The sequence below is a fragment of the Microcoleus sp. B4-C2 genome, assembly GCF_036705265.1.
In the GTDB taxonomy this organism is placed as follows: domain Bacteria; phylum Cyanobacteriota; class Cyanobacteriia; order Cyanobacteriales; family Microcoleaceae; genus Microcoleus.
Map to the genome: position 1 here is coordinate 1 of NZ_JAUBUB010000020.1, position 57,671 is coordinate 57,671.

The window sequence follows — 57,671 nt, forward strand, 5'->3', positions numbered from 1 at the left end:
GCCTGTTCCACAAAGAGTGAATTTTCTTGTGGAACAGGCCGAAAAGCCTGTTAAGCGAGAATGGTGCAAGATGTGAGTTGTAACCAGCGGCGATCGCCCGATCGCGGTCTTGTTCGCTAGCATAAGCTGTCAGCGCCACGGCCGGCAAGCGCTTGATTTTGTCGGATGCGGACGATCGCACTTTGCGGATCAGCGAGTAGCCGTCCTCAATCGGCATAGCGATATCACGGACTAAAATATCCGGCGGCGACTCCTCTCAACTGCCCCTTCTTACTCCGAGGCTGTTTGAGTGGCAGTGTCACCGTAAATGTCGCACCCTGGTCTTTACCGGGACTTTCCGCAGTCACAGTACCCCCGTGGAGTTGCACCAAGTGCTCGACGATCGCCAATCCCAGTCCCAAACCGCTGTCAGCCTTAGTTTTCGAGGCGTCTGCTTGTCGGAAGCGATCGAACACGTAGGGCAGAAACTCAGCAGGAATGCCCTTTCCGGTATCGCTGACAGTAATTTGCACGTAATTGGGTGATGAAGAATCGCTAACAGCCACCGCAGACAAGCGCACTTGCACATTTCCCCCCGAAGGCGTAAACTTCACGGCGTTACTCAGCAAATTCCACACTACCTGCTGCAACCTCTGGGCGTCGCCCCACATCAAGCTGACTGCGGGGTCAAGTTCTAACGAAATGGTGACAGACTTGGCATCGGCTGCCAAACGAACTGAATTATGAGCCGCCTCGATCGTCCTTACCATGTAGAACCAGCCGGGTTTCAGAACCAGTTTGCCTTGAATAATCCGGGAAACATCGAGCAAATCTTCCACTAGCTGGATCTGCACCTTCGACTGACGCTCAATGGCTTCCAAACCCGAAGCTAATTTATCTTGGTTGTTGGGGTGGGCGCGCAGGATCTGTGCCCACCCCTGAATCACATTTAAAGGCGTTCGCAATTCGTGGGAAAGAGAGTCTAGAAACTCGTCTTTCCGGCGACTGATAGCTTCTGCTTCCGCCCGCGCGGCTTGTTCGCGCTCGAGCAACTGAGCGCGTTGGGCCTCGACTTGCTTGCGATCGCTGATGTCGGCGATGATTGACATACAGTTGATATTGCCGTTGCTGTCGCGGACTGGAGTTGCCCACAAACTGATGTCTAGCGAGCTGCCGTCTTTCCTTTGGCGGTGGGTTTCCATGCCCGCGATCGCCTTTCCAGCGCGAATTTTTTTCAAATTAGCCGTGAATTCTTCCCGCTTGTCTGCGGGAAGGCAGGGCACAAATTGACCTACCGCTTCTGATTCATTCCAGCCAAAAATCCTCTCGGCTGCTGGGTTCCACATTTTCACAGTGCCGTCGTCGCAGTCCAAAACGGTAATTGCTAGGGGACAAGCCTGAATCAAGGCTTCTAAAGTTTGATGGATGTGCGATCGCGCTGCTTCTGCTTCTTTGCGATCGCTGATATCGACGTTCACCCCGATCATCCGCCAAGGCAAACCCCGATCGTCCTCAAACACCTTAGCCCTGCAAGCAATCCAGCCCACGCTTTTGTCCGGGCGGCAAATGCGGAACTCTATGTTTAATTCCTCCCCGGAAGCCCCCGCAGCTTGCACCTGCTGTTCGGTAACAGTGCGATCGTCTGGATGCACCATTTCCACCCAACTTTGATAGCTGTCGATACCGCCTGCAGGCAGCCCGTACAAAGCCTCTAACTCCGGCGTACAGGCGACCTCGTTGGTTTGGATGTTCAATTCAAAACTTCCGATTTTGCCTGCTTGCTGAGCGATTTGCAGCCGTTGTTGATTGTGTTTGAGTTCTGCTTCCACCCGCGCGATCTCGGTCAAGTCGATGTAGAATGCGACGATCGTCTCTGGTTCGCGGTTGTCCGCGCACAGAGTGGTTCCGCCCATCAGAATCGGCACGCGACTGCCATCTTTGCGGATGTACTCTTTCTTGAAAGGAGTTGCGACTCCCTGAACCCGCAGTTCCCCGGCCGCTAAGGCGTCGAGATGCAGGTATTCGGGGGGGGTCATTCTGTCCCAACGCATTTTACCGGAGAGCAAGTCTGAGCGGGTGTAGCCGACCATGTTGAGCAGGGATTGGTTGGCGTAGGCGATGCGGCCACTAAAATCGCCGATCGCAACTCCGAAAATATTTGACTCGAACAGCCGCCGGAATATGGCTTCGCTTTGCTGCATTACCCGTTTTGCTTGGTTGCGATCGGTAATTTCGGCAATCACGGTGCTGACTCCCAGGAGTGTTCCTGATTGATCGCTCACTGGGTAAAAGCTGATTTGCCAATCCCGTAAAACTCCCGGCTGTTGCTTGGTTTCTGCCTTAATTTCCAAGTCGAGCACGGGGGTTTGTGTCGCCAGCACTTGGCGGTAAATTCGCTCTACAATATCGGCCATTTCGGGAATTACTTCTCTAACGGTGCGCCCGATGTGTTCTGGGATCGATCGCCCGTTGATCGCAGCGAGGCATTCGTTCAGGCGGATGTAGCGCAAATTTGTATCGACAAAGCACAGCCCGACTGGTGTGGTTTTGTAAACTAAGTCGAGTTCTGCTAGTTGGCGGCGAATGCGTATTTCGTTTTCTCGAAGTTGATTTTGGGCTTGTTTGCGATCGGTGATATCTAGTACGAAGAATGCTCCTTTGTCTGTGCATCCTTGGAAGTTTCCGCCGCCGACTAAAACTGGGAACCGCGTGCCGTCTTTGCGGATGTATTCTTTTTCAAAAGGCGCGCAACTTCCTGATGCTTCGACTTGCGCGAGGGCGATGCGATCGAGTTCTATATATTCCGGCGCCGTGAGTTCCCTCCAGTGAATCTGTCCCGAAACTAAGTCTTCCCTCGTATATCCGATCATTTCCAGCAAGGCGTCGTTAGCGTCAGTAACTTCCCCGTTGCCATCCCAGAAACCGATGCCTATCATGTTAGATTCTACCACACTGCGGAAGCGCATTTCGCTTTCCCGCAAAGCTAATTCTGTTTGTTTTGCTGCGGTAATATCTGTGATAATTAGGCCAACTCCGATTATTTCTCCCCTTTCATTTTTCACTGGGTAGTAGTTGGCTACCCAGTAGCCGAAATATCCTGGTTTTCCATCAGGTTCGCCGCTAAATTCTATGTTTAAAACAGGCTGACCGGTGTCTAAAACTTGCTGAATAATCGGGGCAAATTTGGCGGCGGATTCAGGCAACAATTGCCGGAAATCTTGGCCGATATGCTGTTCTGCGGGCAAACCGTGGAGTTCTGCTAAGACTTTATTGATACGGATGAAGCGCATTTCGCGATCCAGAAAGCAAATGGCTAGGGGAGATGCTTCTAACAGCGCGTCAATTAAGGCAAAGGATTGCGATGTTTGAGATAGTGCTTGTTGCGCTTCTGCGTAAAGTCTGGCGTTGTCTAGGGCGATCGCCACGCGGTATGCTAAATCTTCTAGCATTGCCATGTCTTCTGCACTGTAGCGGCGGCCAAACTTTGAGGTAAAGCAAGTGATGGAACCCATTACCCGCCCGCGAGCTCTCAGCGGTACGCAAGCGTGAGATCCGATATTGAGCGATCGAAGTATTTCCAATTCTGCTGCATTTTCGGCTCCTGCTGCTAAAATCTCCTCATCCACTTCGGCAATTAGTTCGGATTTGCCGCAGCGGATTACCAGCGGATAGCCGTTAACAGCATTTTCGGCGATCGAACTGCGGATGCTGAAGTTATTAATAGTCTCAACTGTGGAGGGTTCTGCGTGAGCCACAGCGACTAGACGCACTTTTGACCCCGTTTCGGTCAAATGAATGCAGCACCCATCCGCGATCGAATTTATTGCTAATTCGGCTACCTTTTGCAGCACCGTTTCCCCGTCAAACGCATCAGCCAGCATTTTGCTGACTTCTGCTAAAAATGCCGAGCGCTGCTGTTCTATTTCCGCTTTTTCCCTTGCTGTTTGCTCAATTGTTAACTGCAATCTTTGAGTTTCTGCAAGTTTTATTTCTGTGATATCGCGGGCGACAATTAAGGCTGATTCTGGTACGCCATTTTTGTCAAATTCTGGAACTACGCGGGATTGATAACTTCGGATGCCATTGATTGATAAAGCCTGAAATTCTACAATTTCTTCTTGACCTGTTTCTAACACTTTGTGCAGGGTTTCATCCCACATCTGGCACTGTTCTGGCGGTATTCCTATTTCTTGACTGGTTTTACCAAGGAAGAATGAAAGCGGTTTTCCTTGGCTTCTTTCAACGGCTTGATTGACATAAATATAACGCAGCTCTTTGTCAGTGCGGATAATTATATCTGGCGTATTTTCTAGCAGTGTTCTCAGTTGCTGTTCGCTATTTGCCAAAGCTGCTTGCGCTTGTTGTCTTTCCGTGACATCTCTCACCGTGCCCACGTATCCGATGAGTTCGCCGGAGTCGCAGAACATCGGCGATGAACAAACGTTAATCCAGCGCACAATCCCCTCTGGTGTTTGCAGGCGATACTCGATCGCATATTCCCCACCTTGCCGAGTATAATCCAGCCATCGGCTCAATACGCGATCGCTGTCTTCCGGGTGAATGCACTTCTCCCAACCGTCTCCTAAAAGTTCTGTCAAACTCAAGCCGCAAATAGCCTGACAGCGTGGGTTTGCATAGGTGTAGCGCCCCTGGGAATCGGCCATAAAAATGCCGACAGGCGAACAGGAACTTAAACAGCGAAATCGTTCTTCTTGAGCTTGCAGCGCTTCTTTAGCTACTGTCAGTTCTGCTGTGCGTTCTTTGACGCGAGTTTCTAGGTTAGTGTAGGATAATGCTAGGGCTATTTCTGCTTCTTTGCGATCGGTAATATCAATACCAGTTCCTATCACATATTCTACCAAACCATCGCCATCTATGGTCACAGTATTCGACCAAGAAATTAAGCGCTTGTCCCCATTTTTAGTGCGCCAATAATTTTGATACTCGCTGTTAAAGTTTTCGACATTGAGCTTGGTAAAAACAGTTTTAACTGGCTCTACTTCTTCGGAGATTAAGAACACATCCCAAACACATTTATTGAGCACTTCTGCTGTCGAGTAGCCTGTAATTTTTTCGCAAGCTTGGTTAAAGCGCACAATCCGTCCTTGGTTGTCTAGGACTACAATTAAGCAAGCCGTCGTGTCAATTACTTTGGAAATAATATTACGTTCAATTTCTATTTCTGGTTCTGCGAACTTTAAGCCAGCATACCAAGCGATAACCGCAGCGGCAAAAAGTAAGATTGCAGGAACTTCCTCGAAGAAAAAAAGTAACAGAGTTGTCAGCAGTAAAGCCGTGCCGGCACTAAATGTAGCAATACTGTAAGATTTAATGGGTAAGGGCAAGACCTGAAACCGACTCATTTTGGTTGACCTGTAGCGATGGCGCGATCGGATCAAATCTAATCGCTTATTCAGTGGACAAAAGTGGATTATGCGGCATAACTGTATCCATCGACTCTATGAACCCCAAGGCAATATTTAGCCCTAACGGGGCTAACCTTGCCCACCTGTGTAACCATTTCAAACACCCCCGTTGCGCGAACACTTAAGCGCCCAACATGAGTTCCGGTAAATTTCCCAGTAGGCAAAATAGCACGAATTATATCGCCAGTTTGAAAGCCAAAAAAAGCTTTCTGTCTAGTACGATGTCTGATGGGAAACCCATATTTGTTAGTCGTGCACATTCGGCGAGTTCCCCATCCTTTTGCAGTTATCAGCAAGGGCTTGGTAATTTTTATCGACAACTTTTCCACCACGCCAACACAAGCAGCGTCTAAGTAGTGACGCTTTTGAACACCTAATTTGACGCGATTGAATTTGGTTCGACCACCAGTCCCAAGATCGACTGGCAATCCAGTTTCTTTAAGCCTTTGGTACAATGCCCATCGGGTAGAGTTAACAGCAGCAGCATCTTTTAATGGTAATTTTGAAGCGGCTAAAATCCGCCTGAGAACATCAGGTTTCTTACTTAGGAATTTCTCAATTGGGTCATTTCCTTTTTTCTGGTTGCAATCATGGCAAGCCAAGGTAAGGTTGCTAACCCGATTTGTCCCCCCTTTGCTCGACGCCAAAATATGCTCAATTTCTAACCGAGTATTTTCTACTCCACAGTAAGCGCATTTCCTTCCCCATTTTGCTAACAAATATTCCTTGACTTCAAACCCTGCTAACTCGCCTCTTTGATACTCTGTACCACTGATTTCCGGGTTCATCAAAGCTTGCGTATCAAACCGTACTAACTCCTGAGAAATACCCGTAATAAGCGCCCACTTTATGAGCCTATTCACCCAAGTTAGAGTAGTTTTCACTCGATGATATAGCGTCGGAGCTAACCAGCCTTTTTTACGGGTTCTATTGAGAAATCGTGGTTGACGATAACGAGTTTTACGATGCCGCCGATTACGACGAATGGCTCTGCGGGATTCCAATGAATCTTTGATCGCTTGCCCACGATGGGTTAATTCAGCACCCCAGATAACCGCATCATTCGAGAGTAATGCTAGGCCAGTAGTTTTAGATCCCGGGTCTATTTTTAACTGGATAGGCTGAGTTATTTCTGCTGATACAGTTTTTAAGATGATCGTAAAAGGAAAGTGACGAAAAACGGCAGCTTTTCTTTGGGTAAGAAGTAAACGAGCTAATCCTGGATGAACAGGATTAAGGGGGCGTTTGTTGGTGTCAATAACAAAGACAAAGTTGGACATCTTATTTAAAACTCTGATTGCTCAGGTAATTTTTTCCTCGTCAAAGTTACTCCGGCTTGTTTGGCTCAACTCACTTCCTTAGCTAAATACAGATGTTTAAAGTTGAACGACAGAGCAAAAAGCTGGAAAGCACTTTTTGGTGTCTTGACCGGAGTAACGTAGCTATTTGCTGAGACTGGCTATCTCTCACCAAATGCACGGGTTGTCCAGTGTTGTTTAGTGTTTAGCCGATAGCACTATTGCTTATGTCGATGAAACAACCTTGTTAAAACTTAGTTAAAACTAAGTATTTATTTTTTCTATACAAAACCACATTTGTCGGCTCTTTGCCATCTTCCCAGAGACAGATTGGCTGCGGGATTGCTGCTGAAGCAACTGCTATCATAGATCAAGGGACAAATGAGATTATCTAATTTCTGGGAGCAATAAGCGAGTGAATCACAAGCTGGCCAAAATTATCGGATTATTTTTCGCAGCCGCCACCCTCTTTGGATTTGTCGGTTATGCGCTGCAAAATCCCAACTTCGCCAGCAGCTCAGCGATATCGATCGGCTTCCCCAATCTTACCACCGCGGCCTTCGGGGCGATCGACAACAAACGATCCCAAATCTATCTCAACGGAAATTGGCAATTTGTCCCCGCAGTTGGCAACCCCCAAAACCCCCCCGTCTCGCCAAATTGGGGCTCCATCCAAGTACCCGGAGACTGGCAAAAAGAAAACAACCAATCCGTACCTGGAATCATCACTCGCGGCAGCGGCAAAGATTGGGAAAACTTCAACAGTAAACAACTATCAAAAGCTTGGTATCAGAGAAAAATAGACATTCCCGGCGACTGGACAAACCGCCGAATTTTTCTCGACTTAGCCAGAGTTAGCACCGATGCAGTCATCTTTGTCAACGGCATTAACTGCGGTCAAATCCCCTGGCCCTACGGCACTATTGAAATTACCAAAGCAGCAAAACCAGGTCAAAACACCCTATCTATTTTAGTGGTGGCAGTATCCGATGAAAAGGAAAAAGCCGTCATCATGGGCCCCACAGAAATCTACACAGAAAAATCCAACTTGCAATCGCGGGGAATCATCGGCGAGGTACGGCTTCTGAGCCTTCCCCCAGGCCCGCTAATTAGGGACGTATTCGTCCAAACTTCCACCCGAAAAAAGCAAGTTAAATTAGATATTGAACTCAAAGACGTTGCCCAAAGCGGTCAAGTAGAAATAATAGCGCAAATGCTGGACGAAAAAGGCAAAGTAGAACAAAAATTTACAGGCACTGCCAACGTTAAAGCTAAACCTATTCAAACCCTACAAGTTCAGTGGAATTGGCAAAATCCCCGTCTTTGGGATGTCGGGGAACCAAACCTTTACACCCTACAATTAGAAGTAAAAGGCAGCGGCATTGACACGCAATACGACCAACCTTTTGGCTTCCGCGAATTTTGGATAGAAGGGCGCAAATTTTTCTTAAACGGAACTGAATTTCGGCTGCGACCAAACTTGCACTCCGATACTTGGCAAGGCGGGACAGTAGAAGTTGCTGACAGCCTAATTGATGGCTACGTAAAAGCAGGTTTTAACATAACAGAAATGTGGCCTTGGAATCACGACGAACGGGGTAGATGGCACTTCCGAGAGTTATTTTCCGAAAGAGCAGACCTCAAAGGTTTTCCCATTATGGCTCCCGCTTTAGACATTAGTCCTATCGCTTGGAACGGCAAGTGGAAGAACCCCCTGTGGAAAAACCGCTGGAAAGACCGAATGGTGACTGAAATGCGCCGTTACCGCAATCATCCATCAGTATTAATGTGGGCGACAAGTCCTAATTTTTTCGGCAACGCTGACGATTTAAATCCCCGTCGCATCGGCAAAAGCAAAGTAGAAGGAACTCTCAGTCCCTCGGAAAACCAGCGTTTGCGGGTCAACACTCCCCTAGGAAATGACGCTTTAGCGACGATTAAATCTGCCGACCGAACCAGACCTGTGATGGTACACCAAGGCGCACACTTCGGCGATGTTTATGCGCTGAATTCTTATTTAAATCTGATTCCCTTGCAAGAACGAGAAGAGTGGATTTCTGAGTGGAGCAAAACCGGGGAAAGGCCCTACATGGCAGTCGAGTTTGGGACTCCTCTGCACGCAACGATGATGCGGGCCCGCAAAGGTTTTGGTCAGGCAATTGTCAGCGAACCTTGGATGACTGAGTTTGCGGCAATTTATTTTGGCAAGCAGGCTTACGAGTTGGAAACTGCCGCTTATAAATCTAAAATTCGCGAGCAGTTTATCAATGGTCAGGAGTATCAAAACTGGCATATTAAAAAAGAGTTGGATTTTGCACCCGCTTTTCAAAAGTTGCAGCAGTTATTCAGTACAAATACTTGGCGGAGTTGGCGGACTTTTGGAATGTCTGGGGGGATGATTCCTTGGAATGACGGACATGGTTGGGAACTTTCCGAAGCTGGCAGAAAAAAGGTGGATATTGGGGCATTTAAACCTGGTCGCCGGGGAGTTTATTTGAAGCAAGTATCGAATAATCTTTTGAATTATTACCAGCCCGAAGCTTACACTGTTCATCCTGGGGGCGAGGCAATTATGAATAATAATAGCTCGACTTTGGCTTGGATTGCTGGTGCTAGCCCGGTTTTTACTGCGAAAGATCACAATTTGTTTGTGGGCGGAAAACTGGCTAAGCAAGTAGTGTTAATTAACGATACGCGGACGGCGCAAGAATTTGCGTTTAATTGGCGGGTTTTGGTGGGGGGGGAAGAAGTTAAAAAAGGCGAGCAAAAAGGGACGATTGAGCAGGCAGGAACGCTGTTTTTCCCAATTGACGTAAAATTGCCAAATACCATTTCTAGCAAGGCTGACGGCGAAATTCGCTTGACTGCGCGAGTGGGCGATCGATCGCATTCTGATACATTTGCTTTCCGCGTTTTTCCCAAACAATCCAACATCAAAGATGCGGTGACAATTTTCGACCCAGCGGGCAAAACATCGGCCATGTTAAAACAATTAGGTTATCAGCTTGTACCGTGGAATGGTTCGCAAGTTTCATCGCTATTAATTATCGGTAGGGAAGCATTTTCTAGCGGGGAAAATTGGCCGGGAAGTTTAGAAAGTTTTGTGCGAAACGGCGGCAAAGCAATTGTGTTTCCTCAACGCAGGGAATGGCTGGAAAATACAGGTTTCCGAGTTGCTGCCCACGTCAGCCGGCGCGCTTATCCAGTTGACAGCAACCATCCCGCAATTAGCGGTTTAGACAGTGAAGATTTGCGGGATTGGGTGGGGGAAAGCACGTTGCTTGAAGCTTATCCAGATACGATCCAAACTGGCCCTAATTTGAGTCCGGCAAATAAACCTTGGTACGGCTGGCGTTGGGGAAATCGCGGCGGTGTCAGTAGCGCTTCTATTGAGAAACCACACCGCAGCGGTTGGCGCCCAATTTTGGAATCTGAGTTTGATTTAGCTTATTCGCCGCTGATGGAATTGGATTACGGAAAAGGGCGGCTGATTTTAAACGAGTTGGATTTGGAAGACCATTATTCTGTAGATGCTGGGGCGGCGCAGTTAGTGCAACAAATTGTGAGTTACGGGATGAATTCTCCGGTACTTGGAAAGCCGGATCAAGTGGTTTTAATTGGGGGAGATGAGGATGCCCAAAAGTTGGACAGTTTGGGGGTAATTTATCAGCGCGCTAGTTCGCTTTCTAATGATGTTGGTTTGGCGATTGTGGGGAGAGAAGCGAATCTGAAAGATGCAGATTTGCGCGGTTATTTGAATGCTGGCGGGAAGGCGTTTTTCTTGCCGCGTCAAGTGCCTGCTGCGGGTTTGGGCGTGGGTTTGCAGCAAGCGCAGGATTTTGGGGGTTCGCTGGCGGTTCCGAGTTGGGATGAAGTGAAGGGGGTTAGCGCTTCTGATTTGCGATCGCGCTCTTTTTATGATACTTGGTTGATTAAGTCTGGGGGAGAAGTCGGCGCTGACGGTTTGTTAAGTCGGGTAAAAGTGGGCAAGGGTGTGGCGATTTTTTCTCAGATTGAACCGGACAGTTTGAATGCTGATACTAAGACTTATTTGCGTTTTACTCGCTGGCGGCAAACGAGGGCAACTGCTCAGATTTTGGCTAATTTAGGGGCTAGTTTTAAGGCGGATGGATCTGTGTTTAACGGTTCGAGTGGGGAGTTTTATCACTGGGATTACAGAACGGATTTTGAGAAGGGGGACGATCCTTATCGGTATTATCGATGGTAGGATTTTTTAACCGCAGAGGGCACAGAGGACGCAGAGGAAGAGAAGAGAGAGATGAATAATGCTGATTTTATTATACTGTTAAATATCACAGGTCAAAGTGTCGCCTGAAGCGCGGGTCTAGTTTGTCGGTTTTCTTTTGGTTGCAGGTGCCGCAGAGGGTTTGCAAGTTGCTGATGTCGTTGCTGCCGCCGCGGGCTAGGGGGATGATATGATCGATCGACAGTTGGGTTTCTAGTTTGGTTTGACCGCAGCTTTGGCACTGGTATTTATTGCGAGTAAATACATATTTTCTGACTTCGGGTGGAATGGGAATTCTGGGGGTTTTAGACATCTTTTTTTGCTAACTCTCTTTAGGCATTTTTTGACGCAAATCTTCGAGAGGAGAAACAACTTTAGTATCTGCTGATTTTCCAGTTTCGGCAATTTCTCCAACTTCAAGCTCTTCAGGCTGAAACTCTAAAGTAATTCTCACTTTTCCTCTTTGCCAACTCTTCGCACCAGGCTTAAGTATTTTACAATCTATTCCTTCTCTAAACCAAGTTTCTTTTAATTCTGTCCATCCCGCTTGAGCTTTTATTAGAGTCATCATCGCTGCAATAAACTCACTTATTGTAAAGGTGCGGTTGGTGACTAAAATGTGATCCGAATATACAGACACTACATCGTCACGTTTCAGTTAATCAAAGTTATCATTCATTTTTATTTCCGGTTTTGGCTATTGTAATTATAATGGTTTTTGGTAAGAATTCTACAAGTGTTATTTAGCTTAACTTTATTGGGTACTTGAGCCAACACTACATCACCGCGCCGTAAGTCCATCGGCAAACTTCGGGTGGAATGGGAATTCTGGGGGTTTTAGACATGATGATTTTTAAGCGCAGATGAACGCGAATGAACGCGGATGTTTGATGGATTAGCTGGGTGAGTTTTCTTGATTGAGAAGTTGGCGGCGCAAATCATCGAGGGGGGATTCTGGTTGGCTAGTTTCTGATTCGTTGTTTTCTGGTGTTTCTTCGACTTCGGGTTTCTCTTGGCAAAATTCTATAGTGACATTGAGTTTGAGTCTAATCTTTCCTTTCTGCCAGCCCTGAGCACCCACTCTGAGAATTTCACAATCTATACCTTCACCAAACCATTTCTCATATAAATATCTTATGTTATGTAATTTACCACCATGAAAATTACCGTCACGACCTACATCAATAATTATTTTCTGTTCGCTTAAGGAATTAGTGAGTGTCTCTCCTAACCCATGTTCAGGAAAAACTCTATTTACTGTTTCCTTGAGTTTTTCTACTTTAAGCATTGCGTTACCAAAAGATAAAGCATCATCATTGCCGCAGTTGTGCAAATCAACTTTATTTTTCATATTCATTGCTAATTTATTTAAACTGTCATCCTAACTATTTTAGAGTAGTATCTCTCTTTTGGCAAGAATCCCGGCGAATAGAATTCGCCGCTATACAAACGATGCCCGCCTCCGCGCACTAAGAATGTTTTCAACCCGCGAAGGCGGGTTTTGTCTGTGTAGCCGCGATTTCCGATCGCCAAAATTGCAATTATTCACCATCCACCGAAACGCTATCATTTTGTCCAATTACAGGCAACAAATGCTCGTGCAACTTCATCGCCTGCAAACAACTATTAATTCCCGAAACTGCCCGATCGTACTCTTTGATCTTTTCTTCATTCTCAGCTTGCCGCCGCAGATTCCCAGCAATCTTTTCCTCCGCCTCCTGTGCCAAAGTTTGCTCCAAATAATCGCGGGCTTGACTGTATTTCTGCAAAATATCATCAGCTTGCTTTTGGGCCAGCGGCAACAAATGCTCTTTCAGGGTTTGGTTGACAGTTTGGCGGAAAGTTTGCCGAATAGTTCTAGATACTTTTGGCTCAAAATCCAGCCGCAATAATTGCCGAATTGCAGGTTGGGCGTCCACCATGTTTTCGCAGTCGAAACCTTGAGAAGTTTGCTGCAATGTTTCCCGGAATTGATAAATCGAAAATGTGCCTTCGTCGTAAAAACGGGGACTTTCTCGCACGTAGCGATCGCACTCAACGCCCGCCGCATTTACCAAAGCATCAGAAACCCGCTTTGATAACTCCTCTAACTGCTGTTCAATGCCCCCATCATTCCCCAACAACCGATAGAGTAATCGATAGTATTCCGACTTGCGAACGCTATCTTTCAAATACTGGAAATAATTATCAACCAGTGACTTAGTAGCCTCTACTAAAATATCTTCCAACTGATTAGCTAAATAATAAAGTGCTTCAACTAAAACAGCAATTAAAGGTGCTGTAGCATTGCGGGGATGATTGCGTAAAGTACGTCCGTAAGCCGCCTCAACAGAAAATCCGTCTAACAATTCATCCAAGCGGCGGATCATCCGAGATTGCAATTGCCGAAAGTCTATATCGAAAATATCGCATCTGTTCATAATCATTTCATTGACTTCTTCGGCGATATGTTCCCGAAAATCCTGTCCGACTTGCTGCAACTCTTGATTTAGCCGCAAAAGTTCTTGTGCTTTCATCGCTTCAATTTCGCGGGGCTGGCTGTCCAAATTCCGCTGAATTGTTTGGTAATGTTTCCGCAGTTGAATGCACAAATCTTCTAAATCGTCAGCGAGATTTTTGAACAGTTGCGGGCGTTTTTCTTCGGTGAGGTAACGGGTGATGGCTGTGCGAAAATCTTCGATACCGCTATCTTGAATTAATTGAGTAATTAATGGTTGTCCTTGCTCTGCAAGAATCCGCACGTAGTTTTCATTTGGTGTTTCGTAGCTGTTAACTGAAATGCGAAATTTGCTGGGAGACAGTTTGCCGGAATTCGCACAGTAGCGATTAAATTCACTAACAAATTGCGGAGTTTCTTCACTAATACCGATAAATTCTGAATCTAATTTATCATCTACAGAAACTCGCGGTTGACTGGTGGCAAAGATTGTATTTAAACCAAATCGATCGCGCCCTGTTGTCCCTCGAATCAAACTCCCGTAAAATCCCAACAATCCGCTAGTTTTGTAAACTCTCGCAGTATCGCGAAAGTCGGAATTAATCAGATTTTCTAAGCGCTGTCGCAGTTGCGTGTTGTACCAAGTTTCGTCAATGCGGTTGAAAATGTAAAACAGTCGATCGCGAATTCCCGGATTTCCCCGTGTTTTTTCCATCAACTCGGTTTCTTCCGTCGTCATTTCCCCAGACGAAGCCGCTTTCAAAACGCAGACAACCGCCGAAGTATCCGGGCTTTCAATCTTATCATAAGTCAATTCTGCATCCCGCTGCACCGGCGCATCAATTCCCGGCGTATCGATAATAATATTGCCATCTTGCAGCAGCGGATGATAACAGTAATATTCAACTCGCTTGAGTACAGCACTGTTACTACCGCGACGGGCATAACTAGCAGCTTCCTTGAGATTGGAGAAGTTAAACTGTTCCATCGAGTAGGTAGCGTTTTCGAGAGTTTGGATGCGATCGCGATTCGCTTCAAACCCTTCTAACAGCAGCATCAAAGCCTTAGCTTTTTTGGCGACCTCGGATTTATTTTCGCCGCCTTCCGTTTCAATAATTATGTTACATCCCTGAGACAACAGCGACACTACATCTGTTTGATTAATATTAAGTTCAGTAGCTAAACCTAACTGATGGCAAAGCACAGAAGCTTGCTGGCTAATCTCAAACTCGCTCAAAAAAGTGAGAACCACGCGCTCTTTTTCCGGCTCAGCAAAGGCGATATAACATTCAGTACCTGTCGCGTGTCCTTCAGCACTGTAGAGCAATTCTCGCTCCAGCAAAGCATTAATCAGCATTGATTTTCCCGCACTGAAAGCGCCAGCAAACACAATCTCAAACTCAGGAGAAATTGCCTTTTTTAGAGAAGCTTGTACCGCCGTGATATCTTGTTGTCGCAAAGAGGATTCCTGACGCAGCAGTTGCAGTAAGGAGTCAACTTGCTCTTGCAGATTGTTGCATTGAGGGGGCATTTGAGTCATCGCGGCAGACTGCTCCTGATTGTGGGAAAATTACCTTAGTATTAATTCTCTGCTAGTTCAGGAAGAATCACAACAGTAATTTTACTTATGCGATCCGGGATTGCTGAAAGTGCGATCCTCTTCGAGGGCTCCGCTAACGGCTATTCTGGCGACAAATCCTATCGTTTACGGTTGTTTCGGAATTATTAAACCGCAGAGGCCGCAGAGGGCGCAGAGGAAGAGAAGAGAGAGATGAATAATTGCTATACCCACGCATTTGATATCGTCTATTTACAGCCAAGTGGCTAAAGGTAATATCTCAGTAAAATTTATCCAAGTATCTCCTAATTTTTCGTACACAATTAGTAGTAATATCATGTCCGGTCGAGCGATCGCGATTTTTGTAGGGGCTCCCCTCACCAACAATACCTGCCAATAATTGACCATCTCAAAAACCCGCCCTGACCGGGATATTATTGTTAATCGAGCTGACATGATATAAGGCACGCATTATTGCGCCCTTATAAAATTAAACTGGCGCATTGCGTACTCTATATTAAACCGATAAATCCTGACGCGGTTTAAAAGACTCAACCTGCCGCAACTTTTCGTATAATTCCCGTTCCTCCTCGCTAATTTCTTTGGGAATTAACACCTGAATTTCTACCAATTGATCGCCCCGATCGCCATTTCCGGTCGGATAGCCCTTGTTAGCCAGCCGCAACCGCTTTCCAGACGTTACTCCCGGTGGCAATTTCATTTTCACTCTACCATCCAGCGTCGGTACTTCCACATCTCCACCCAACACCGCTTCGCTGGGAGTCAATGGCAATTCGCAGCAAATATCCGACATTTCCAAGCGAAAAAAGGGATGGGGAGAAACTGTGATTTTCAAATATAAATCTCCGCCGCCCATACCTTGATTTCGCAAGCGAATCCGCTGGCCTGATACCATAGCAGCAGGCAGAGTCACCTCGATCGCTCGCCCATCTTCCAAACGAATTCGCTCGGTACCGCCCGAATAAGCCCTTTCCAAAGGCAGAGTCAGCCTGGCTTCAATGTCTCTTCTGGGTTCGCGATCGACTGTTTCCCGTCGCATTTCGCGATCGTCCACATCCCTTCTGGTTTCGCGATCGACTGTTTCCCGTCGCATTTCGCGATCGTCCACATCCCTTCTGGTTTCGCGATCGACTGTTTCTCGTCGCATTTCGCGATCGTCAAAATCCCTTCTAGGTGGGCGAGAATTAGCCACATAACTCGTTTTCTTAGAAGCCGTACTCCACGGTTCAGAGGAGGCTACTCCCTGTGTATCATTCGCTGTCGCCATCCTCACTTCCCGGCGTCTTCCGAGCACTTGGTCGAGAAATTTATTAAAATCCGAGTAATCACTAAAATCGACATCTTCGGTCGGTTTTTTCCGGGTAGTTTTAGTGTTTCCCCAAGTTTTGAAATTGGGAAGTCGCACCCCTTGCTTTCCTTGAAATCCCTTTTGTTTCCAGAATTTACTAAACTGATCGTATTGAGCGCGCTTCTCGATATCGGAAAGAATATCATAAGCTTCATTAATATCCTTAAACTTATCTTCAGCAGATTGATCCCCTGGATTTACGTCAGGGTGCAACTGTCTGGCTAGCCGTCGATAGGCTTTTTTTATCTCATCAGCCGTGGCATCTTTGGGCACTCCCAAAATTAGATAGTAATTGCGAAAATTCTGCATAGTTAGTCATTAGTCATTAGTTATTAGTCATGAGTTATTAATTATTAGTCATTAGTCATTAGTCATCCTCCTTCCCTGCTTCAAACTAGGGACTAATGACTAGGGACTAATGACTAACCACTAATTAGAGCCAATCGTCGTCATCATCCCAATCGTCGCTTTGATTTTGATAAGGGCGAGTGGGGCGATTAGCACTGCTTCTACGATCGCCCATTCGATCGCCCATGCGATCACCCATGCGATCGTTCATACGATCGCCGGTGCGATCATAGGGGCGATCGGGAATTGGATCGACAGTCGATCGCCTGTACGGTTTAGCATTGGTATAATAGCTGCTGTCATCGCTGCGCCGCTTGGTACCGTCGCCCGTAAAAGTCCGCTTCACAGACTCAAAGAAATCATCATCATCGTCATCATCAGCAAAAGCTGAAACTTCCCGGCTCAAATCGTAAAGAGCATCTTGCAAATCCGAACCAACTTGGTCAACTCCCCGCTCATCATTGCGTTCCAAACTGTCTCGCAATTCCCGAATTAAAGTTTCAATTCGCTGGCGACTTCTTTGAGCAAACTGCATTCCGCGATCGAGCGCAACTTCTCGCAACTGCCGCTCAGCTTGATAAGCTAAAGCTTCAGCGCGATTGCGTTTTTCTACCCTTTCCCGCTGCAACTTATCAGCTTGAGCAAACTGTTCCGCATCGCGAATCATTTGATTCACTTCCTGCTGACTCAGCGTCGAAGCACCTTGTACAGTAATGCTTTGTTCCCTGCCGGTAGTTTTGTCCAAAGCAGTCACCAACAGCATCCCGTTAGCATCAATATCAAAAGCTACTTGCACCTGCGGAATCCCCCGCGGTGCCGGCGGAATTCCAGTTAGTTTAAACCGTCCCAAAGACTTATTATCTCTGCCTAATTCCCGTTCCCCTTGGATGACGTGAATTTCTACCACAGTTTGGTTGTTTTCAGCAGTCGAAAAAATGTCCGATCGCCTGACGGGAATAGTAGTATTCCTCGGAATCAGTTTTTTCATCACCCCGCCGATCGTTTCCAAACCCAGCGACAGCGGCGTCACATCCAACAGCAGCACATCGCGGACATCGCCACCCAAAATACCCGCCTGAATTGCCGCACCCACCGCCACAACTTCATCGGGATTGACATTTTGATTCGGTTCTTTATCAATCAAGTTGCGAACAACTTCCTGCACCAAAGGAATGCGAGTCGAACCGCCGACTAGCACAACTTCATCAATGCGAGAAGGACTCAAACTTGCATCAGCCAAAGCTTGTTTGACTGGACGCCGTAGCCGCTGCACCAAATCTGTGCACAGCCCCTCAAATTGACCGCGAGTTAGTCGCGTTTCCAGATGCAAAGGCCCGTCTTCGTTCGCATCGATAAACGGCAAATTAATCTCGGTGACACCGACTCCCGACAGCTCAATCTTGGCTTTTTCTGCCGCTTCGATCAAGCGCTGCAAAGCTTGGCGATTTTTCCGCAGATCGATGCCTTCTTTTTCTAAGAATTGTTCTGCCAACCAATCAACAATTTTGGAGTCAAAATCATTGCCACCTAATTGAGTATCGCCGCTAGTTGCTTTAACTTCAAATACTCCGTCTCCCACGTCTAAGATAGAGACATCAAAAGTACCGCCGCCCAAATCAAACACTAAAATAGTTTGACTTTCTCGCCTCTCCAAACCGTAAGCCAAAGAAGCCGCCGTCGGCTCATTTAAAATCCGCTTAACTTCAAGTCCGGCAATTCGTCCCGCATCCCGCGTCGCCTGTCGCTGCGAGTCGTTGAAATAAGCGGGAACAGTAATTACAGCCCCCGTCACCTCTTGTCCCAGATAGCGGCTAGCTTCATCGGCCAGTTTCCGCAACACCATCGCCGAAATTTCCTCTGGGGCAAAATCTTTTTTCAGGCGGGGACACTTGACTTTGATGTTCCCGTTGTCGTCGCGGCGAGTTGTGTAAGGGACGCGCTTTGATTCTGGAGTCAGTTCGGTATATTTGCGTCCGATGTACCGCTTGACGGCGTAAAAGGTGTTTTGCGGGTTGAGAACAGTTTGGCGTCGGGCCATCTGTCCCACAAGGCGTTCTCCTTCCTTTGTGAAAGCGACTACCGAGGGAGTTGTCCGCATCCCTTCTGCATTGGCAATCACAACCGGTTTGCCGCCTTCCATGACGGCTACTACTGAGTTTGTTGTTCCGAGGTCAATGCCAACTACTTTACCCATGCGTCACTTGTCTCCTGTGGCGTTGTGTGTAACTTTTTCAATATAAGCGTTAAGTATGATTGCACTTATTGTACCGCGTCGAGAAGCGGGGGCTGCAGGGGGATTGCCTCACCTGCGGTTCAGGTTGCTGGGTGTGGTTGGGTGCGATCGACCTTTTTTCGATACGGTTTGGCGCAGCAACCGAGGAGCAAATTGATTAGAATGGAGAGCAAAAGTTATATCTATCATTAACATAGAGGTAGCCTGAATGACCGGATTACAAGTATTGTAGTCAGTTGAGTTTCTCAATCTAAAAGGCAAACAAGTTGCTGTCTTAGATGTCGAAACTTGGCAAGCACTCATCGAATAGTTAGATACTTTATAGGAATGCTCGCATCATTTGTGAATTTCTTAACTCCCTCCCCTTGATAAGGGGAGGGTTGGGGTGGGGTCAAAAGTTTACGACTCCTGCAAGGATTGCTATAGTGAGGACTTTAGTCCTTCCCTGTGATTTTTTAAGGACTAAAGTCCTTACTACAAACTTTTTTATGTACAACTAATATAACAGAGGAAACCCAGTGCCGCGCATTTTTGACAACATCGAACAATCGCTGCTACCAGCATTGCGAGACACCATTAAACTCTCCTATCGGGCAGATTTTTGTGTGGGCTATTTCAATCTTCGGGGATGGCGGAGAATTGGCGATTTAATAGAAGCATACGTGGGAAACCAAGGAGCCTGCTGCCGCCTTTTGGTGGGAATGCAAAGTTTGCCGGCCGATGAATTGAATGCTAGTTTTAGCCTGATTTCCCATCACGGGGGGATTGACAATAATGCCATTATTCGGCTCAAAAAACGGATGGCTGAGGAATTTCGCCACCAGTTGACGATCGGCGCTCCCAGTGATATAGATGAGCAGGGATTACGCAGGTTAAGCTATCAGATTAAAACTGGAAAAGTTGTTGTTAAATTATTCTTAGCTTATCACCTACACGCTAAGCTTTATCTCGTTCACCGTCACGATCCCAACACTCCGATCGTCGGTTTTTTGGGCAGCAGCAATCTGACTTTATCGGGATTGTCAAAACAAGGGGAATTGAATATTGATATTTTAGATTCAGATGCTTGTAATAAGTTGCAAAAATGGTTTGACGATCGCTGGGAAGAATATGGCTGTGTTGATATTTCCAAAGAACTTGCAGAAATTATCGATCGCAGTTGGGCAAGAGCCGAACTAATTCCACCTTATCACATCTATCTCAACATTGTCTATCATTTGTCCCGCGAGGCGATCGCAGGTATTGCTGAGTTCCAGATTCCCCGCGCTTTTAAGGGTTTATTTAAATTTCAAGAAGAAGCCGTTAAGTTAGCCGCCCGTCACATTACCAGACGGGGAGGCGTGATTATTGGCGACGTTGTAGGGTTGGGTAAAACTTTAGTCGGAAGTGCGATCGCCAAAATTTTACAAGAAGACTGTTTCTTGGAAACCCTGATTATTTGTCCCAAAAACTTGGTAAAAATGTGGCAAGAGTATGCAGACAAATATCGCCTGCTGGCAAAAGTCTTATCCATCAGTCTGGTACAGCAAGAATTGCCAGAATTGCGTCGCTATCGAGTTGTGTTAATTGATGAAAGTCACAACCTCAGAAACCGCGAAGGCAAGCGATATCGAGCGATTCAAGAATATATTGCCATCAACGAAAGTAAATGTATATTGCTTTCAGCAACTCCCTACAACAAAACCTATTTAGATTTATCTTCTCAGTTGCGGCTGTTTATTCCTGAAGACCAAAATTTAGGATTGCGGCCCGAAGCTTTGCTAAATCAATTGGGCGGAGGCAGTCAAGGAGAGTTAGAATTTATTAAGCGGCATCAATGTTCCGTGCGCTCTTTGGCTGCTTTTGAAAAAAGCGAACATCCTGATGATTGGCGAGATTTGATGAAGCACTACATGGTGAGGCGCACTCGCTCTTTTATTAAAGAAAATTATGCGGAAACTGACGCAGAGAAGAAGCGCAAATATCTAGAATTTGTAGATCGCACGCGATCGTATTTTCCCGATCGCCTTCCCAAAACCATTAAGTTTTCCTCGGAAACTTCCACAGCTAACTCCCAGCTTGACTTTGAGGAAATTGTCGAAGTCATCAATGCCCTAAATCTGCCGCGTTACGGGCTGGGAAATTACATCGCCAAAAAACCCAAACAACAGCCGACTGAAGCAGAACAGCGGCAGTTAAATGCCTTATTCCGTGGGGGTCGCCGATTGATGGGATTTTCGCGGACAAACCTGTTTAAACGCCTAGAAAGCAGCGGCAGTGCCTTTATTCAGTCGATCGAGCGCCACATCCTGCGGAATTTTATCTATTTATATGCGATCGACCAAAACTTCGATATTCCGATCGGCACTCAGGATGCAGACTTGTTGGATACCCGCAACAGCGATGAAGATGCTGATTCAGTGGTGGTTAGCAGTTTTGAAAGCGAAGAAATCGAAGATGATGCGGGCGAAACTTTAGATATTGAAGCAGAATTGCTGTTAAGTGAAAAGAGTTTTAAACAGCGGGCAGAAGTTGTTTATCGAGAATATAAAACGCGCTACCCGCGCAGGTTTAAATGGCTCAAATCTGACTTTTTTGATACCAAGAAGTTAAGACGGGATTTGCGAGAAGATGCCCAATGTCTGATAGAAGTTTTGCAAAGTTGCGGTAAATGGCATTCTCAACCCGATGAAAAGTTAGCTGCTTTGGTGAAATTGCTCACAGAAACTCACCCCCATGAGAAAGTATTAATTTTTACTCAGTTTGCCGATACAGTCCGCTATATAACTGATAATTTAACTAAGCTAAATATTGCGGGCGCTGCAGCGGTGACAGGTAAATCAAAAGACCCCACCGAACTCACATTTCGGTTTAGTCCGACTAGCAACGGTAAGCGTGACAAAATCTCCCCAGAACGAGAATTGCGAATCTTAATTGCCACCGACATTCTGAGTGAAGGTCACAACTTACAAGACAGTGCGATTATCGTTAATTATGACTTACCTTGGGCAATTATTCGGTTAATTCAGCGGGCGGGAAGAGTGGACAGAATCGGTCAAAAAGCCGATCGCATTTTGTGCTATTCGTTTTTGCCAGACGAAGGAGTCGATCGCATTATCAACCTGCGCGAAAGACTGCGCCGACGCTTGCAAGAAAATGCCGAAGTTGTGGGAACTGATGAGACATTTTTTGAGGATGACTCACCTCAAGTCATTCTCGATATTTACAATGAAAAATCAGGAATTTTAGATGGCGAAGAAGATGCCGAAGTTGACTTAACATCCGAAGCTTTTCAAATTTGGAAAAATGCCACTGACAACAACCCAATTTTGAAAAAAACCATTGAGTCAATGCCAAATGTAGTTTATTCAACTCGCAATCATACTCCCGCACCCTTGCAACCAGAAGGAGTTTTATTGTACATGAAAACGGCAGAGGGAAATGATTCATTAATTTGGGTCGATCGCGATGGCAATAGCGTTAGTCAATCGCAACTCGGAATCTTAAGAATTGCAGCCTGCGACGAAGCGACACCAGCAATTCCCAGAGACAAACAGCATCACGAATTAGTCACAAAAGGTGCAGAGTTGATAGCAGAAGAAGAGCAAAATGCGGGCGGACAATTGGGCAGGCCTTCCGGGGCCCGGTTCCGAACCTATGAACGTTTGAAGAGTTACTTTAAGGAAATGAATGGTACAATATTTGCATCCGATGAATTGTCAAAAGCCATCGATGAAATTTACCGCTATCCCCTGCGCCAGTCGGCAATTGACACGTTGAATCGGCAGTTAAAAAGCGGGATTGGCGATCGACAATTAGCAGAATTAGTCGTGGGTTTGCGGATGGATGACCGTTTGTGTATAGTCAATGAAGACGAAGACAAACGGGAACCGATGATTATTTGTTCTTTAGGCTTGTTTCAGGAGAAAGCTGTCAGTCCGCCATTCCTCTCACCATCCAGCTAGTCCGCCAGGGAATGAATTCCCTGTCTAATAGCGAAAGTCGTCTAAAGACGACTCATGAATTGAAAATTTTTCTTCTCAGTCCTCTTAAGAGGACTTTCGCTTTGAGACAGGGGTTTCAACCCCTGTCGGACTGTCGGACTGTCGGACTGTCGAACTGTCGGACTGTCGGACTATCTGACTCTCGGTTTAGCCTTAAGTTGACACGCCTTGGGCACGGTGCCGTGTCCCTACTACACTTCTCCCTTCTTCCTTCATATATAACCATGCCACAAACACTTAAAGAATCCCGCGAACTTCTCCAAGACTTTGAATTCAACAAATTGTTTGTCCAAAAACTCGGTTGGGATAATCCATCTTCCCACAAAACCGTATCTGTAGAAATAGAAGGCGAGACTTATTCCCGAAAAGCCATCGCCCAACTTAACGGAGTAGTTGTATATGAAATTATCGCCGATAGCGGAAATATCCCCAACAGCGCCGAAAGACTGACAATTTATCGCGAAATAGTCCAAATTTCCGCCGAAAATCTGTTAATTTTTATTGATGAAAATCGCACCAAATGTCTCTGGTATTGGGTGAAGCGCGAAGGTACAAAACTTTATCCCCGCGATCATGTATACGTGAAACGCGAACCTTGCGATTTGCTGCTGAGTAAAGTGACAGCTTTAAAGGTTGATTTAGAAGAATTAGAAACGCTTTCGGTGATTGATGTCGCCCAAAGATTGCAGGCTGGCTTGGATGTCGAACGAGTAACTAAAAAGTTTTTTGAAGAGTTTAAACAGCAACACGTAGAATTTTTAAGTGTGATTCGCGGCATTGACAAAGAAACAGATAGACGCTGGTATACTTCGGTTTTACTCAACCGCTTGATGTTTGTTTATTTTTTGCAGCGCAAAGGATTTATCGACAGTGGCAAAATGCTGTATTTGCAGGAAAAGTTAGCCGAAAGCAAGCAGCGGGGAACGGATTTATTTTACTCGCAATTCTTGAAAACACTGTTTTTTGAGGGATTTGCTAAACCTCTGGATTTGCGCGAGGAAGGCGTTAAAGAATTAATCGGCGATGTTAAATATTTGAATGGGGGACTGTTTCTGGAACATCCCATCGAACAAAATTATCCGAATATCGCCATACCCGATGCTGCTTTTGAGAAAATATTTAATTTATTTGCCGCCTATTCTTGGAATCTCGATGATACAGTGGGCGGGAAGGAAAACGAAATTAATCCGGCGGTTTTGGGATACATCTTTGAGAAATACATTAACCAAAAAGCCTTTGGTGCTTATTATACCAGGCCGGAGATTACTGAATATTTGTGCGATCGCACAATCAACAAACTAATCCTCGATAGAGTCAACCAATCCCTTAACTCTTCCAACTCTTCCTCCCCCCTTCTTAAGGGGGGCCGGGGGGGATCTCTCGATCAACAAAACAACTCTTCTTCCTCCCCCTCTCCCTCTTCCTCCCCCCTTAGCAAGGGGGGCCGGGGGGGTTCTTCTCCCCACTTTGAAACCATCACCGAACTCCTCACCAATCTCGACGCCAATCTCTGCCGCAGCCTGCTAACAGAAATCCTCCCAAACCTAACATTATTAGACCCAGCCTGCGGTTCCGGCGCGTTTTTAGTCGCAGCCATGAAAACGCTGATTTACATCTATTCAACAGTCATCGGTACAAGCAAGTTTTTAAATGATCGTTACCTCAATGACTACCTAAAAGACATCGAAAAAGAGCATACTTCACTCAACTACTATATCAAAAAACGGATTATTAGCGATAACCTCTACGGCGTGGATATCATGCCGGAAGCAGTGGAAATTGCTAAATTGCGACTGTTTTTAGCCTTAGTTTCGGCGGCGCAGAATGTCAGCGACTTGGAACCGTTGCCGAATATTGATTTTAACATCATGGCGGGCAATTCCCTGATAGGATTACTTCGGGTAGATGACGCAGAATATGAAGGAAGTGGAACTCAGTTAAATTTGTTTCACAAGACATACAGACAAGTATTAGAGGAGAAAAACCGTCTAATTTCTATTTACCGTCATGCGACTACCTATAGCCAAAACTTGCAGAGTTTACGAGATGAAATTGCCGAAAAGAAAGCGCCGGCTATCGAAAATCTTAATAAGATTTTGTTGGAAGATTTCAAAGAGTTAAAAATTAAGTTTGAACAAGCACAGATTAGCGGTAAGCCGATTAAGCGTACCCTGACTCTCGCTGATATAGAAGCTTTGAAGCCTTTTCACTGGGGCTATGAGTTTGATGAGATTTTGCATCAACGGGGCGGTTTTGATGCGATTATTACCAATCCACCTTGGGAAACCTTTCAACCAGACGCGAAAGAATTTTTCTTAGACTATAGTGAAACTGTATCCAAGAAAAAAATGGATATTAAAGATTTTGAAGCGGAACTTGAAGTTATATTAGCTGATGAAATTATCAAGCAAGAATGGCTAAAATATAAGAGCGAATTTGCTCATCAGCGAGAATTTTTTAGATTTGCCGAGCAATACAAAAACCAAGTACCAATTATAAATGGTAAGCGACACGGGAAAGATGTTAATCTTTATAAACTTTTTCTAGAACAATGTGTTAATCTTTTGCGTTCAGGTGGGGAATGCGGGATTGTCATTCCTAGCGGAATCTATACAGACTTGGGGGCTAAGAAACTTCGGGAAATTTTGTTTAATCAAAATCAAGTTACAGGTTTATTCTGTTTTGAAAACCGCCACTTGATTTTTGAGGGAGTTCATCGGAGTTTTAAATTTGTTGTCTTAACCTTTGAAAAAGGTGGCACAACCAAAGATTTTCCGGCACAATTTATGCGCCATGATGTTCAAGAGCTACAACATTTTCCTGATGAAAATAGCCCATTAATGAGTGTTGATTTAGTAAAAAAACTTTCTCCTGATTCCCTGTCAGTAATGGAGTTGAAAAACAAAGTCGAATTTCAGATTGCTGAAAAAATGGTTAAATTTCCATTACTGGGGGAAAAACTTAATAACAAATGGGATTTAGAACTACATCGGGAATTTAATATGACTGATGATGCTTTCCTTTTTCATAAAAACCAGACACCCGGTATGTTAGCTCTTTATGAAGGTAAAATGATTCATCAGTTTACTCACCTGTATGCTGAACCGAGGTACTGGGTAGATGAGCCAGAAGGGAGGAAAGCTTTATTAGGGAATAAAGCTATAGATAATGGTCAAAAATTAGACTATCAATTTTATCGCTTCGCATATCGTGCAATTGCTAGGAGTACCGATTCTCGAACTCTTATTGGTACAATACTGCCTTCAAAAGTAGTTTGTGGTAATTCTCTCAATATTGCCTCTCCAACTCAAGAAAATAAATATACATTATTCATTTGTGCTGCACTAAATAGTTTTTGTGTAGATTTTGCATTGCGTCAACAAGTGTCAGCCAACATTAATATGTTTTACATATACCAACTTCCTGTACCGCGATTAACATCAGGTGACAAATATTTCACCGACATCGTACAGCGCGCCGCCAAACTGATCTGCACCGCCCCAGAATTTGACGAATTAGCCCAAGAAGTCGGCTTAAACTCCCACCGAGAAGGCGTTACCGATGAAACAGAACGCGCTCAATTGCGAGCCGAATTAGACGGCATCATCGCCCACCTTTACGGATTAACCGAAGCAGAATTTGCCTATATTTTGACTACTTTTCCGATCGTCCCAGAAGCCGTCAAACAAGCAGCATTAGCGGCCTATCACACCTTTGCAGCATCACCCGGAGATCCCCCCTAACCCCCCTTAATAAGGGGGGGACAGGAAGTAGATCGCACGTTTGCAGGGGAAAGTAGAGGAGAAGGCAGTGCCGTTTCCCTACAAATAATAGGGGGGTAGTTACATATTTCGTGCATGAAAATTGAGGATTTTGCGGTAGGGAAAGAGCACGGTGCGGTGTCCTCTTTTCCTCCGCCAGTCTTCTCGCTTACCCGGCAGTCCGCCAGGGAATGAATTCCCTGTCTACTGTCTAATAGCGAAAGTCCTCTGAAAGAGGACTGAAGAACTCATTAGTCCTCTTTCAGAGGACTTTTGCTTTGAGGCAGGGGTTTCAACCCTTGCCGGACTGTCGGGTAGGCGCGAAGACTGTCGGGTAGGCGGGTTTAACGTGTTTGTTGACACCTACGGGCAGTTCCTTGTCCCTACAGATTTTCCAAAATATTGTAACGAGTTGTAAAGTATAATGAAAACGAAGCGAACACAGAGGCCAAGTAGTATCAAATGCGAGTTGCGATCGCCGGAGCAGGCTTAGCAGGACTTTCCTGCGCTAAATATCTTACCGACGCGGGCCACACCCCCATCATCCTAGAAAGTCGGGACGTACTCGGCGGCAAAGTGGCCGCCTGGAAAGATGCAGACGGCGACTGGTATGAAACCGGCCTCCACATCTTCTTCGGTGCATACCCAAATATGCTCCAACTCTTCAAAGAACTTGACATCGAAGACCGGCTGCAATGGAAAGAGCACTCGATGATTTTCAATCAGCCGGAAACCCCCGGAACCTATTCCCGCTTTGACTTTCCCGACCTTCCGGCTCCCTTCAACGGCGTCGCAGCCATCCTGGGCAACAACGATATGCTCACCTGGCCCGAAAAAATCCGCTTCGGTATAGGTTTGATTCCGGCGATGCTTCAGGGTCAAAAATACGTCGAAGAAATGGACAAATACTCGTTTTCCGACTGGCTCAAAAAGCAAAACGTCCCCCCCAGAGTCGAAAAAGAAGTATTTATCGCCATGTCCAAGGCGCTCAACTTCATTGACCCCCACGAAATATCTGCAACCATACTGCTGACAGCCCTCAACCGCTTCTTGCAAGAGAAAAACGGCTCGAAAATGGCCTTTTTAGACGGTTCCCCCACAGAAAGGTTGTGTCAGCCGATGGTAGACTACATAACTGAGCGCGGTGGTGAAGTCCGGCTGAATGCGCCCATCGGCGAGTTTTTGCTCAACGATGACAACACGGTGCGCGGGTTCCAGATTCGGGGAGTAAAAGGGGCAGAGTCAGAAATTCTGACGGCCGATATTTACGTTTCCGCGATGCCGGTTGACCCGCTGAAGCTGATGATGCCGAAACCTTGGGGCGAAATGGATTATTTCAAACAGCTCGAAGGTTTGGAGGGAGTACCCGTCATTAATGTACACTTGTGGTTCGATCGCAAATTAACTGATATCGACCATTTGCTGTTCTCGCGATCGCCCCTGCTGAGCGTCTACGCCGACATGAGCAACACCTGCCGCGAATATGCCAACCCAGACAAATCAATGCTGGAACTGGTTTTAGCACCGGCCAAAGACTGGATCGGCAAATCTGACGAAGATATCGTCGCAGCCACAATGGTCGAGTTAGAAAAACTCTTTCCCGATCAAATCCCAGAACCAGCCAAACTGCTCAAATATCACGTAGTCAAAACCCCTCGTTCCGTCTACAAAGCAACTCCCGGACGCCAGCAGTGCCGTCCCACACAAACAACTCCCATTAGCAATTTCTATCTAACGGGGGATTATACGATGCAGCGTTATCTTGCGAGTATGGAAGGTGCCGTGCTTTCTGGTAAGCTGACAGCGCAGGCTATTTCGACGGCCAATAACAAATGAAAAATTAAGAATTTTTCATAAAGACGTAAAAAAATCTCCCGTTTTCTAAACGGGGGAAAATCAGTTCTAATCTTTAAATTTCTTATTCTCGGATGCTGCAACTGTCAAAACTCCAGTGCATGAGAACTCTGGCTTCTGTGGATGACTCTTACGAACTGTGCCGCCAAGTCACGGCGAGTTATGCCAAAAATTTTTATTTAGGCACTCAACTCATGCCCGAAGCCAAGCGTCGGGCGATTTGGGCGATTTACGTCTGGTGCCGCCGCACCGACGAACTCGTAGACGGGCCGGGTTCTGATGCAACGACCCCTGAAACCCTCAATCTGTGGGAAAAACGGCTAGAATCGGTGTTTGCCGGCCATCCTCACGACGACTACGACGTAGCGTTGGTGGATACGCTGTCTCGTTTCCCGATCGACATTGGGCCGTTTCGAGAAATGATTGCGGGCCAGCAAATGGACTTGTACCGCAGCCGCTACGAAACTTTTGAAGAGCTCAATCTTTACTGTTATCGAGTAGCGGGTACTGTAGGGCTGATGTCGATGTCTGTCATGGGTGTAGGCGAATCGAACTCCGCTGCTAACTGGAATTGGCACTGGGGGAATAGAATTCCCAAAGAAGAAGCGATAGCCCTGGGTATTGCCAAGCAGTTGACTAATATTTTGCGCGATGTCGGAGAAGACGCCCGTCGCGGCCGCATTTACATTCCCTTAGAAGACTTAGCCTTGTTTAACTACACCGAAGAAGATTTATTCAACGGTGTCATTGACAACCGCTGGCGGGAATTGATGCGGTTTCAAATTCAGCGAGCTCGCAAATTATACGCCAGCGCGGAACCGGGAATTAAAGTGCTCAGTCCCGATATTCGGTGGACAGTTTGGGCTGCTACAATGCTCTACAGCAGAATCTTAAATGCGATCGAACGCAATCAGTACGATGTTTTCCAGAAGCGGGCTTATGTTAGCAATTCTCAGAAACTGCTGTGTCTCCCCGCTGCTTGGATGAAGTCAAAAGTGCTTTAGCCTCCGGCAATTTTGCTGGCGATTCAGCAACTGGTAAGGGGTATTTGTCAAGTTACAAATTATGATGATGTTCAGCAAATTGCATATTAGGTTAGTGGGGACGCGGTAGTGGCGTGTCCCTACGTTTGGTGTGTTAATTTAAGTCAAATTATAAGTCAAATTAGTGGAGTAGCGGGCGGAATTTGCAATTGGGCGATCGAACTTTCCAACAATTGCTTTTCCTGCTGGAGTTTTGCTTCTAAATTTTGAATTTGTTCTCGGCGGGCTTCAACTTCAATCAAGCGGCGAGACAATTCTTGACTCTGCAAAGTGAGAGATTGCCGCCAATCTTCTGCTTTTTGGGCTTCTTGCTGCAAAAAATCGGGAGTAAAGCCTGTTGTTAAATATTTCTCAACTAATTGTAGTATCCAGTTTGTAGCTGCTTGAATATGCAAAATCTGGCTATTTTCGTCAACATTTGCTAATACTAGCATTCCTTCATTTAAAACATTAGTTGCAGAGTTAATTTGATTTTGACCAAAATCTGGCGGTAATGTCAAGAAACATTCTTCACTAAGAAGAGCCCAAGTATCATCAGAATTTTGGCAAGCCAGCAATTGCAGACTTATCTCGCCTAAAATTTCTTGATTTTGTACTTGGGCTAAATATAGCATAAGGGTTATTAGTAATTGGTAATTAGTTATTCGTAACTGGTAACTGGTAATTGGTTATTTGTATATATCGCTTCTAGCTGAGACTAGATCCCCCTAAATCCCCCTTAAGAAGGGGGACTTTGAGCGCTCTTGTCCCCCCTTATTAAGGGGAGTAGGGGTTGACTTTGAGCGCTCTTGTCCCCCCCTTATTAAGGGGAGTAGGGGTTTACTTTTAACCCTCTTGTCCCCCCCTTATTAAGGGGGGTTAGGGGGGATCTAGACTTCGATAAAAACAAAAGAGACGGTCTGTTTAACGTGTTTGTTGTCACTAATGGGCATAGGGAACAAGATTACAGTCAACAGTCAACTATTAAAACAACTTTAGCCGATCGCGCCTGCGGTGCGTGAGAGTCAATATTTTCGTTGGGATTCCAAGATTCTTCGCCCTCACGCACCCTACAAATTGACTAAAAACAGTCAACAGTCCACAGTCAACAGTCAACTATTAAAACAACTTTAGCCGATCGCGCAAAATCTCGGCTTGTTTTTCGGCTTCCGCCAAAGCATCCCTCGCCCCCTGAACCACATCAGGAGTAGCCTTATCCACAAACTTCTGATTAGTCAAGCGCGCCGCAGTATGCTTAATTTCAGCTTCCACTTTGCTCAACTTCTTCTCTAACTTAGCACGCAAAGCCGCCAAATCCACCACCCCAGCCAGAGGAATCAATACTTGCACAGTACCCACAACCCCAGCAATTGTCTGTCCCAAATCTGCATCCACACTAGCCGTAACTGTCAGATTTTCGACTTTTGCCAAATCCTGAATGTAAACGCCTCCATCTGAGATTATTTGGCGTTCTTTCTCGCTTTCGCTTTGCAAAATCGCCGTCACCTTCACACTGGGTTTGATATCCGAATCTGCCCGCAAATTGCGAATAGTGCGAATAGTACCGAACAACAACTCAAACTGCTGTTCCAAATCAGCATCAATTAGCGAGGAATCCGCTTCAGGATAAGCTTGCAAAGCCAAACATTGATCATCACCTGTTTGAGTCAGAGTGTGCCAAATTTCCTCAGTAATGTGTGGCATAAAAGGATGCAGTAGTTTCAGAATTCCTTCCAACACAAAAGCAAAAGTTTGCTGTGCCACTTTCTTAGAAGTTGGTTCAGCATCCTGCTGCAAGCGAGACTTGACTAACTCAATATACCAGTCACAGAAATCGCCCCAAATAAACTCATAAAGTCCCTTCGCCGCTTCCCCCAAACCGTAAGTTTCCAAACAATTGCGGCTTTGCTGCACAACTTGATTGTAGCGAGAAAGAATCCAGCGATCGCACAATTCCAAACCACCTCCCCCAGAAGGACTTCCCAACTGCTGTGGCGTCTGTCCCTCCAAGTTCATCATCACAAACCGCGCGGCATTCCACAACTTATTCGTGAAGTTCCGCGAAGCTTCCACTGATTTCGATTCATCAGTTTTGCGATCGTACTCCATACGAATATTTTGACCCGCCCCAACCACTTCCTTAACCAAAGTGTAGCGCAAAGCATCAGTACCGTATTTACCAATCAACAGCAGCGGGTCGATACCGTTATTTTTACTCTTAGACATTTTCTGACCGTTTTCATCCAACACCAAACCGTGAATGTAAACAGTATCAAAAGGCATCTTTTCAGTAAAATGTCCGGCCATCATCGTCATTCTAGCAACCCAGAAAAAGATGATATCAAAACCTGTTACCAAAGTAGTTGTGGGATAGTAAAAGTCCAAATCTTTAGTTTCGTCCGGCCATCCCAAAGTTGAGAAAGGCCACAACCCGGACGAAAACCAAGTATCCAATACGTCTGGATCTCTTGCTAACTGCACGTCATTACCAAATTTAGCCGTAGCTTTTTCCTTAGCTTCAGCTTCAGTTTTTGCCACCACAAACGGCGTTGTATCAGTAATTTCTCCTTGGGTTTCGCTAACAGCATACCAAGCCGGGATTTGGTGTCCCCACCACAATTGTCTGGAGATACACCAATCCTTCAGCTTCACCAACCAATCGCGATAAACCTTTGTCCATCTTTCAGGAACAAAGACTGGTGAGTTACTTTGATCTAATGCTTCTAAAGCGCGTTGAGAAAGAGGATCGATCTTCACAAACCATTGCGTAGATATCAAAGGTTCGACCGGAACTTTGCCGCGTTCGCTGTAGGGAACTGTATGCTTATAATCTTCTATTTTAACCAAAACCCCGTCACTTTCTAACCGCTGCACCACATTTTTTCGGGCAACAAATCGGTCTTGTCCCTGGAACTCTCCGGCATTTTCATTTAAAGTGCCGTCCTTATTCATGATGTTAATAAACGGCAAATTGTGACGCTTACCCATCTCGAAGTCATTCGGATCGTGGGCGGGTGTCACCTTGACACAACCTGTTCCGAAAGTCGGATCGACAAACTCATCAGCAATGATTGGGATTTCGCGATTCACGATCGGCAAAGTCACAGTTTTACCGATAAGATGTTTGTAGCGATCGTCCTGTGGATTCACCGCCACCCCAGTATCCCCCAACATCGTTTCCGGCCGAGTCGTCGCCACCTCCAAATAACCAGAACCGTCCGTCAAAGGATAGCGGAAATGCCACAAATGGCCCTCAACTTCCTGCTGGTCTACCTCCAAATCCGACACAGCAGACTGACTCGCCGGACACCAATTCACCAGGTAATTGCCGCGATAAATCAGCCCCTCATCGTACAGACGGACAAACGCTTCTAAAACCGCAGCGGATAAGCCTTCATCCATCGTAAAGCGTTCGCGCGACCAATCGACAGACACGCCCAAACTGCGTAATTGATTAGTAATAGTATTGCCCGATTCAGCTTTCCACTCCCAGGCCCGTTCCAAGAATTTTTCTCTGCCTAAATCGTGGCGAGTTTTGCCTTCTGCTTTGAGTTGCTTTTCGAGAATAGTTTGAACTGCGATGCTAGCATGATCCGTTCCCGGCAACCACAGCGTATTGCGTCCAGTCATGCGGTGATAGCGGACGAGGACATCAATCAGCGTCTCTTCAAAAGCGTGTCCCATGTGGAGGCTGCCGGTGACGTTGGGTGGCGGGATAACGACGCAGTAAGGTTCGCCGCCTTTTTCGGGGTCAGCTTTGAAGGTTTGGTTGTCTTCCCAGTATTTTTGCCATTTGGTTTCGGTGGCTTGGGGGTCGTATTGGGGTGGTAGGTTTGCGGTCATTGGCGAGAGGGTGCAGGTTTTATATATAAGATTGTGCCACAGCGGGGGGAGGAGAAGAGGTTTGAACCGCAGAGGGCGCAGAGGGCGCAGAGGGAAGAGTGTTGCGAGGGTTTTGGATGTCGTAAAAAAACCTTTCATCCCTCCCCTCTCTGCGCTCTCTGTGTTCTCTGCGGTAAAATCCTCTTAATATCTATTCACCTCTTTACAATCCACTCCATTAAGAGAAGAGTTTTGAACCGCAGAGGGCGCAGAGGGCGCAGAGGGAAGAGTGTGGGGAGGGTTTTGGATTATGATTGTGATTATTGGTTTGAGAAGAGGAGAGAAGAGAGTTGGAAGATGATCTGAATGAGTTGACTTATGCGGTGATTGGGGCGGCGATGGAGGTTCATAAGGAGTTGGGGCCGGGTTTTTTGGAAGCGGTATATGAGAATTCGTTGCGTGAAGAACTCGCTCTCCGGGGAATTCCTTTTGACCCTCAACCTACGGTGAATGTCCTTTACAAGGGTGTTGTGGTTGGGGAAGGCAGATACGATATGCTGGTTGCCAACACTCTTGTTATTGAATTAAAGTCAGTCCAAACTATACTTCCTATCCATGAGGCTCAAGTTATATCATACCTGAAAATGACTGGTTATCCTCTAGCCCTTCTCATCAACTTTAATGTCCGCTTTTTAAAAGAAGGAATTCGCCGCCTCATCCTGTCGTAAAAAAACCTCTCATCCCTCCCCTCTCTGCGCTCTCTGCGCTCTCTGCGGTAAAGTTCTCTTAATATCTCTAATTATTTCACCTCCTTATAATCCACCCCATAACTCGTATCTCTCCCAGACAAATACGTCTTTTTCCCCGTTAAAGTCTCCAGAGTTTTTTTCGTTTCAGCCGAAGTAATCGAATTCAGCGGCACACCGAACTTGCTAGCCAAACCCGCCGCCACGCCCACACCTTGTCCTTGATAAATATTCACCGTTGCTATTCGCCCGACGGATACAGCCATACCGACATAACCGGACGATCGCCCAACAATGGCTAAATTATTCACTTTGCTAGCCAAAGCGCTTTCTATCCCGAAATTATAGACTGGTAGCGGCGGAATTCTCGTAGATAAATGCTTGACTCCGCCCCGCATATCGAAATCGTAGGAAAAACTGCCGATCGACTTTCCGGGTACTGTTCCCCCTTTGATAATCTCCTTCCCCGTCAGCGGATCTACCACCTCGCGAACGTTCAAACTTTGCCTGATATAAATCTCGTCTGGAATAAATACTCTCACATCTTTACCCGACTTCTTTTGTAGCCAGTGTTGGAGATGTGACATTTCTCTAATCATTTCAGGAGTCGGTTTTCTGCCGTTAGCTTCCATCTTCATGATTTGGTCAACTTGGTATTTAAACAGAAACCCGTTCCAGGACAGCACATTTTTGTTATAAACGCAGACATTGCCTTTATCAAAAAAGAATCCTTTATTTTGACTAAAGGGCAGATTTCTATCTATGTGATATGCTGCTCCTATAGCTACACTTCTGATGTCGTAGCCGTCTGTATATGGCTGATAAATCGTACTCCAAAAATTCTTCAGCCAGAATTTTGTACTGGCTGGATCTTTATATTTTGTAATGCTTTCTTTAATCTTTTTTACCAAAAGCCGATTGTATAGAATGTCATCTTCTATTCTGCGGAATTCGGACATCGTTATACCTGTAATTGTCGGAACTACAGAGACTGCTAAAGTTTCATTTTTGGATTTTATATTTTGAGATTCATATCCTGTATAATAAGATAATCCGGCTTTTCTGGCTAATTCAGCGTCTTGAGTTACGTCAATAAAAGAGTTGGCTTTAATTCTTAAGCTACTGCCTTTTACTTGGGCATATTCGATTTTTTTATCTACGACGTGGGGAGTAAGAGTTGAGTTGGAAATAACTCTGACTTTTGCTGCTGAAAGCATTTGTCTGAGAGCTTGATCTGCCCTTTTTGGGTCTAAGCAAGATTCGCGCGCATTCGCTTTATCTAAGAATTCCTTAAAACATTGGGCGTAGGGTTGGCGGCGCCAATTGGGGATTTTATCTAAATCGATGTAAGCTAAACCGCCGCGGGTGAGTAAGCCGCCCAAAGGAGCTCTTCCGTAGTTCGATCGCACGATCGCAACTTTGCCCTTTGGGCCTAAAGTTTTCTTAGCCCATATCGCCGCACATATCCCCGGTACTTCATCACCATATACTACTACATCAAAGGTTTGCTCTGGTGGTTTTTTGGGAAGTACCGGAGGCGGGCTGCTGGATTTTTGCTGCAGAGTTCCATTGTCTAAGGTGGCACTTGCTGGGTTTCTATTTGCGATATAATTTTCTATTTCTCTGAAAGGCGGATAATTAAGTAAAAGTTTTAGGGCGGCAAAGATGATTGCAATTGAAGCTAATTTCTTGAAAGTAGAGAGCATTCAGTTGACTCGTTTATAAATTTGCATTACCTGAAAGCGCAGTTCAGGGTTTACGGAGTTGAATATAGCACGTTTAGATTGTTTCGACACAAGTTTAAATTTTCCGGGAACCGTGGTAAACGAATCTTCTCAACCCAAACCTGGTGATGCTGTCCTTGGCAGCCAAAATGCTACAATTACACCAATCACAAATTGAAACATAACAAACATGACTTTTGAGGCGGTTTTAAATCTAGTTAAGCACTTGTCTCTAGCCGAAAAGTTACGATTGATTAAGTGGATTGTTCCTGAAATAGAACGAGAATTAGTGGTTCGGCCCGCTCCCCGCAAATCATTGTGGGGTTTATGTGCTGACTTGGGAATTGCACCCTCTGCCGCTGATATAGATGAAGCTCGCAGCGAAGAATGGGCGAATTTCCCAAGGGAGGATTTCTAATGCTGCGTGCTGTAGCTGATACTCATGCTGTGATCTGGTATATCTTTGCGGATTCGCGACTTTCGGTGACTGCTAGAACGACAATAGAAGAGATAGCTGCCGAGGGAAATCAGGTGGCTTTTTCATCAATTACATTAGCAGAAATTGTCTATCTGAGCGAGAGAGGGCGGATTAATTCAACTACTCTCGATCTATTATTGAGAGAAGTTGAGAGCGATGATGCCTTATTGGTTGAAATTCCTTTCGATCGCAATATAGCTTTGACTTTAAGGCAAGTTGACCGATCGCAAATTCCCGATTTGCCCGATCGCATTATTGCTGCTACTGCTTTGTATCTTAATGTACCCGTTATTAGTCGCGATCGCCGGATTCAATTATCGAGTATAGACACAGTTTGGTAAATCTGAGTCACTGGGCGCAAGTTTAAATTTTCCGGGAACTGTTGTTAGCGGTTTTGCCTGTGTTACTGGTTTGGCAGGGCTATTGATGTGGGTAAGGATGGTGGGTGCGATCAAACTTATATGACTCCCGACTTTCCCAGCGGCTTGTAATGTGATACTGAGAGGGAAGGAAAGGCGAGATAGCAACCCAAATCATTGACTCAGTGGTAAAGTTAGATCAAACTGAGGTAGGGCGGAAACTTGAGGAGGTACAAACAAGTGACAGCAAAAACACAGGTGACGATCGAAGCAATTGACCATACATCCCCTCATTTGCAAACCGTTATAGCACTAGGTGATGCCAATAAAAAAACTCTGGGCTTGTTACCAAGAGATGCTTTTGTAGAATACGCAATCAAGCGTATGATTCTTGTGGCTATCGATGCAGAGCAAAATTGTATTGGTTATCTGCTATACCGGAAGGCGCTCCGAAAACACGCAATTGTTATCGTTCATCTTTGCGTCAATCCGTCATGGCGCAGCAAAGATATTGCTAAAAAGCTAGTTAATTACTTAAGTCAAAAAACTCAGGATTTTTATCGCCTTGAGCTTAAATGTCGCCGCGATTATGGCCTAGACGGAATGTGGTCTAAATTAGGTTTTGTTCCCTTAAATGAAAAAACAGGCAAAAGTAAGGATGGTAAACTTCTTACAGTTTGGTGGCTAGAACACAATCATCCCAGCATATTTTCTTATGCTGCAAATCAGAAACTTGAATCTAAACTGTGTGCGGTCATCGATACAAGCGTTTTCTTAGAATTACACGGAAATAAGGAGCTTAAAACTACCGAATCGGACTCTCTGCTGGCTGATTGGTTGCAGGATGACTTGGAGTTATGCATCACTGATGAAATTTTCAAATCAATTAACAGAATTGATAATGCTACTTTAAGAGATAGCAAACGTTCCCTGGCTAATAGTTTTACTCAGTTGTTGTACGAGAAAACGCGGCTTGAAAGTATTTTACCTTCTATCGATCAACTTTTGACCGAGCAATCTGTAATTTTTGATAGAGCTACAATAAGTCAGTTAGCTATAACTATTGCTTCGGATTCCCAGGTCTTTGTTACTCGCAACACAGAAATTTTGAAATTAGCTGATGAACTTTATAATAAATTTACACTTGAAGTAATTAGCCCAACAAATTTAATTTTAAAATTTGATGAGATTCGCAGAAATGTTGAATATCAGCCCGTTCGCTTGGCAGGTACATCTGTCAAGATGAAACTCATTCAGAGATTTGAACAATCTCGATTACTTGATAGTTTTTACGCTAGTGAACAGGGCGAGAGCGAGGGAGATTTTAAACAAAGGCTGCGCCATGTTATTGCCAATCAAGATAAATTTAAGTGTTATGTTTTTTTAGAAAATGAAAATCTCCCCCTGGCTTTAATTGTTTTTGATCGACAGCAAGCTTGCGAACTAAAAGTGACAATAATGCGAGTTCGTCCAGGCGCTATAGCAGCTACACTGGCACGGTACTTGGTTTTTTATTCTATATCGCTCTCAGCCAAGGAAAATCGACAGTTTACCAGAATTATTGACCCGTATCTGGAAGAAACAGTTTTACAAGCTATTCAAGAAGATGCTTTTGTTCGAGTTAATGATGGGTATTTGAAGGCGAATATTGCTGTCGCAAAAACAGCCGAAGAACTATCTAAGGAACTTGCAGAGTTAAGTAATTTAGGAGAGGAATACAATTTTTGCCTTAAGATTGCACAGACTCTTAATACCAGCGAATTAACTCAAGATATAATAACCATGTCTGAGCTTGAACGTCACCTTTGGCCAGCTAAAATTATTAATGCTGACTTGCCTACATTCATTATTCCTATTCAACCCACATGGGCAAAAGATTTGTTTGATGAAGAGTTGGCTAACCAGTTCCTCTTGGACTCTCAAGCTGATCTAGCGCTAAGACGCGAACTGGTGTACTATAAGCGAAATAATGGTGGGTTAAGACCTGGTGTTATTGGTAGAATTTTATGGTATGTTAGTTCCGATACATCATTTACTTTTGGAACCAAAGAGGTTAAAGCTTGCTCTAGGTTAGATGAAGTTATCATAGACAAGCCGGAAAAATTATATAGACAGTTTCGCCGTTTAGGTATATATGAATTAAAAGATTTAATGACAATAGTAAAAAACCAACCCGATGAAGATATTATGGCTATAAGATTTAGTGATACCAAGATTTTCACTAAACCGCTGACATTAAACCGGCTTCGGGAAATACTTGGAAATAAAACAACGGTTCAAAGTCTATTTAAGATTTCAAAGGAACAATTCGGAATCATATATAATCAAGGAACCGCGATTTAAAGAAAGGATTGTAACCGATGTCAAGTATCTTGCTATTATCTATTCGGCCGGAATACGCCAAGAAAATATTCGACAGTAATAAGACAGTTGAATTGCGGCGCGTCCGCCCTCGATTATTGAAAGAAGGCGATCTGGTATTAATTTATGTTTCCTCCCCGGAAAAAGCTGTATTCGGTTCATTCAAAGTGGATAATATTATAGAAAAACCAATTGCAGAACTTTGGGAGGAGGTTGAAGACAAAGCGGGCATTTCCTGGGAAACTTTTTATGACTATTATCAAGGTACAAAAACAGGTATTGGAATTTTTTTAAAAGAGATTCACAAGTTTAGCCAACCAGTAGACTTACAGCGTTTAAGAAAAAAGTTACCTGAGCTTAAACCACCACAAAGTTATCGTTACATTACGGATAAACAGTTTAAAATGGTCAAGGATTTAGGAGGATGTTCCAGATAAATATTTACTACAAGAATTTAATAATCAACAGTTGGCAAGAGCAGTATGCTAGCGGAAAAAAAAGCTGAGTTTGTCAGGCTATTTCAGGAATTTGTCAGCTCATATCCCTACACTCCCGATGGGTTGCATCACACAGCCGCTTACAAGAAGCAGCGTCAGCAGGGGCGTCGCAATTTTGAAGCGATCGCTGCTGCTGCTGAGTCTGGAGAAGATGTGACTGAATCTGTATTCTTGCAACTTCTACCTTACCAAGACTCTCCTACTAATCGAAAAAGAGGAGCCTGGATTCATATTAATCCGTGCATCCAAAAAAAGTTAGTATTGCATTCAAAATTGTATAAACTAGACGAATGGTCAATACTTCCCGTGAGACCAAGAATTGCCGACTATATTATCTATTTCGTCGGCTCTTGTAACGAGGAGCCGAGTCGGCTATATTCACTCTGTAGAGATTTTTTAGAAATCCCAGTATCCTTGTTTGGCAAGATCTGCCAGATAGGAATGCTAACACCTATCCTCAATGCTCTCCGTCCCGATGACTTTCTCGCGATTAATGATAAGTCAATACAGGTTATTAACTATTTCGCCAATACTTCGTATAGCAAACAGCTAATAGACTACTTCTCTGCTAACTTAACCGGACACGAGCTGATTAAAGAATTAACTAAAGAAATGCACCAAACTGGCGTTCCCTCTATTCGAGATGACGATCTATTTGATATGTTTTCCCACTGGCTTGTAGAGATAAAAAAATATGACTTTCCTAGTAACGAAGTGCCATTAGTCGATGAGGCAATTGTGTTGGAATACGCTGTAAAAGAAGTACAGTTGCAACCGGAATATCTTTTGAACCAATGTGCCGAAGAAACTGGCTTTGACGAAACAGAACTAAACCGCTGGATACGCGCCATTAACCGCAAGCAACAAGCCATCCTACAAGGCCCGCCCGGAACCGGAAAAACCTTCATTTCCGAAAAACTAGCCAAACATTTAATCGGTGGCGGCGATGGATTCTGGGAACTGATACAATTTCATCCAGCTTATACTTATGAAGACTTTATTCAAGGCATCCGCCCGCAAAGTCAAGATGGGCAATTAACATATCCCATAGTTCCCGGCAGATTCCTCGAATTTTGCACCAAAGCTGAGTCTTGTCAAGACATTTGCGTTCTGATTATTGATGAAATTAATCGCGCAAATTTATCTCAGGTATTTGGAGAGTTGATGTATTTGCTTGATGACCGCGAGCGCACTGTTAAACTAGCCAGCGGTACACCCTTTAAAATTCCTACAAATGTTCGCATCATCGGCACAATGAACACAGCAGACCGTTCTATTGCCTTAGTCGATAACGCACTCCGCCGCCGCTTCGCATTCATTCCCGTCTATCCAAACTATGAAGTGCTGCGACAGTATCACCAAAGAGAGAAAACAGGTTTTCCAGTTGATAAATTAACTAGCATTCTAAAAGATGTCAATCGCGCAATTAACAACAAACACTATGAATTAGGCATCTCCTTCTTTTTGACAAAAACCTTAGCTGAAGATATCCAAGATATTTGGCAAATGGAAATTGAGCCATACCTCGAAGAATACTTCTTTGATAACCTGGAAAAAATGGATGAGTTTCTCTGGGAGAATATCAAGACAAAATTGGGCTATTGACAATCTAACCCCGATACCGTGGCGTTACCGCATCCACCACAATTATGAAACCAGAATCCCGCCGAATTATCGAACTTACAGAATATCAATTAGCAACTTTTGACAAAGACTCAATCCCCGAATCAGTCGGACAAAAAATCTACCAGAATTATGCCAAGGAAATAGATATAGAATTTCCCAACCCTAAAACAAAATATCAATGGCACTTAAAATCTAAAGGCAGAGTTGGCAACATTCCCATCACTCCAGAATTTCACATCGCCATCCGCCCAAAAGTTCCCATAAACAACCTCTTCGGAATGATTGACTATGCCTACAACCTTAATATAAAATTTCCCCAAGGCTCGATTCAGTGCCAATCTTTACAAGAAAGTTACGAGAGATTAGCTAACATTCTTGCCCACAAAATTCTAGAACGCTGTCGCAAAGGATTATATCGCGATTACTTATCCAAAACCGAAAGACTCGCCTACATTCGCGGCCGCGTCGATTTGCGGTCAGCCCTGCAAAAACCTTGGGATGTTAAACTAAAATGCCACTACAACGAACAAACAGGCGACATCGAAGATAATCAAATTCTGGCTTGGACACTATTCATCATTGGCCGCAGCGGTTTGTGCCGTGAATCTGTTTCATCCACTGTGCGAAAAGCCTTTCACGCACTCCAAGGATTTGTTACATTAAAACCTTTTAAATCCGAAGCTTGTATTGATAGAAATTATCACCGTTTGAATCAAGATTATCAACTTTTACACGCTTTATGTCGATTCTTTTTAGATAACACAGGGCCGAGTCACGAAAGTGGCGATCGCGAAATGCTCCCTTTTCTCATAGACATGGCTAATTTATATGAACAATTTGTCGCTGAATGGCTCAAAGCAAATACACCAAAAGGCTTTTTTGTCAAACAACAACACCGAGTCACACATGACAAAAACTATTTCGATCGGATTGACTTACTGCTGTGCGATATTGCAACAAGTAAAGTCCAGTATGTCCTCGATACAAAATACAAAGCTCCCGATAAAGTAGGCAGTGATGACCGTCATCAAATAGTTGCTTACGCCAATGCCTTAAAGTGCCAAAATGCAATTCTCGTCTACCCGCAAAACCTCACACAGCCACTAGATATAAAAAATGACGATATTCGAGTTCGCAGTCTAACTTTTTCCCTAGATAGCGACCTGAATGAAGCCGGAAAAACCTTCTTAGACTCTCTACTTCCACACCCCCTCCCCTAACTCTACTCTGCGCCCTCTGCGCCCTCTGCGGTTCATTTCTCCACAAAAAAAGAGGCGCGATTGCGCCTCCCAAATCTTTCATGTCAGGGTTCTAAACACTCATAGCCACTTTCGCTTCTTTTGCAGTCAACTTCTCGTAAGTCGCCCGCATCTTCAATCCGACTAACACTTGGAACAAACCAGTTCCATTGTTAGAACCAGGATACTCGCGGTGCTGGAGCAACAGGTGAGTTAACTCGCCTTCATACTTCGCAGAAGTCTTGCTCAAATGGCTTTCGATGTAAATAACTTCTTCGAGATTCTCGAATTGACCATCTACTTCTAAAATCGAGACTTCGTGACCGTAGAAAGCATCGGGCCCGTAGTACATCTTAATTCCGGGATAGGAACAAGTCAGCTTGCGGCCGCAAGGAACCCAGTTAATTGTTGAACCTTCGTCAAACAAATACGCAGGCTCAAAATTGGCGATGCCTTCGCGCTGGATCATTTGCACGCGCAAAACTTTCCGCTCTTTGTCATCTTTGATCAAGTTGGTCGGCAACACTTGAATTACCACATCAGCATATTGCTTTTGTGGGTCGATGTAGGCGGTAAAGTCCGGTTTGCGAGCATTGATGGCAAACAGCACGTCTTCGTAACGGTGGCCCCGTTCCGCCATGTCGCGCTGGATTTTCCAAGCAATTTTTACCTCGTCGCTGATGTCGAGGTAGACGCTGAAGTCGATGAGCGATCGAACTCGCTCGTCGTACAGCGGATGCAGCCCTTCAATCACAATCACGTGATTCGGCTCTACCCTTTCGGGCGGGTCGATCATACCGGTTTCGTGGTTGTAAATCGGCTTGTCGATCGCATGACCTTCTTTGAGCGCCTTCATTTGCTCTGCCATCAGGTCAAAATTGTTGGCTCTGGGGTCAAGGGCTGTAATCCCTGTTTCCTTGCGCTGCTTGCGATCGAGACAATGATAGTCATCAAGGCAGATTACAGTAACGAAATCTTCCCCGAACAAATCTGTCAATCGGCGTAAAAAAGTAGATTTTCCGCATCCGGAATCTCCGGCAACGCCAATTAAAACCACGCGATCCGGCTTACTTGTCATAGTTTCCCTCTAACAAAATCACTGTTTACTAACTAACTCAAGTCTAGATTCCACAAAATTTCAGCCCGCAGGTAGCGGCAAGCAGGCTTTGTGCTGCTGTGCTACCGCGATAGCATCGAGTTCTCACCAGCATACAGCAGTGAGTTGATTGCCTGCCCGGGAAGACCCAAGCAATCTTCAAGGCAAGTAATTAATAGCTTGTAAAAGTATAGTCATTTATGTATGACATGGGAGGCGTGAATCCCTCCCCTTTCTTTTTTACTTCGAGCGGATTGACCCGCCTGGGCTGAACTACGCAGCTCCCTATCCCATCGCACAAGGCATTTGGGATTGCTTGGGGCATAAGATCCTAATATCTATTAACACTAACTTTAGTAGTTGATCTTACCAGAATGCGATCGCCCACTACAAGCTCAACGTCGATAGATTTTAGATTTTAGATTTTAGATTTTAGATTGTAGAATTGACCCGTCAGTCAGCCTGGGAGTCATAAATCCAGGATCTTGTACCTGGCTGCTTTCGGTCAATAGGAGCTATTTGTTGCCCGATGCCACACTCCATCACCGATCGGCAATCAAAACGACTTATCGGGGCAGATCCCCCGATCGGGTAAAATATTGGCAGTACGCAGACAACAATAGCTATAGGTCAACAGCCGAACGCAAAGCGGGCTCGGTGAGCGCGGCGTTCGGCTAGTAGGGATTTGATACGCGAGCGATCGCAACTTCAACCTTCCCGCCGGCGTGGCGAGGCCCAAAAATTGGCGAGGCCAATTAGTCCCGATGGCCTTAAGAAAAAAGTAAATTGAGTCTAACGTCACATTCTCTTTCTTTATAACTCTGTATCGTGAAGGAAAATCAACCAATGTACAGCCCAAGCATATCTGGTGTGGCGGCCAACTCAGAATCAGGCAGCCGCATCTTTGTTTACGAAGTGGAGGGTATGCGTCAGAGCCAAGCAACTGACCAAATAAGTAACCCGATTCGCCGTAGCGGCAGCGTATTTATCTCCGTGCCCTACGATCGCATGAATCAGGAAATGCGCCGGATTGCTCGGATGGGTGGAAGAATTGTCAGCATCCGCCCCTCAAACAGCGCTCCCGAAACAAATGGCAAAGTCGCACCAGAAGCAGGGCTACAGAGTCAGAAATCTGGAGAAGAAACTAAGCCCATGACTCAAGCCAAGGAAAAAGTTCAGGTTCCTGTCAACCTCTACAAACCGGCCAATCCCTATATTGGTAAGTGCATTTCTACAGAAGAATTAGTCAGAGAAGGCGGCGACGGCACAGTTCGCCACGTCACCTTCGACATTTCTGGAGGCAATTTGCACTATCTCGAAGGTCAAAGTATCGGGATTATTCCTGATGGCACGGATAAAAACGGCAAACCTCACAAAATTCGGCTTTACTCGATCGCCTCCACCCGTCACGGCGACCACCTCGACGACAAAACAGTCTCGCTGTGCGTCCGCCGCCTAGAGTACAAAAGCCCAGAGACTGGCGAACAAGTGTTCGGCGTTTGTTCGACTTTTCTCACCGGTTTGCAACCGGGGGATGATGTCAAAATCACCGGCCCCGTAGGCAAGGAAATGCTGTTGCCCGACGACGAGGAAGCCACCATTATTATGATGGGTACCGGTACAGGTATTGCTCCTTTCCGGGCTTATTTGTGGCGGATGTTTAAAGAAAACAATCCCGATTACAAATTCAGAGGTTTAGCTTGGTTGTTCTTTGGAGTTGCTTACACTCCCAACATTCTTTATAAGGAAGAGTTGGAGCAATTGCAGCGCGAGTTCCCCGATAATTTCCGCTTGACTTATGCCATCAGCCGCGAGCAAAAGAATGTTGACGGCGGCAAGATGTACATTCAAAACCGGATTCAAGAGAACGCAGACCAATTGTGGGAATTGGTTCAAAAGCCGAATACTCACACTTATATCTGCGGTTTGAAGGGTATGGAAGGCGGAATTGATGAGGGAATGTCGGCGGCGGCTGGCAAGCACGGCGTTGACTGGGCTGGCTATCAGAAACAGTTGAAAAAAGACCACCGTTGGCACGTTGAAACTTATTAATGTGTTACCTGATTTAATCTGATTTGTAGGGTGGGCTGAGCTCGCCCTACAATTGTTTTTAGGGCAATTATATCGGGGAGCATCTCACTTTTGCAGCCAAGCTACAAATTGGAGTTAGGAGCCAGGAGCCAGGAGCCAGGAGGAAAGAGGAAGAAGGAAGAAGGAAGAAGGAAGGAACCATAAGAAGTGTTTTTACAAATATGAGATGCTCCCTTATATCGGACTTGTAAGGTACTGAATGCGTACCCTACAATACTATTTTCATTGCTCCGGTACGCGAATAGCCTACAATGGTTGTGGCTTAATTGAGTTTCTACGGGTCAAAGTCGTGGCTTTCAAAATTGGTTTGTTAGGTTTGGGTACAGTTGGCGCGGGAACAGCAGAGATTTTGCTCTCCCCAGATGGTCGCCATCCACTGTTGCAGGAATTGGAAATCTATCGGGTGGGAGTGCGCGATATTTCTCGAACTCGGTCTTTACAATTGCCAGAAAATGTGCTGACAACTGACCTAGAAGCGATCGCAACTGACCCGGAAATTGATATTGTAGTAGAATTGATTGGCGGATTGGAACCGGCGCGATCGCTCATTTTACAGGCTATTGCCAGCGGCAAGCACGTCGTCACTGCCAACAAAGCAGTTATCGCCCGCTACGGGAATGAAATCTTCGAGGCCGCCAACAAAAAAGGCGTTTACGTAATGCTAGAAGCTGCTGTCGGCGGCGGCATTCCAGTCATTCAAACCCTCAAACAATCCTTAGTTGCAAACCGCATTCAAACAGTCACCGGCATCGTCAACGGCACAACTAATTACATCCTGACGCGGATGCAAACAGAAGGCGCAGACTTTGCCGAAGTCCTGGCCGACGCTCAGCAATTAGGTTATGCTGAAGCTGACCCCACAGCAGATGTAGATGGATTAGATGCTGCCGATAAAATTGCTATTTTAGCCTCGCTAGCTTTTGGCGGACGCATCAAATTAGCAGATGTTCACTGCGAAGGTATCAGAAAAGTTAGTGCGGCGGATATTGACTACGCCGACAAGCTGGGATTTGTGATTAAATTGTTGGCTATTGCTCAAGAAACCTCCCGCTACAATGGCAAGCAAGCGGAGGGAGAAAGCGAACTGCTGTCCATTCGAGTGCATCCGAGTTTTGTACCCAAAACTCATCCGCTGGCTAGTGTTAACGGGGTTTACAATGCTATTTTAGTCGAAGGAGAGCCGATCGGGCAATTGATGCTGTATGGGCGCGGCGCCGGTGCAGGCCCCACAGCTAGCGCCGTAGTATCCGACATTATAAATGTGGCGGCAATCCTGAAAAGCCAAGCTGTTCCGATTCCTCATCCTTTACTCAGTTGCAGTCACCAACACTACTGCAAAATTGCTCCGATGCAGGAACTTGTTACTCGCTTTTACGCCCGTTTTCTGACGCGCGATACTCCGGGGGTAATTGGCAAACTAGGCACTTGTTTCGGCAACCACAAAGTTAGTTTGGAATCAGTTGTGCAGACGGGAATTCACGGCGATTTAGCAGAAATTGTCGTCGTGACTCACGATGTTAGGGAAGGGAATTTTCAACAAGCACTCGATGAAATTCGCGCGATGGAAGCAGTCGATAGTGTTGCTAGCACGTTGCGAGTTTTGTAAAAGTGATTTGGTAGGGGCGGGTTTCACATAGAATATTTGCCAATAATTGACAATCTCTAAAACCCGCCCAACCCAAGCATAAATCAGAATGTACCGGGTGCTTGTAGGGGCGGGTTCACAAACAATAATTCCCTGAAACAAACAATCTCTAAAACCCACCCGAACCAAACCATAAATCATCATGTACATTTTCCGATGCGATGCAAATTTCGGGTTGACGTAGGTTATCTGTGGTGGGGGCGGGTTTATCTAGATTGTCCGTAATCGTTAGATTTGGTTGGTGAACCCGCCCCTACCAAATCTGGGTAAAGGTATTTTGCAAAAATACCGGGTTTTCCCCCCACAATCAGTTAGAAATGAGATTTGGGATGAAAATAACAAAATCAGATTTTGTCGATCGCCAAACGGGAAGGCATTTGCTAGATTCCCTGTATGAAAAGTTTGCCAAACCCCAACTGCACGATACTTTTAAACCCAATAATCCTTCAATTTACATTCGGCACGAAGAAGGGCAAGTTATTGATGGAAATTATATCATAGAAAAAGTGTTTGAAGACTCTCGCACTGGTTTTTATGCTGAAAGTCGCATCCCCATTTCTGGCAATAACCCGCCTGTTTTCGTGATTCGCGGATACGGTTCTTGGTATCCTTTCGATCGCGTTTTGGAAGATACGCCCGATGTATTTATGGCCAAACTAGAACGCCAGTTAAAATCGGCGCAAACTGTGGGTGCTATTGATTGGATAAAGCAGCAATTTCACAGCGGGAATCCGCCGGATGTCATCGGAGAAAGTTTGGGCGGCAAAGTTGCTCAGCAAATAGCAGCAAAATACCCGGATTATATTAGATCCACTGTAGTTTTTAATTCTTTGGGCGTTTCGGAAAAGTTAGCTAAAACTTCCACGGCTAACAATGTTTTTCACTACTTTACTTTAGGCGAAAGGTATGCTTTCTGGGCAAATGAAGGTGATTACATACCGGGAACGATTTTTGTGATTTCCCCGAAAGGCAACAACTGTTGTTATAAAATTGAAGAGGCGATCGTCCGAATGGCGCGTTTTGAAGGCAAGTTTCTCAAAAGGCGCGCGATTGTGGCAATATTGGCTCAGTTGCTTTTGCTAAACAGACACAATGCGATCGTCCTCAACAAACGGCGGCCAGTAGTCGTTGAGATCGATCGCACTCAATTGCAAGTTTTCCGAAAAAAGCGCTTTGTTTAAACTCAGACAGAATGGCTTCAGGCCGCAGATGGCTGGTTTTCCCGCGCTGCGACTGCAGGAAGCAGACAAAGTGCTGCGATCGCTATTAGCAAAATTGTAACATCTCGATCGCCAAACAAGCATCTAAATCTAGCTGCGTGCATCTGCGGTTAAAAATTCTCTGTTAAAAATTCTACACAAATTCTCCCTTAGCAACCATCACCACCTTACCGCCCACCAAAACTGCTATTTCCCCTTCATTTTGGGCTGCTTGTAACAACAGCAAAGAAGGTCGATCGATTTCATAACCCTGCTCAACTCTGACATCAATCTTTGCTGACCCATAATAAGCGTATTCTACCAAATATCCAGCCAAACAGCCGTTAGCGCTGCCAGTCGCCGGATCTTCTGGAATTCCTAATGAATGGGCAAAAACTCGCACGCTTAAATCATTAATGTCGCTGTAAGTTTCTGGGCAAAATATCAAAATTTCTTTCGCTGACCTTGTATCAACTAGCTCAAAATATTTATCTAAGTTGACCTGAGCTTTTTTGAGCGAAGCGAGAGTTTTTAATGGGACAATTATAAACGGCACTCCGGTCGAAACTTCTTGAATTGGGAAGTTGGAATCAATTTCATCTGGTTCTAAATTCAGGACATTTGCCAGACTTTCGGCTGATAAAACTTGACCAAAACTAGGCGGGTTTTGTCGCATCCACAAAATCTCTGCCGATTCATTTTGATAATTAAAAGTAACGGGAATTTGACCGACGGCTAGATTGAGAATTACTCGATCGACCTTTTCGCGAATAATCTCTTGCTGCAACACAAACGCAGTCCCCAAAGTCGGATGACCGGCAAAGGGCAATTCCTTCTTGGGCGTGAATATCCGCACGTCATAGCCGCCATCTCGCGGATCGGGCGATCGAATAAACGTAGTTTCTGAATAATTGATTTCCCTCGCTATCTGTAGCATTTGGGCCTCAGATAGTTCGGCAACTCCCGCACCGCAAAATACAGCTAGTTGATTGCCAGCATATTTTGACTCCGCAAACACGTCAACTATATAAAAATTCATAATTATGCCTTTGATAAAAGTCGATCGAGCACTGATATTTTCTTGTTTTCTTGTTACCAGGCTCTGCCTGGTAACACAGATCCAGAGGCTCCGCCTCACGATTTCAAACAGCGAATTGCTTCCAACATTCCCCTGGCTTTATTGAGCGTTTCTTCGTACTCCATATCCGGGTTAGAATCGGCCACCAAACCAGCACCTGCTTGCACAGAAACCGAATGTTTGTCACCACCTAAAGAACGAACAACCATAGTCCGAATCGCGATCGCACTATTCAATTGCCCCTCAAAATCATAATACCCGTAAACCCCAGAATACGGCCCCCGGCGACAACCTTCCAACTCGTGCACAATCTCCATCGCCCGAATCTTCGGAGCACCGCTAACAGTACCCGCAGGAAAACCAGCTTTCAACAAATCCCAAGCTGTCTTATCCTGGGCCAATTCTCCCACCACATTGCTCACAATGTGCATGACGTGAGAATAACGCTCAATTTCCATTAATTCGTCAACTTTTACAGTACCGTTTCGGCAAACTCTGCCTAAATCGTTCCTCCCCAAATCAACTAACATGACGTGTTCCGCAATTTCCTTCGGATCTTGCAGCAATTCAGCAGCCAAAGCATCATCTTCTTGAGGAGTTTTACCCCGGCGGCGAGTGCCGGCGATTGGTCGCAAAGTTGCTATTTTTTTGCCATCAGCAGTGTTTTCTGCCTTCACCATGATTTCGGGACTCGAACCGATAATCTGCCAATCTCTGAAATGAAAATAAGCCATGTACGGAGAAGGATTAATCAGACGCAAAGAGCGGTAAAGTGCAAAAGAATCGCCACTGTATTCAGCCTCTAGTCGCTGCGAAATAACTACTTGAAAAATATCTCCGGCTTTGATATAATCCTTAGCTTTTAAGACATTGGCACAATACTTTTCACGGCTAATATTGCTAGTGTAAGCCAATTCTGTATTTCCGGTTGTGGAACGGGCAAGATGCCCGTCCTTATCTCTTGTGGAACGGGCATCTTGCCCGTTATTGGGAGGTGTCCATTCTATGAGAGTAGATTGCCGGGAAAGCGGCGATTGCAGCTTCTGAACTAGCTTGCCAACGCGATCGCACGCTTGCTGATAAGCATCGGCCAAATCAACACCAACCTCGCGCAAATCCGCATAGGCGACGACCCAAATTTTCCGCTTCACCTGGTCGAAAATCAGCAAATTATCAACCTGCATCCACAATCCATCCGGCAAATCATTCTCGCTGGCTGGATGCACGGGAACTCGCGGTTCTATCCACTTAATTAACTCGTAACCCCAAAAACCGAATAACCCGCCAATTCCCGGCGGTAACTGTGGCAATTTGACCGGTTGATAAGACTCCAAACATTCAGTTAAAGCTACAAACGGATCGCCCGTAAATACTTTTTCGGAACCGTCACGGTAAACTTGAGTTGTGCGAGATCCCTTTGCCTCCAAAATCCACAACGGATCGCACCCTAAGAAACTATAACGCCCAAGTTTTTCCCCACCTTCCACCGACTCCAGCAGAAAACTGTAAGGTTGACCCGCACAAACCCGATACCACGCAGACACCGGCGTATCCAAATCAGCAACCCATTCTTGATACACGGGTACAAAATTGCCTTGTTTCGCCAGTTCCGAAAATTGTGAGAAATCGGGGAATATCATATACTAACTTCGCTATACAATCAATAAACAAAAGACGGAAAGCAACATCCCTCCGGCGACTGATACTCGCCAACCGCCATCACCGCCATCGGCTTGAGGGCGCGCAGCCCCTCTTGCAAGCACCAGCGAAACAAACTTGCGTAACGCATCGGCAAGTGGAAAGAAACCTGTGCTTCGGAACTGTACGCAACCGCCCCCAACAGCAAAGCCTGCATATCCGCCTCAGTTTCCGCGACGCTGTGCCCCAAAGCCGACACCGCACAAGTATAAGCCACAATCCGACCTTGTTTACAAGCAACGAAGGGAGAAAAGTCATTCAGGGCGTATTCAATCTCCGAAGTTCGATCGCACCTGTATAATTTCTTGCACAAAGCCGCACATTCACCAACATCCTCACTAGCCAGCGGTCGCACCTCAAATCCATGCTGCGGCTGGCTGCGAAACTTCCCTTCCATTAACACGAAAGGTTCCTTTACCTCAAAACCCAAAGAAGCGTACAGCGACAGCGACGCCATATTAAAAGATTCCTGAACCAAACGGATACCCACAGCGTCCTGTCCCCGTTCCAGCAAAGCTTTCATGATTTCCCGTCCCGCGCCGCGGCCTTGAAAAGTTCGATCGACACTGACTGGCCCGATACCGCGAATCGGGTTGCGTTCGTCCATAAACCCGCAGCCGACAACCGCACCCTCACTCTCGGCTACTATGCCAAAAAACAACGGACTTTCGATCCGAAGACCAATAATTTCAGTTGAAAACTCCAGCGTCGGAAAATCTGTAGGGAATTGATGGCGATCGGAAATACATTTAAAAGCTTCATAATTAATGCGGGCGCAAACATCGATATCCTGATGAGTTGCTCGCCTGATTACCAGATTCATGGTTAATGTAATTATTAATTTTTATTAAATTTTAATCGCATTTGAAGTTTGCAGTGGCGATTGGGCGATAAAGAAAAAGCTTCTGCCGTCCAAGCGCTACTACAAACTATAAAATGCAAGCTGAGCTTTTCAGGACATACTACCCGAAAATAGCTCAGCAATTCGCTCAAAACCTAAACTTCGTAGGTTTTTTTACCAGTGAACTTGACCTTAATCGGATTGGGATTGCTGCCAATATTGCGGTCAATCTTACCGTTGTAGGGACGACCTTCGTTCACCTTCTCAGGGAACACGCCATCTTTGGGATGCAGGTACTCAGTAGAACCGTCGGGAAACACGCGGTAAATTTTGTAGTTCGAGATTTTGAATTTAGCCCGCAGTTGCTGGCCGCCCAAAGCGATGCACTGCTCCTTCCGGGGCAGATACAGCAGGTTGTCACCTTGACGCATGATTGCAGCGCCGCCTGTAGGCATTTCAAACACCTGTTCCTTGGGGCTAGTCCAAGTGATCGCGTACTTCTCTTCAACTAGCGCCTTGGTCAGCAAGCCGCCGGTGCTGCCGCCGAAAAGAGGGGGTTGTCCAGTGAGTTCTTCTGCCATAAACATATCCAAAGGATTTTTACGGCATCGTATCATCATGAGGCGACACCGCTGTCGAAATTGTAAGGAAAGTTAACAGTTTTTTGCCGATCGATCTCTTCTGATAATTGATAATTAGTAATTAATAATTGATAATTGGTAATTTCCACCAAAGTTATAAAACAAAATTAGGCAGCACGAATTACGAAAAAACCATCAAAAAAAAATAGCAATTATTCTGGTGCTTGTGGGGCACCAGAATAATCGCATATTCTCCCAATTTATCCCCACACATGATCGAACAATTTACCGCGTCAACCCTAAGTCAAGAACCAATTAGGGTCATAGCCACGCGGGATTTGGCTCAAAGCAGTCCAAGTGTCTTGATTGACAATCCCATTGGCCTCAATCCCAAAGCTTTTTTGAAATGCGCGAACAGCTTTATCCGTCAAAGTAGCAAAGTCGCCGTCAACTTTACCGCCATAATGCTGGGAAGTTTTGAGAACTTCCTGAACAGTAGCGACTGCTTCCCCATAACTGCCGAATTTGAGTATCGGCATATTAACTGGAGCTCCAGTATAAAGCGCCTGCCAAGTCAGCGGCCCGACAATGCCGTCCGGCGACAAGAAAACCCGAAACTGAAACAGTTTCACAGAAAACTCAACTGCTTTGTTAAAAATTCCTTTAGCAGGATGCCGATAAAGTTGCAACTTGATTAGCAGTTGTTCGAGTTCCAATACCGCTTTACCTTGAGAACCTAATTGTAGCTGTGGCTTTTTGGCCATAGGTTGAGTAGATTTCATCTGGATTGTAGGTGACATAATCGATTTTTCTAACCTCTAGGTTTGAGTATTCTTATGGAAAAAAACTTTTTCCGGGCGAAACATTTGCATTCAAAACTTTTCACGAATCAACACTGGCGTCGGCAGTGCCTCAACAGATTCGAGCGACTTTTACCATCTCGCGACTTGTGAACAGGAGAGTTATACCATTTTAGATTTTAGATTTTAGATTTTAGATTTGGCATGACTGATTACTATGGGGGTTTGCAGCTTACCTACAGTTTGATTCTTATTGTAAACTGGTATTAATTTTGGGCAGCATCCCTAGGTATTCCGTCGCCAAACCGGGTTTAAGACGGCAAGCGCATCCTGAATCTGTTTTGATACTTTCGATATTAAAGGTGAACACCGCGTGGCCACATCTCCTTTAAGGCTGATCTCACAGGGTGAGGATTGAGGCCGATCTCCTTGACCTTTGCATCAGAATTATTCATCTCTCTCTTCTCTTTCTCTGCGAGCTCTGCGTTCTCTGTGGTTAAATCCTTCCGATGCCATCGGCATTAATATTAGTCGTTAAGTCCGACAGGGGTTGAAACAAGAGCCTCATAGCTCAAGTCGTCTCAAGACGACTGTAGATTAGTATTTGATATCAAGTCCGGCGTAAATAGCCCCTCATATCAAATTTGTTAGCAGCAGATTTGATATCATGCCAGCGCAGCCGGATTTGATATCACTCGATCGATACTTGCGCGCTCAGACGCCCACAAACTAGATTTTTTACAGTATATTCCATGTAAATGTAGATCGCGAGAAACCGGGTTTATTGAACAGAATCAGTAATGATGCGAGAACTGTAAAGAAACCCGGTTTCTGGGGTATACCTCATAAACCTTGAATACGCTGTATCAATTGAGTCTAAACAATCGGAATAGTAAAGTGAAATTCACTTCCTCGGTCTTTTCCTGCGGAATCTACCCAAATTTTACCGCCCCAGCCGGCAACAATCTGTTTGCAAATTGCCAATCCCAAACCGGTACCGCCGGCGCTGCGGCGCAAAGCTCCTTCTTCTTGATAAAATCGATCGAACACTACTTTTAAACTGTTCGCCTCGATTCCCCTCCCCGTATCGGCTACGAGCACTTCCACCATCTGAGAACCGTTGCATTTCGCTCTTATGGTGACGCTTCCTTGAGGTGTGGTGAATTTGCAAGCGTTGTCTAGCAGTTTGGAGAGCACCTCCACCAACCACTCTCCGTCAGCTTGCACTAAAGGCAATTCTGCAGACACTTCGGCGATAATTTCCGGTAACTGTCGATCGAGTCCGCCCCCCGATCGCACGCTGCTAAGGGCCAAATCAACGCATTCTTGCAGCGTCAGCGATTCTACATTCCATTGGACTCGCCCGCTTTCTAAGTGAGAAAGAGTTAAGAAATCCTGCACGAGTTTCCGCATTCTATCGGCATCACCGAGGGCTGTTTCTAACATGATTTGCCGCAATTGGGCAGGCATATCTGGTTCGGAGTTCAAACTTTCCAAACACACTTGAATCGTAGAAAGAGGGGTGCGGAGTTCGTGTCCGGTGATGGCAATTAGATTGCTGCGAGTGCGGTCTAATGCTTCTAATTGTTGGTTGAGTTCTTCTAAATGAGCGTAGGTTTCTGCTTGAATTAAGGCTGCTCCGAGTTGGGTGGCGATCGCCTCTACTAAAGCAATTTCGTCTTCTTCCCAAGCCAAAGTCGAGCGGCACTGGTGCATTTCCACCATGCCCAAAACCCGCCCCTGATAAAGCACTGGCACCATTAACCAAGAGACAATTTGCCAATTTTTTACAATTTTTTCCAGGAATTTTGTATTGACAATCAGTGGGTGTTGTGCTGTGTCTTGGATGTAAACTCGCTCTTGCCGCGCCACCGCGTCGCTCCATATTTGATTTTCCTGCAACAGCCAAGTCTGATCCAGCATGGAACTAGCGCCCGGCCCCAAAAACTCGCGATCGATTTTGACCGCCACATCTGCAGCCTTGCAGCGATAAATCAAACATCGGCTTGCTGACAGGGCAGTGCCGAGTTCTTGGACTGCAACTTCGACGATTTCTTGCGGGTTGAGAGACTGCCGCATTGCCGTGGTAATTAAGTTTACCAGGCGTTCTTTGCGTTCCTGAGCGGCGATGGCGCTGTATGCTTTGAGCAGTTTGTGCTGGCCTGCTTGCAAGTAGGTGACTAAGCGTTCGGTAAAAGCATCGCTCAATTTTGGATTGGGAATTTTTGAGTTTTTTCTCGTACTTATGTCGGGTTTTGCGGCTTTGGAAGTGGCGGATTTCCTCGTTTTTTTCGGTGTTTTGAGTTTGTAAGTCGTTCGCGCTCGATCGATCTTTTCTGCCAATTCCGGGCGATATTTGACAATTCTATCGAGCAACAATGCGGCAGCTTTGGAGCTTACCTCGCGATCGAACGTCCAAATTCCTTCAAATCTGCGAGCTTGATCCATTAACAGTGGCCCGCGATCGTCCTGGTTGTCGATCGGCACAATTTTTTCTTGACAAATCAGGCAAGTTGAGTAGTGTTGCCCCAGTACCACTAAATGCCACTCTTTACTCAATCCGTCCTCCGGTTCAAACGCCACAGTTTCGTGACACTCCGAAGAATTTTTAAAGTCAGTTTCCGGTGCAGCCAGCACGTATACCTGAGAGGAGCGTGAGGCAATTCGCCGGTAGCGGTGAGCTTCCTGGCGGTAGAAGCGCTCTCGCTGAAAGCTGGCAATGACTAGCGGTTCGTCGTCGGAACCCGCCAAAACTAAGTCTTCCATCGCGTGAGACAAGGCTGTCATGGAAGATTTGAAATAAATTTGTGCCCGCAGTTGGGGCAAAGCTTGCAGAAGTTCTGCCAGTAGCGAAATAGGGACGATCATCTAGCCTTAAACGTGCATTTTTGCCGATGACAAAACAGGATCGATAGGAGGTTTAGAGCGCTCCTTCTTCAGTATCTGATAGATTTACAGCACTTGGTAAGTAAAGTACAAAAAAATTGGTTTCGCTCTCCTGGGGTACCCCGGTGTTCGCCCAAATTCGCTCCGCCGTGCCCGCCCCGATTCCTAGTTTCCCTGTACTTGAGTGTCAAACTATCCTCGCTCTCTTGGATATCAGTGCCATAATTATCGCTTTTTGGCGATCGATCTTGTTAATCGGTAATTAAACTTTAAAAAAGCGCAAATAATTAGCCATTAGTTAAAAACTAACGACCAATTATTTTGACGACTGATCCCAAGAAACCCGGTTTTTACCCACCATCTATGAATAAACCGGGCTTCGGACACCTAGCGTGTAAGTCCTATATTTTTTTGAGGCATCGCGCCTAAGTATAAATGCTGCGGCTGTGGTTGTATCAGGCTAGTTCGCCCCCTTCGTCGCTGCCGCCCGGAGATGATTTGTAGAGAGCATCTAATTGTTCGCGGGCGTCTTGGACAGTCAGCGAACGCATCACTAAAAGCGGCTCATTGACTATGTTTCCGTATTCATCTAAAAGTTCTGGATGCGGTACCGGTTGAGAGCGAGGATAGGATGGGTAGGGATTATTTGCCCTGAACTGTTGAGGGCGCTGGGACTCCATACCAACGGTGACTAGACTGCGGATTAAGTTACCGACCGCCAGAAAGGCAAGAACGGTAAAAGCTAAAATATAAAGCAGGTGCAACATTATCTTCTCCTCCGGGCTAAACAGCCACACAGCAATTTACAAAAGTGTTTCAGCAAGTAATAACTTATTAACTGGAAATCTGTTTGAGGTTGTCAAGTGGGCCGCCACATTTCCCAAGGTTGGGGATTTGACTGCAAATTTAACTTGAACTCGCTTCCTTATTTTCCAGGGGGAGCTGACTGCCATGAGCGAAAGCGTGCCGATACTTGCCAGCATTCGGCGAGCAGTCTGTGCCACGGCATCAGTGCTGCTGTTTCAATCCCAACTTGACCTCCGGTTGCTTGAAATAGAGCTTTAGCAGCGCCTACTTCTTGCTGAGCCTGTTTGACTCGCGCCAGCAAGTCAGATTGATCTTCGTCGCCCAGAAAGGGAATTTCCTCAGTTTCTAAGAGCTTTGCCGATCGGTCGAACCAGTAAGTGAAATCCTCTAACAGCGGTTCCAGTAACGCTTTGAGCAATTCTGGCTCGGGCAAGTTGGAATTAAGCATGGATCAAAATTGGGTTATTTATCTATTATAGTCTTAGACGGTCTTTACAAATTGTAACATATTTCTAACAAAAATTTAATAATTTAACAACAATTAGCAGGTGGGTGTGAATAAATTAAACTATGCCAGCAGCGAT

General features: G+C 45.5%; 38 protein-coding genes. 16 read left to right on the plus strand and 22 right to left on the minus strand.

The annotated features are described in order from the left end of the window. The 3 genes from QUB20_RS09045 to iscB all read right to left on the minus strand — a co-directional run. The coding region (locus QUB20_RS09045; protein ID WP_333249394.1) for a hypothetical protein at positions 1 to 217 on the minus strand (217 nt) is incomplete at its 3' end. Between the two features lie 7 nt (positions 218 to 224). Further along, entirely contained in the window at positions 225 to 5,342 is a 5,118-nt protein-coding gene (locus tag QUB20_RS09050) for a PAS domain S-box protein (protein WP_333249397.1), read from the minus strand. A gap of 68 nt (positions 5,343 to 5,410) precedes the next feature. Then, positions 5,411 to 6,685: an RNA-guided endonuclease IscB gene (gene iscB, locus QUB20_RS09055; protein WP_333249399.1), complete on the minus strand. Its 1,275-nt coding sequence runs from the start codon at positions 6,683 to 6,685 to the stop codon at positions 5,411 to 5,413. Positions 6,686 to 7,118: 433 nt separating this feature from the next. On the opposite strand from iscB, the gene QUB20_RS09060 reads away from it, so the two are divergent. Continuing rightward, positions 7,119 to 10,931 (plus strand): sugar-binding domain-containing protein, encoded by a 3,813-nt coding sequence (locus QUB20_RS09060; RefSeq protein WP_333249401.1) that lies wholly within the window; start codon positions 7,119 to 7,121, stop codon positions 10,929 to 10,931. Between the two features lie 85 nt (positions 10,932 to 11,016). On the opposite strand, the gene QUB20_RS09065 is transcribed toward QUB20_RS09060, so the two are convergent. The 6 genes from QUB20_RS09065 to dnaK form a co-directional block, all read right to left on the minus strand. After that, on the minus strand, positions 11,017 to 11,262 hold the full coding sequence (locus QUB20_RS09065) for an HNH endonuclease (RefSeq protein WP_333249403.1): 246 nt from the start codon (positions 11,260 to 11,262) through the stop codon (positions 11,017 to 11,019). A gap of 9 nt (positions 11,263 to 11,271) precedes the next feature. Next, a complete protein-coding gene (locus QUB20_RS09070; RefSeq protein ID WP_333249405.1) occupies positions 11,272 to 11,589 on the minus strand; it encodes a KGK domain-containing protein in 318 nt (105 codons plus the stop codon). Positions 11,590 to 11,844: 255 nt separating this feature from the next. After that, positions 11,845 to 12,306 carry a KGK domain-containing protein gene (locus QUB20_RS09075; RefSeq protein ID WP_333291304.1) on the minus strand — a complete coding sequence of 154 codons (462 nt, stop codon included), beginning with the start codon at positions 12,304 to 12,306 and terminating at the stop codon, positions 11,845 to 11,847. Positions 12,307 to 12,490: 184 nt separating this feature from the next. Further along, positions 12,491 to 14,926, minus strand: a complete 2,436-nt coding sequence (locus QUB20_RS09080) for a dynamin-like GTPase family protein (RefSeq protein WP_333249410.1) — start codon at positions 14,924 to 14,926, stop codon at positions 12,491 to 12,493. 535 nt (positions 14,927 to 15,461) lie between these two features. After that, on the minus strand, positions 15,462 to 16,622 hold the full coding sequence (locus QUB20_RS09085; RefSeq protein ID WP_333249412.1) for a J domain-containing protein: 1,161 nt from the start codon (positions 16,620 to 16,622) through the stop codon (positions 15,462 to 15,464). 124 nt (positions 16,623 to 16,746) lie between these two features. Then, on the minus strand, positions 16,747 to 18,855 hold the full coding sequence (dnaK, locus tag QUB20_RS09090) for a molecular chaperone DnaK (RefSeq protein ID WP_333249414.1): 2,109 nt from the start codon (positions 18,853 to 18,855) through the stop codon (positions 16,747 to 16,749). Between the two features lie 55 nt (positions 18,856 to 18,910). Here dnaK and QUB20_RS09095 point away from each other — a divergent pair, with 55 nt between their 5' ends. The 5 genes from QUB20_RS09095 (at position 18,911) to crtB (ending at position 29,496) form a co-directional block, all read left to right on the plus strand. Then, positions 18,911 to 19,051, plus strand: a complete 141-nt coding sequence (locus tag QUB20_RS09095; protein WP_333249416.1) for a hypothetical protein — start codon at positions 18,911 to 18,913, stop codon at positions 19,049 to 19,051. A gap of 361 nt (positions 19,052 to 19,412) precedes the next feature. Next, the gene (locus QUB20_RS09100) at positions 19,413 to 22,838 is read left to right on the plus strand and encodes a helicase-related protein (protein ID WP_333249418.1); all 3,426 of its coding nucleotides are present in this window, start codon (positions 19,413 to 19,415) and stop codon (positions 22,836 to 22,838) included. A gap of 263 nt (positions 22,839 to 23,101) precedes the next feature. After that, a complete protein-coding gene (locus tag QUB20_RS09105; RefSeq protein WP_333249421.1) occupies positions 23,102 to 26,620 on the plus strand; it encodes an Eco57I restriction-modification methylase domain-containing protein in 3,519 nt (1,172 codons plus the stop codon). 480 nt (positions 26,621 to 27,100) lie between these two features. Then, complete coding sequence (gene pds, locus QUB20_RS09110) at positions 27,101 to 28,474, plus strand: 15-cis-phytoene desaturase (protein WP_333208211.1); 1,374 nt, start codon at positions 27,101 to 27,103, stop codon at positions 28,472 to 28,474. Positions 28,475 to 28,566: 92 nt separating this feature from the next. Continuing rightward, on the plus strand, positions 28,567 to 29,496 hold the full coding sequence (gene crtB / locus QUB20_RS09115; RefSeq protein ID WP_333248200.1) for a 15-cis-phytoene synthase CrtB: 930 nt from the start codon (positions 28,567 to 28,569) through the stop codon (positions 29,494 to 29,496). Positions 29,497 to 29,651: 155 nt separating this feature from the next. Here crtB and QUB20_RS09120 read toward each other — a convergent pair whose 3' ends face one another. Together QUB20_RS09120 and QUB20_RS09125 are read right to left on the minus strand one after the other, a co-directional pair. Beyond that, positions 29,652 to 30,149 carry a hypothetical protein gene (locus tag QUB20_RS09120; protein ID WP_333248202.1) on the minus strand — a complete coding sequence of 166 codons (498 nt, stop codon included), beginning with the start codon at positions 30,147 to 30,149 and terminating at the stop codon, positions 29,652 to 29,654. 484 nt (positions 30,150 to 30,633) lie between these two features. Beyond that, positions 30,634 to 33,357 (minus strand): valine--tRNA ligase, encoded by a 2,724-nt coding sequence (locus QUB20_RS09125; RefSeq protein WP_333248204.1) that lies wholly within the window; start codon positions 33,355 to 33,357, stop codon positions 30,634 to 30,636. Between the two features lie 329 nt (positions 33,358 to 33,686). Here QUB20_RS09125 and QUB20_RS09130 point away from each other — a divergent pair, with 329 nt between their 5' ends. After that, positions 33,687 to 34,064: a GxxExxY protein gene (locus QUB20_RS09130; protein WP_333154313.1), complete on the plus strand. Its 378-nt coding sequence runs from the start codon at positions 33,687 to 33,689 to the stop codon at positions 34,062 to 34,064. 71 nt (positions 34,065 to 34,135) lie between these two features. On the opposite strand, the gene QUB20_RS09135 is transcribed toward QUB20_RS09130, so the two are convergent. Further along, positions 34,136 to 35,788 (minus strand): FAD-dependent oxidoreductase, encoded by a 1,653-nt coding sequence (locus QUB20_RS09135; protein ID WP_333248207.1) that lies wholly within the window; start codon positions 35,786 to 35,788, stop codon positions 34,136 to 34,138. Between the two features lie 208 nt (positions 35,789 to 35,996). Here QUB20_RS09135 and QUB20_RS09140 point away from each other — a divergent pair, with 208 nt between their 5' ends. The 6 genes from QUB20_RS09140 to QUB20_RS09165 all read left to right on the plus strand — a co-directional run bounded on the left by QUB20_RS09140 (position 35,997) and on the right by QUB20_RS09165 (position 42,347). Further along, entirely contained in the window at positions 35,997 to 36,224 is a 228-nt protein-coding gene (locus QUB20_RS09140) for a hypothetical protein (protein WP_333248209.1), read from the plus strand. Then, positions 36,224 to 36,625, plus strand: coding sequence for a type II toxin-antitoxin system VapC family toxin (locus QUB20_RS09145; RefSeq protein WP_333248211.1), 402 nt, complete (start codon positions 36,224 to 36,226; stop codon positions 36,623 to 36,625). Before QUB20_RS09140 ends, QUB20_RS09145 begins: the two co-directional genes overlap by 1 nt. 258 nt (positions 36,626 to 36,883) lie before the next feature. Beyond that, positions 36,884 to 38,986 carry a GNAT family N-acetyltransferase gene (locus tag QUB20_RS09150; RefSeq protein WP_333248213.1) on the plus strand — a complete coding sequence of 701 codons (2,103 nt, stop codon included), beginning with the start codon at positions 36,884 to 36,886 and terminating at the stop codon, positions 38,984 to 38,986. A gap of 17 nt (positions 38,987 to 39,003) precedes the next feature. Then, positions 39,004 to 39,441 (plus strand): ASCH domain-containing protein, encoded by a 438-nt coding sequence (locus tag QUB20_RS09155; RefSeq protein WP_333248215.1) that lies wholly within the window; start codon positions 39,004 to 39,006, stop codon positions 39,439 to 39,441. A gap of 45 nt (positions 39,442 to 39,486) precedes the next feature. After that, positions 39,487 to 41,106: an AAA family ATPase gene (locus QUB20_RS09160; RefSeq protein WP_333248217.1), complete on the plus strand. Its 1,620-nt coding sequence runs from the start codon at positions 39,487 to 39,489 to the stop codon at positions 41,104 to 41,106. A gap of 44 nt (positions 41,107 to 41,150) precedes the next feature. After that, positions 41,151 to 42,347, plus strand: a complete 1,197-nt coding sequence (locus QUB20_RS09165) for a 5-methylcytosine restriction system specificity protein McrC (RefSeq protein WP_333248219.1) — start codon at positions 41,151 to 41,153, stop codon at positions 42,345 to 42,347. A gap of 91 nt (positions 42,348 to 42,438) precedes the next feature. Here QUB20_RS09165 and QUB20_RS09170 read toward each other — a convergent pair whose 3' ends face one another. Further along, positions 42,439 to 43,443 carry a phosphoribulokinase gene (locus tag QUB20_RS09170; RefSeq protein ID WP_333248221.1) on the minus strand — a complete coding sequence of 335 codons (1,005 nt, stop codon included), beginning with the start codon at positions 43,441 to 43,443 and terminating at the stop codon, positions 42,439 to 42,441. Between the two features lie 864 nt (positions 43,444 to 44,307). Between QUB20_RS09170 and petH the strand changes: the two genes are divergently transcribed. The 3 genes from petH (at position 44,308) to QUB20_RS09185 (ending at position 48,378) form a co-directional block, all read left to right on the plus strand. Beyond that, positions 44,308 to 45,513: a ferredoxin--NADP reductase gene (gene petH / locus QUB20_RS09175; protein WP_333248223.1), complete on the plus strand. Its 1,206-nt coding sequence runs from the start codon at positions 44,308 to 44,310 to the stop codon at positions 45,511 to 45,513. Between the two features lie 328 nt (positions 45,514 to 45,841). Further along, entirely contained in the window at positions 45,842 to 47,158 is a 1,317-nt protein-coding gene (locus tag QUB20_RS09180; RefSeq protein ID WP_333248244.1) for a homoserine dehydrogenase, read from the plus strand. Positions 47,159 to 47,526: 368 nt separating this feature from the next. Next, positions 47,527 to 48,378 carry a hypothetical protein gene (locus QUB20_RS09185; protein ID WP_333248224.1) on the plus strand — a complete coding sequence of 284 codons (852 nt, stop codon included), beginning with the start codon at positions 47,527 to 47,529 and terminating at the stop codon, positions 48,376 to 48,378. Between the two features lie 17 nt (positions 48,379 to 48,395). On the opposite strand, the gene QUB20_RS09190 is transcribed toward QUB20_RS09185, so the two are convergent. From QUB20_RS09190 to QUB20_RS09230, 9 genes are all read right to left on the minus strand, one after another. Then, positions 48,396 to 48,521, minus strand: coding sequence for a hypothetical protein (locus QUB20_RS09190; RefSeq protein ID WP_333056682.1), 126 nt, complete (start codon positions 48,519 to 48,521; stop codon positions 48,396 to 48,398). A gap of 29 nt (positions 48,522 to 48,550) precedes the next feature. Continuing rightward, a complete protein-coding gene (locus tag QUB20_RS09195) occupies positions 48,551 to 49,435 on the minus strand; it encodes a PhzF family phenazine biosynthesis protein (protein ID WP_333248226.1) in 885 nt (294 codons plus the stop codon). Positions 49,436 to 49,530: 95 nt separating this feature from the next. After that, positions 49,531 to 51,114, minus strand: a complete 1,584-nt coding sequence (gene trpE / locus QUB20_RS09200) for an anthranilate synthase component I (RefSeq protein ID WP_333248228.1) — start codon at positions 51,112 to 51,114, stop codon at positions 49,531 to 49,533. Positions 51,115 to 51,134: 20 nt separating this feature from the next. Beyond that, complete coding sequence (locus tag QUB20_RS09205) at positions 51,135 to 51,995, minus strand: GNAT family N-acetyltransferase (RefSeq protein WP_333248230.1); 861 nt, start codon at positions 51,993 to 51,995, stop codon at positions 51,135 to 51,137. 173 nt (positions 51,996 to 52,168) lie between these two features. Beyond that, positions 52,169 to 52,594, minus strand: coding sequence for a photosystem I reaction center subunit II PsaD (locus tag QUB20_RS09210; RefSeq protein WP_333054697.1), 426 nt, complete (start codon positions 52,592 to 52,594; stop codon positions 52,169 to 52,171). Between the two features lie 299 nt (positions 52,595 to 52,893). Beyond that, a complete protein-coding gene (locus QUB20_RS09215) occupies positions 52,894 to 53,394 on the minus strand; it encodes a peptidoglycan-binding protein (RefSeq protein WP_333248233.1) in 501 nt (166 codons plus the stop codon). A gap of 876 nt (positions 53,395 to 54,270) precedes the next feature. Next, complete coding sequence (locus QUB20_RS09220) at positions 54,271 to 56,262, minus strand: DICT sensory domain-containing protein (protein WP_333248235.1); 1,992 nt, start codon at positions 56,260 to 56,262, stop codon at positions 54,271 to 54,273. Between the two features lie 473 nt (positions 56,263 to 56,735). Continuing rightward, a complete protein-coding gene (locus QUB20_RS09225) occupies positions 56,736 to 57,047 on the minus strand; it encodes a DUF2973 domain-containing protein (protein WP_333054700.1) in 312 nt (103 codons plus the stop codon). A gap of 158 nt (positions 57,048 to 57,205) precedes the next feature. Next, complete coding sequence (locus QUB20_RS09230; RefSeq protein ID WP_333202884.1) at positions 57,206 to 57,535, minus strand: DUF2605 domain-containing protein; 330 nt, start codon at positions 57,533 to 57,535, stop codon at positions 57,206 to 57,208. Positions 57,536 to 57,671 lie beyond the last annotated feature (136 nt).

Excerpts from the sequence above, each read along its gene's own strand:
- QUB20_RS09050 (WP_333249397.1), bottom strand. The coding sequence starts at position 5,342 with ATGAGTCGGTTTCAGGTCTTGCCCTTACCCATTAAATCTTACAGTATT.
- iscB (WP_333249399.1), bottom strand. The coding sequence starts at position 6,685 with ATGTCCAACTTTGTCTTTGTTATTGACACCAACAAACGCCCCCTTAAT.
- QUB20_RS09065 (WP_333249403.1), bottom strand. The coding sequence starts at position 11,262 with ATGTCTAAAACCCCCAGAATTCCCATTCCACCCGAAGTCAGAAAATAT.
- QUB20_RS09075 (WP_333291304.1), bottom strand. The coding sequence starts at position 12,306 with ATGAATATGAAAAATAAAGTTGATTTGCACAACTGCGGCAATGATGAT.
- QUB20_RS09080 (WP_333249410.1), bottom strand. The coding sequence starts at position 14,926 with ATGACTCAAATGCCCCCTCAATGCAACAATCTGCAAGAGCAAGTTGAC.
- QUB20_RS09085 (WP_333249412.1), bottom strand. The coding sequence starts at position 16,622 with ATGCAGAATTTTCGCAATTACTATCTAATTTTGGGAGTGCCCAAAGAT.
- dnaK (WP_333249414.1), bottom strand. The coding sequence starts at position 18,855 with ATGGGTAAAGTAGTTGGCATTGACCTCGGAACAACAAACTCAGTAGTA.
- QUB20_RS09095 (WP_333249416.1), top strand. The coding sequence starts at position 18,911 with ATGATTGCACTTATTGTACCGCGTCGAGAAGCGGGGGCTGCAGGGGGA.
- QUB20_RS09105 (WP_333249421.1), top strand. The coding sequence starts at position 23,102 with ATGCCACAAACACTTAAAGAATCCCGCGAACTTCTCCAAGACTTTGAA.
- pds (WP_333208211.1), top strand. The coding sequence starts at position 27,101 with ATGCGAGTTGCGATCGCCGGAGCAGGCTTAGCAGGACTTTCCTGCGCT.
- crtB (WP_333248200.1), top strand. The coding sequence starts at position 28,567 with ATGCTGCAACTGTCAAAACTCCAGTGCATGAGAACTCTGGCTTCTGTG.
- QUB20_RS09120 (WP_333248202.1), bottom strand. The coding sequence starts at position 30,149 with ATGCTATATTTAGCCCAAGTACAAAATCAAGAAATTTTAGGCGAGATA.
- QUB20_RS09125 (WP_333248204.1), bottom strand. The coding sequence starts at position 33,357 with ATGACCGCAAACCTACCACCCCAATACGACCCCCAAGCCACCGAAACC.
- QUB20_RS09135 (WP_333248207.1), bottom strand. The coding sequence starts at position 35,788 with ATGCTCTCTACTTTCAAGAAATTAGCTTCAATTGCAATCATCTTTGCC.
- QUB20_RS09140 (WP_333248209.1), top strand. The coding sequence starts at position 35,997 with ATGACTTTTGAGGCGGTTTTAAATCTAGTTAAGCACTTGTCTCTAGCC.
- QUB20_RS09145 (WP_333248211.1), top strand. The coding sequence starts at position 36,224 with ATGCTGCGTGCTGTAGCTGATACTCATGCTGTGATCTGGTATATCTTT.
- QUB20_RS09155 (WP_333248215.1), top strand. The coding sequence starts at position 39,004 with ATGTCAAGTATCTTGCTATTATCTATTCGGCCGGAATACGCCAAGAAA.
- QUB20_RS09160 (WP_333248217.1), top strand. The coding sequence starts at position 39,487 with ATGCTAGCGGAAAAAAAAGCTGAGTTTGTCAGGCTATTTCAGGAATTT.
- QUB20_RS09165 (WP_333248219.1), top strand. The coding sequence starts at position 41,151 with ATGAAACCAGAATCCCGCCGAATTATCGAACTTACAGAATATCAATTA.
- QUB20_RS09170 (WP_333248221.1), bottom strand. The coding sequence starts at position 43,443 with ATGACAAGTAAGCCGGATCGCGTGGTTTTAATTGGCGTTGCCGGAGAT.
- petH (WP_333248223.1), top strand. The coding sequence starts at position 44,308 with ATGTACAGCCCAAGCATATCTGGTGTGGCGGCCAACTCAGAATCAGGC.
- QUB20_RS09185 (WP_333248224.1), top strand. The coding sequence starts at position 47,527 with ATGAAAATAACAAAATCAGATTTTGTCGATCGCCAAACGGGAAGGCAT.
- QUB20_RS09190 (WP_333056682.1), bottom strand. The coding sequence starts at position 48,521 with ATGCACGCAGCTAGATTTAGATGCTTGTTTGGCGATCGAGATGTTACA.
- QUB20_RS09195 (WP_333248226.1), bottom strand. The coding sequence starts at position 49,435 with ATGAATTTTTATATAGTTGACGTGTTTGCGGAGTCAAAATATGCTGGC.
- trpE (WP_333248228.1), bottom strand. The coding sequence starts at position 51,114 with ATGATATTCCCCGATTTCTCACAATTTTCGGAACTGGCGAAACAAGGC.
- QUB20_RS09205 (WP_333248230.1), bottom strand. The coding sequence starts at position 51,995 with ATGAATCTGGTAATCAGGCGAGCAACTCATCAGGATATCGATGTTTGC.
- QUB20_RS09210 (WP_333054697.1), bottom strand. The coding sequence starts at position 52,594 with ATGGCAGAAGAACTCACTGGACAACCCCCTCTTTTCGGCGGCAGCACC.
- QUB20_RS09215 (WP_333248233.1), bottom strand. The coding sequence starts at position 53,394 with ATGTCACCTACAATCCAGATGAAATCTACTCAACCTATGGCCAAAAAG.
- QUB20_RS09220 (WP_333248235.1), bottom strand. The coding sequence starts at position 56,262 with ATGATCGTCCCTATTTCGCTACTGGCAGAACTTCTGCAAGCTTTGCCC.
- QUB20_RS09225 (WP_333054700.1), bottom strand. The coding sequence starts at position 57,047 with ATGTTGCACCTGCTTTATATTTTAGCTTTTACCGTTCTTGCCTTTCTG.
- QUB20_RS09230 (WP_333202884.1), bottom strand. The coding sequence starts at position 57,535 with ATGCTTAATTCCAACTTGCCCGAGCCAGAATTGCTCAAAGCGTTACTG.